The following is a 55,562-nucleotide window of genomic DNA, read 5'->3' on the forward strand; positions in this document are numbered from 1 at the left end:
GCCACGCATGGCGTGGATTCACCGTTTCATCGGGCCTGGATCATGTCCGGCAGAACTCTTCGCGGTAGGTAGTGCCGCGGGCACGTCCTCGACCGGCACAGTAGATCCACGCCATGCGTGGATGAATTTCTGTGCAGGCCGCAGGGAGCGTAGCCACGCATGCCGTGGATTCACCGTTTCATCGGGCCGCCGGGCACACGCCGTTTCGACCATGCCCGGCAGAAATCTTCCTTCCTCGCGGTATCGGCAATCTGTGCGGCACTCCAATGCCGGGTGATCCAGATCGCCAACGCGGTGCTGCTCAGATGCCAGCGCAGCATGTCGTGCTGCGGCTGCCGCCACAGGTGGCGGCGTGCAACCCAGAACGCTTCGCGCTCGATATCAGTCGCTTTCTTCAGCGCTCCAGGATCGAAGAACCGCGTCGTGAAGCTCCATGGATTCATCGGTTGGTGCCCCATGCGCGGCTCACCGCTGCATGCGGCCACACCACTGGGCGCGCGATCAGCCGGCTGCGGCCAGCCTTCTACCATCGCCAGCCCCAGCAGGTACAGTAGGCCGGGCAGCAGCGCGATACCGGCTGCCAGCAGGACGACCGAGAGCCACGCTTTACCGGCGGCGCGCATTGCTCATTTCGCCTTCGGCTTCGGGTACCACAGCGCGTTGACGATGACCCAGCGCTGCTCGAAGCGGCCCATGTGGAAGTAGTCGACGAACCACGGGGTTTCCAGCCGCACCGATGCGGCGTTGCCGGTCACGTCCAGCACCGTGCAGCGGCGATCCCATTGATCTTTCGGGGTCTTCAACGCGCCCAGCTTCGTCAACGCAACCAGCTCTTCCTTCGACATCCGGCGCAGGCCCAGGCGTTCGTCCGGTGTATCACCGAGCACCGCACGTTTGGCCAGGTCCGGATGCAGGGAACGGGCGACGCGCTGCGGGTCGGCCTCCAGCTGGCCATCCACGTAGTCATGGCAGGTGGCTTCGATGGCTGCGATCGTGGCGGCGTCGGCGGCGGGGCTTGCTGCTGCGGAAAGTGCGAACAACAGGGCAACGGTGGACATCCGGGTCTCCAGCGCTGAGGGCTGGGCGATCATGGCATGGCCGGATGCGCCCCATCCACGCATGGCGTGGATCTACTGCAACAGCCACGCCAGTTTGCGTTCGCGCGGCTGCCGCTTGAGCTCCCATTCGGCACGCGAGGCCGCTGCCCGGTCCGGGTACTCACGCACCGCCAGGACCCGCAGTGGCGGCCGCGACCGGGTGTAGCGGGCCCCCTTGCCGGCCTGGTGGGCAGCAAAACGGGCCTGCACGTCGGTGCTGATGCCGGCGTAATAGCTGCCGTCGCGGCATTCGAGCAGGTACAGGAACCACGGGCGGGAGGGCGAAACCATTGCCGGATTATGCCGTGCTGCACTGCAGCGGATATACTGGCGACCGAATGCAGGAGAGAGGCGCCGCGCTGGCGCCCGCCGAAGGCGCAGGCTCCCATGATCGCTCAGGCCGGTGGGCTGGAATCCCACCAACCATGCATTCGACTCGCCGAGCTGGAGAGAGGTCACCGGGCACGCCCGGGACGATCCGCCGAAGGGGCACGCGGCTCACGCCGCTGAACTCTCAGGCAAAAGGACAGCGGGAGCGGCACCGGTCATCGTCATCCCGTCATTGCGCAGGCAGTGGCGGTATGTGCGCATGGCCGGCCCCACCGCGCCCGGAGCCTGTCCCATGCTGCTGTCCATCATCTACCTGATCGCCATTTCCGCCGAAGCCATGACCGGTGCCCTGTCTGCCGGCCGCCGCCGCATGGACCTGTTCGGCGTGGTGATGATCGCCTGTGTCACCGCCCTCGGTGGCGGCTCGCTGCGCGACATCCTGCTTGGCCACTATCCGCTGGGCTGGGTGAAACACCCTGAGTACCTCGGCTTCACTGTGTGCGCCGCACTGATCGCCACCTGGGTGGCGCGCTGGATGCACCACTTCCGCCGCACCTTCCTGGTGCTGGACGGGCTGGGCCTGATCGCCTTCACGCTGATCGGCTGCTCGATCGCGCGCGAGGCCGGCCATGCACTGCCGATCGTGCTGATCGCCGGCATGCTCACCGGCGCCTTCGGCGGCGTGCTGCGCGACATCCTCTGCAACGAGGTGCCGTTGATCTTCCAGAAAGAGCTGTACGCCATCATCTCGCTGCTGACCGGTGCGGTGTATCTGCTGTTGCTGCACTGGGGCGTGGCCGATGCCACGGCGATCCTGTGCTGCCTGGGTGGTGGTTTCGCCGTGCGTCTGCTGGCGATCCATTACCGCTGGGAAATGCCCAAGTTCGTGTACCACGACGAAGTACATTGAGCGCTGGCCGGCACTACCGGCGGGGTGGCATGACCAAGGTCACGCGGCGACCGCCCGCGTAAACCGCTACCATTGGCGCCCCGTCGCACGCGCGACGGCATCCAGCCACGCCGCGCCTGCGGCCCCGCCAGACAATCCCCCTCCCCCGCTGCCCGTGGCCCTTCGTGGTGCCGACGGGCCCGCATGACCCTGCGTGCACGCAGGGCGCAGGATGCCCATGTCTGTCGCCGAAAACTCCCGCTCACGTCGTGCCCGCCTGCTGCTGGTCGTTGCCGGTCTTGCCCTTGTCGCTGGCCTGGCGTGGTGGCTGTGGCCCCGGGCCGAGGCGGGCAGTGGCGAAGCCGGCAGCGGCAAGACGGTGCCTGTACGCATCGCCCTTGCCAGCGCCGAGCCGCTGGTGCTGCGGATGAAGGCGGTCGGTACGGTCACTCCGCTGCACAGCGTGGTGGTGCGCAGCCGCGTGGACGGCGAACTGATGCGCCTGCATTTCCAGGAAGGTCAGCAGGTCAACGCCGGCGACCTGCTGGCACAGATCGATCCCCGCCCCTACCAAGTGAAGCTTGCGCACGCGCAGGGTACGCAGCAGCAGAACCTGGCCGAGCTGGAGAATGCCGAGCGCCAGCTGCAGCGCTACCGCGAACTGCAGCGACAGAACTACGTGTCGGCACAGGAACTGAGCGACCAGCAGAGCAAGGTGCGGCAGCTGCAGGGGCGCCGCCTCAGCGACCAGGCATCGGTGGACGAAGCACGCCTGCAGTTGCAGTACACGCGCATCATCGCCCCGGTCAGCGGCCGTGTCGGCCTGCGCCGGCTGGACGTAGGCAACCTGGTGCACGCCAGCGATACCGAAGGCCTGGTCACGCTGGCGCAGACGGCGCCGATCAGCGTGCTGTTCACCGTGCCCGAGCCGGAGCTTCCCGCCCTGCTCGATGCGGTGCAGGCGCAGCCGGCGCTGGCGGTGGAAAGCTGGGACCGCGAAGAACGACGGCAGCTCGCCAGCGGCACCCTGTCCAGCGTCGACAACCGCATCGATACCGCCACCGGCACGCTGAAGCTGCGCGCGCAGTTCGACAACGCCGACCAGGCGCTGTTCCCCAACCAGTTCGTCAATGTGCGCCTGCAGCTGGGTGAGCATCCCGCGCTGCTGATTCCCGATGCCGCCGTGCAGTTCGGCAGCCAGGGCAACTACGTGCACATCGTCGACAAGGACAACAAGGCACAACGTCGCTCGGTGGTGCTCGGTCCGGCCGACGCCGGACGCGTGGCGGTGCGTTCCGGCCTGGTGGCTGGTGACAAGGTGGTGATCGAAGGCATCGACGGGCTGGAAGACGGCACCGCGGTGGAGATCATCACCGAGGAGGCATCGACCAGGGCCGGCGCATGAACCTCTCGCGCGCCTTCATCCTGCGCCCGGTCGCCACGACCCTGCTGATGGTGGCGCTGCTGCTGTCCGGGGTACTGGCCTATCGCCTGCTGCCGGTGGCGGCGCTGCCGCAGGTCGACTATCCGATCATCCAGATCACCACGCTGTACCCCGGTGCCAGCCCCGAGCTGACCACGCGCACCATCACCGCGCCGCTGGAGCGCCAGCTCGGGCAGATCCCCGGCCTGAAGCAGCTGTCGTCCACCAGTTCCGGGGGAGCGTCGGTGATCACCCTGCAGTTCGGCCTGGAGGTGTCGCTGGGCGTGGCCGAACAGGACGTGCAGGCGGCGATCAACGCCGCCGGCAGCTTCCTGCCCGGCGACCTGCCGGTGCCGCCGGTGTATCGCAAGGTCAATCCGGCCGACACGCCGATCCTGACCCTGGCGGTGACCTCGCAGGGCCTGTCACTGCCGCAGGTGCATGACCTGGTCGACACCCGCATCGCGCAGCGGCTGGCGCAGTTGCCGGGCGTGGGCCTGGTCAGCCTGGCCGGTGGCCAGCGTCCCGCCGTGCGCATCCAGGTCAATCCGGCCGCGCTGGCCGCCAACAACCTGGGCATGGACCACATCCGCACAGCGATTGCCGCAGCCAACGTCAACCTGCCCAAGGGCAGCTTCGATGGCCCGATCCGTGCGGTGATGCTCGATGCCAACGACCAGATGCGCAGCGTTGCCGAGTACCGCGCACTGGTGCTGGCCTGGCGTGAGGGCGCACCGCTGCGGCTGGGCGATGTGGCCACCATCACCGACGGCGCCGAGAACCGCCAGCTGGCGGCATGGAGCGGCACCACCCCGGCGGTGCTGGTGAACATCCAGCGCCAACCCGGCGCGAACGTCATCGCCGTGGTCGGACAGGTGCGTGCGTTGCTGCCGCAGCTGCAGGCCACGCTGCCGGCCGGCGTGCAGATGACCGTGCTCAGCGACCGCACCGAATCGATCCGCGCGTCCGTGCGCGGCGTACAGAAGGAACTGGCGCTGGCCATCGCGCTGGTGGTGCTGGTCACCTGGGTATTCCTGCGCAACCTGCCGGCTACGCTGATTCCCAGCGTGGCGGTGCCGCTGTCGCTGATCGGCACATTTGCGGTGATGCTGCTGGCCGGCTATTCGCTCAACAACCTCACGCTGATGGCGTTGACCATTGCCACTGGCTTCGTGGTGGACGATGCGATCGTGATGCTGGAGAACATCGCCCGCCACTTGGAAGACGGTGAAAGCCCGCGCGAAGCGGCGCTGAAGGGCGCCAGCGAGATTGGTTTCACCCTGGTGTCGCTGACGGTCTCGTTGATCGCCGTGCTGATCCCGTTGCTGTTCATGGCCGACCTGGTGGGCGCGCTGTTCCATGAGTTCGCAGTGACGCTGGCGGTGGCCATCGGCATTTCGCTGCTGGTGTCGCTGACCTTGACGCCGATGCTGTGTGCGCGCTTCCTCAAACCACATGCCAAGGGGTCAGCGCCCCACGGGGATCTGACCCCGCCCGGGTCGGACCCGGTCAGGGCTCCGACCCCGAAGCGCGACGTGTTCGATCGCATCATCGCCCTCTACGACCGCCAGCTGCGCTGGGTACTGCAGCGCCAGCCACTGATGCTGTTGGCAACCGTGGCCACGCTTGCGCTGACGGTGGCGCTGTATTTCGCCGTGCCGAAGGGCTTCTTCCCGGTGCAGGATGCCGGCCTGATACAGGGCATCAGCGAAGCCCCGCAGGCGATCTCGTTCCAGGCCATGCGCGAGCGCCAGCTTGCCCTGGCCACGGCCATTGAACAGGACCCGGCCGTGGCCAGCCTGTCTTCCTACATCGGCGTGGACGGCAACAATGCCGCCCTCAACACCGGCCGCCTGCTGATCGAACTGAAGCCACACGGCGAGCGCGAGGGCGCCGACGTGGTGATGGCGCGGCTGCAGCAGCGCGTGGCGAGGATTCCCGGTATCACCCTGTACCTGCAACCGGTGCAGGAGCTGGGCATCGAAGACCGCATCAGCCGCAACCAGTACCAGTTCACCTTGACCACGCCGGACCTGCGGACGCTGGAAACCTGGACGCCGAAACTGTTGCAAGCGCTTCGCCAATCGCCGGCGCTGCGTGATGTGGCCAGTGACCTGCAGATGCAGGGCCGGCAGGCCAGGGTGAGCATCGACCGCGATGCCGCCGCACGCCTTGGCGTGAGTGTGGAAGCGGTGGCCGACGCACTGTACGACGCCTACGGGCAACGGCAGATCTCGACCATATTCACCCAGGCCAGCCAGTACCGGGTGGTGCTGGAGGCCGATCCGGCGCGGCAACCGGGGCCGGAGGCGATCAGCGGCCTGCGCGTGCGCAGCAGCAACGGCCAGACCGTGCCGCTGGGCGCGGTGGCGCGCGTCGAGCAGGGGCCAACGGCGCTGCTACGCAACCATGTCGGTCAGTTCCCGGCGGCCACGCTGTCGTTCAACCTTGCGCCCGGCGCATCGCTGGGCGAAGCGGTGGATGCCGTGCATGCCGCGCAGGCACAGGTGGCATTGCCGCAGAGCATCGAGCTGCGCCTGCAGGGCGCGGCGGCGGCCTTCAGCAGTTCGCTGTCGAGCACGCTGTGGCTGATCCTGGCGGCGGTGGTGGTGATGTACATCGTGCTGGGCGTGCTCTACGAGAGCTTCATCCACCCCATCACCATTCTTTCCACCCTGCCCTCGGCGACCGTGGGCGCCCTGGCCGCGTTGTGGGTGAGCGGACGCAGCCTGGACCTGATCGCAGTGATCGGCATCGTGCTGCTGATCGGCCTGGTGAAGAAGAACGCGATCATGATGATCGACTTCGCGCTGGAGGCACAGCGCACGCGCGGCATGAGCCCGCGTGAGGCGATCCACCAGGCAGCGCTGCTGCGCTTCCGGCCGATCCTGATGACCACTCTGGCCGCGCTGTTCGGCGCGGTACCGCTGATGCTGGCCAGCGGCTCGGGCGCCGAGCTGCGGCAGCCGCTGGGCTGGGTGATGGTGGGTGGCCTGATGGTCAGCCAGGTATTGACCCTGTTCACCACGCCGGTGATCTACCTGGCCTTCGACCGGCTGCAGCGTCGCCGCGCGACAGCACCGGCAACCGCTGGCGAGGCCGGCGCATGACCCCTGTGGCACGCCTGGCACAGGCCTGCGTGCAGCGTCCGGTGGCGACCATCCTCCTGGCGGTGGCGCTGGTACTGGCCGGCCTGCTGGCGCTGCGAATGCTGCCGGTGGCACCGCTGCCCCAGGTCGACTATCCCGCCATTGAAGTCAGTGCCAGCCTGCCCGGCGCCTCGCCCGAATCGATGGCGGCCACCGTCGCCACGCCGCTGGAGCGTGCGCTGGGCAGTCTGCCCGGCATCTCGCGCATCGACTCGGCCAGCACCCAGGGGCAGACCGAGATCGAGCTGAAGTTCGTGCTCGGCCGCGATATCGACGAGGCCGCGCGCGAAGTGCAGGCCGCGATCAACCTCGCCCGCGGCCAGCTGCCCAGCGGCATGCCGGGCATGCCGCAGTACCGCAAGGTCAACCCGTCGCAGGCGCCGATCCTGGCGCTGGCGTTGACCTCCGATACGCTCTCGCCGGGACAGCTGTACGACCTGGGTTCGACCGTGCTGGCACAGAAGCTGTCGCAGGTGCCGGGCGTGGGCGAAGTGCAGGTGGGCGGCAGCGCGCTGCCGGCGGTTCGCGTGTCGCTGGACCCCAATGCCCTCAATCACGCAGGCCTGGCACTGGAAGACGTGGCACAAGCGATCAGCCGCGCCAATGCAGTGCGCCCACTGGGTGCGGTCGCAGGCGCGCAGCAGCACTGGCAACTGGAAGCGCCGCTGCAGCTGCGCCAGGCCGCGCAGTATCGCCAGCTGGCGCTGAAGGCCAGCGATGACCGCCTGCTGCGACTGGGCGATGTCGCTGCCGTCGTCGATGGCGTGGAGGACCGCTATGCCAGTGGCTTCCACAACGAACGCCCCGCCGTGCTGCTGATCGTCAGCCGCCAGCCCGGCGCCAACATCATCGCCACCGTCGATGCCATCCAGGCGCAGTTGCCGCAGCTGCACGCCCTGCTGCCCAGCACGGTGGACATGCGCCTGGTGATGGACCGCTCGCCGGTGATCCGCGCCACCCTGCACGAAGCAGAAGTGACCCTGCTGCTGGCGATCGCGCTGGTGGTACTGGTGGTGCTCGGCTTCCTCGGCCACTGGCGCGCAGCACTGGTACCCAGCGTGGCGATTCCGGTGGTGCTGTTCGGCACGCTGGCGTTGATCGCGCTGATGGGCTTCTCGCTCAATACGCTCTCGCTGATGGCCCTGATCGTGGCGGCGGTACTGGTGGTGGACGACGCCATCGTGGTGCTGGAGAACATCGCGCGCCATCGCGAGCTGGGCGCCGACCGCTGGCAGGCGGCGGTGCGTGGTGCATCGGAAGTGGGCGCTACGTTGCTATCGATGAACCTGGCGCTGGCGGTGGTGTTCGTCTCGATCCTGTTCCTGGACGATTTCGTCGAGCGCCTGTTCCGCGAATTCTCGCTGACCCTGGTAGCAGCGATGACGGTGTCGGTACTGGTGGCGCTCAGCCTGGTGCCGATGCTGTGTGCGCGCCTGTTCGTCGATAACGCGCAACAACCCTCACGCTGGCAGCGCGGCAGCAATGCGCTGTTCGAGCACGTGCGCGGCACCTATCTGCGCACCCTGCAGGCCAGCCTGCGTCACCTGCGCTGGCCCTTGCTGGCCTTCGTGGCAGTGATCGCACTCAATGCCTGGCTGTTCCAGCAGGTACCCAAGGGCATCGTTCCGCAGCAGGACACCGCACAGCTGCGCGGCTTCGCGCGTGGCGATGACGGCCTGTCCTTCCAGGCGATGCAGCCGAAGATCGATGCCTACCGCAGACTGCTGCTGTCCGACCCGGCCATCGAGGACATCATCGGGTATATCGGTGGCAGCAACGGGGTCAACAACGCCTTCATCATGATCAAGATGAAGCCGCTGGCCGAGCGCGGTGTCTCCAGCCAGCAGGTGATCGATCGCCTGCGCGCGCGCCTGCCCAAGCTGCCCGGCGGTAATCTGTACCTGTGGGTGGACCAGGACATCCGCTTGGAAGGCGCCGGCAGCAGCGGCAAATACGAATTCCAGCTGCTGTCAGCGGACACCGCACCCTTGCGCCAATGGGCACCGAAGGTCGCTGCTACGCTGCGTGGCCTGCCGGAACTGGTGGACGTGGAAGCGCAGGGCGAGGCCGGCATGCGCCAGGTGATGCTGGACATCGACCGCGAGGCAGCGGCGCGCCACGGCGTGGACCTGCGCATTGTGGCCAACATGCTCAACAACGCCTTCAGCCAGCGCCAGGTCGCCACGTTGTACGACAGCCTCAACCAGTACCGGGTGGTGATGGAGCTGGACCCGAAGCACACCCAGGACCCGGGCACACTGGCACGGCTGCAGGTGATCGATGGCAGCGGCCAGCGCATTCCCCTGTCGAGCATCGCCAGCTGGCGCTATGGCATGGCGCCGGACCGCGTGTACCACAGCGAGCAGTTCGCCTCGATCTGGATCGAGTTCGCGCTGGCACCCGGCGTGGGCCTGGAACAGGCCACCCGGGCCATTGATGCGGCGATGGCCAAACTGATGCTGCCGCGCTCGGTGCAGGCCAAGCTTTCCGGCGAGGCCGGTGGCCTGGAGCAGCTGCGTTCGCGCCAGTTGTGGCTGGTACTGGGTGCGACGCTGGCGGTGTACCTGGTGCTGGGCATCCTCTACGAGAGTTTCCTGCAGCCCTTGGTGATCCTGTCCACGCTGCCGTCGGCCGGCATCGGGGCGTTGCTGGCGCTGTGGCTGTTCGGCAACGAACTGAACCTGATCGCCCTGCTCGGCCTGTTCCTGCTGGTGGGCGTGGTGATGAAGAACACGATCCTGCTGGTCGACTTCGCCCTGGCCGGCGAACGCCGCGGGCTGAGCGCGCAGGATGCGGTGATGGAAGCGGCACGACTGCGCCTGCGGCCGATCCTGATGACCTCGCTGGCGGCACTGCTGGGCACATTGCCGCTGATGCTGGCCAACGGTGAAGGCTGGGAACTGCGGCAGCCGCTGGGTATCGCGATCGTGGGCGGGTTGCTGGTCAGCCAGTGGTTGACGCTGTACACCACGCCGGCGATGTATCTGGCGTTGGCGCGAGTACGGGCGGGGCGGTGAGCGAGGTGGCTTCATCCACGCATGGCGTGGGTCTACTGCGGCCATCGCCGGAGCGGGTTTCACACCACCCCGGCGATGTACCTGGCGCTGTCGCACATACGCAGCGCCAGGCGCATCGCCGGTGCAGACGGGCCGGTCTCCAACTCCGACCGGCCCTGATCGCGGCCGCACCCCCGCAGGCGCTGGCCGCCATCCACACACGTGCCGCACTCAAGCGGCTTCGGACACCTTTACCTCACGGCGGGCGCGCACGGCAGCGGCAAGCCGCTCCAGCACCTGCACGGTGGTGTCCCAATCAATGCAGCCATCGGTGATGCTCTGGCCGTAGACCAGCGGCTGGCCTTCCACCAGTTCCTGGCGACCGCCGATCAGATGGCTTTCGACCATCACACCGACGATGCGCTGCTCGCCATCTCCCAGCTGGATGGCGATGTCTTCGATCACCTTCGGCTGGTTTTCGTGGTTCTTCAGGCTGTTGGCGTGGCTGGCATCGATCATCAGGCGCGTCGGCAGCTTGGCCTTGGCCAGCGCCTGGCAGGCATCGGCCACGCTGGCCGCGTCGTAGTTCGGCTGCTTGCCACCACGCAGGATCACGTGGCAATCCGGGTTGCCGGTGGTGGAGACGATGGCGGTGCCGCCCTGCTTGGTGACCGACAGGAAGTGATGCGGATTCGAGGCTGCGCCCACGGCATCGGCGGCGATCTTGACGTTGCCGTCGGTGCCGTTCTTGAAGCCGACCGGGCACGACAGCCCCGACGCAAGTTCACGATGCACCTGGCTTTCGGTGGTGCGTGCGCCGATCGCGCCCCATGCCACCAGGTCGGCGATGTACTGCGGCGAGATCACGTCGAGGAACTCGACGCCAGCCGGCAGGCCCAGCTTGTTGATGTCGCGCAGCAGGCCACGGGCAATGCGCAGGCCCTTGTCGATCTTGAAGCTGCCGTCCAGGTCCGGATCGTTGATCAGGCCCTTCCAGCCCACCGTGGTGCGCGGCTTCTCGAAGTACACGCGCATGACGATTTCCAGCTCGCCGGCCAGCGTATCGCGCAGCGGCTTCAGGCGCTGTGCGTACTCGATGGCGGCTTTCGGATCGTGGATCGAGCACGGCCCGACCACCACCGCCAGGCGGTCGTCGCGGCCATGCAGGATTTGGTGCAGGGCGGCGCGCGAGGCGCTGACGGTGTCGGAGGCTTCGTCATCGCAGGGCAGCATCGCCAGCAGCTGGGCAGGCGGTGTCAGCGGTTCGATGGTGCGGATACGCAGGTCGTCGGTGTGCGGGGGCATGGTAAGGGGTCTCTACGGAACGTTGGGGGTCCGCAGCGTGGCGACATGAAAAAAGCCGCCAGGTTCGCTGGCGGCTTTCGGGAATGCGTCTGAAGCTTTCTTCAGGGTGAGCGCAATCCTTCCTCCGCCGGGGGCTTCGGAAAGTAATACCAATAAAAGCTGGCGTGGGCTGCGTTCATGGGATCTATTGATAACACAGGGTTTTGGCGGGTGCCAACTGTTTCATCCGCAACTGCGGGCGCGGTTCAGCGGACTATCGGCCGCCATGCACTTCCACATCCAGCAGCAGCGTCTCGTGGATGTCGACCCAACGCTCCACCACGCGGTCCAGTTCCTGCCTGGCCTCATCAAGCTGTTCGGGGTTGAGCATGGACCTGGCCGTATACAGATCGGACACCAGCTGCCGCAGGGTGGCTTCCTGGATGGCCACCACCGGCCCTTCCAGGCCGGGCACCTGCAGCGCTGGACTGCTGCCCAGCGCTCCGTACAACGTCACCTGGATCTTGCTCTGCATGCTCGACTTCCCTGCGGGTGGACACGGCCGAACGCCATCTTTACCCGGAATGGATGACACGCGCATGTGCCACGAGGGTGCCGGAATGCAGTCCGATGAGGCGATGGCGCATGGGGTCTCCCTTGAAGGTCATGGGGTTGCCGGCCAGCGGCCGGCACTACCGGGAAACGCGGGTGAACGGTACGGCGCTACAGCGAGCGCAGCGCGCGCTTGCGGATGTATGTATTGGCTGCGCTGTCGTGCGTTGACTGCCACCGTGCGCATACATCGCGCACCCATCCGGGCTGGCTCTTGCCTGCGTCGTTCAGCCAGTTGCCGACCGAGTCCTGCACATAGCGCTCGGGATCGTCAGCGAGGGCTTCCAGCAGGGGCAACGCGTGCTCGGGTTGCTGCTTGAACAGCGCAATGTGCGTGGCCCATACACCGCGCGGGCGAAGCGCCTCACAGGCGAAGCGGCGCTGATTCGGCGAGCGCTGCAGCGTCCAGGGTTGCAGCAGGGCAAGCGCTTCCAGCGGCTCGGCGACGATATCGCTGCGCAAGGCCAACCATGCCCATTCGCGCACACCGAAGTGCGCATCATCTGCCAGAGGACGCATGGCCTGCAGCTTGTCGGCCAATGCCGCCTGCGGGTCACTGCCAATCAGATAGCACGCCCATCCGCGCACGGTATCGGATGGATGCGCCTGCCTGCGCTGCACGTCGCCCTGCCCTGCCTCGCGCAGTAGCGCTGCGGCCAATGCCATGCGCTGGGTGATTCCCTTGCCTGCAGCGGCGCGCATGCGCTGCATGGATGCCTGGGGCAAGGTTGGTGCCACCGCCTGCAGCAGTGTGGCGAAATCCACTGCGAGGCACTCGGCCAGGTGCGTGCTGGATACGCTGCCCGCATTGAGTGCCTGCAGGCGTGCCGTACCGATGGTGCCGATCATGTGCCTGTTTCCTGGCCTGCGTCGGTGTGTCGCCAGACTTTTTCCAGCAGCAGCGACAACTGCACCTGTTGGCGGGAATCAAGACCGTTGAACAGTCCACCGATCCATTGTGTGTGCTGGTCGAACAGATCGGCAGCCAGGCGCTTGCCGCGGGCAGTCAGCACGACCTGCAGACGGCGGCCATCCTCGGCATCGTTGCGTCGCTGCAGCAGGCCGTCACGCTGCAGGCCATCGAGCAACCCGCTGATGGTGGCGCGGGTGACGCCAGCGCGCTCGGCCAACGCGTGCGGAGGCAACGTGCCGCCAGCGCCGTGCAGCAGGAACAGCACCACGAAGCGGCCTTCGCTGAGGCCGTGCGGCGCCAGGCGTGAAGCGCAGTCACGGTCGATCGCGCTGGACAAGGCCAGCAGCTGGAAGCACAGGCGCAGCTGGGCCAGGTGGGGATCGCCGCGACGGCCAGCCTCCTGGAGGAGAGCCGTGTGTTTTGCTTCAAGCATCCATCAAATCCATGATGATTAGGCGCCTTATTATATTTTCTAACCCGCAGGGCGCAAGTCCGGACCGGGCTGCCGCAGGGCATGACGCGGCGCCGCCCCGGGGCCCGGATGGGGTCGACAGGCGCCGGCAGCCAAAGCTGCGGTAGCATCGCGCCACGTCCCGCCAGGAGTTCCACGCATGTGCCGTGTCGTCCTGTTGTTGCTGACGCTGTTGCCGATGGCCGTAGTCGCTGCGCCACCACCGCTGCCATCGCCAGCCCGCATTGATGCCCAGGCGCAACGGCTGATGCAGGCCGCACACGCACGTGGCATGGCGCTGGCGGTGATCGACGCTGGCAAGGTGGTGCACGTGGCCGCCTATGGCGAGCGCAACGCCGCCGGCGAACCGCTGCGTACCGACACCGTGATGTACGCCGCTTCGCTGACCAAGATGGCCTTTGGCCACCTGGTCGCGCAGCTGGCACAGGACCAGGTGATCGCGCTGGACGCCGGCATTGCCACGTATCTGGACAAGCCATTGCCGGACTACCCCGTCGATACGAAGCACTACGCCGATTACAGCGTATTGGCCGGCGACGAACGCTGGCGCCGGCTCACCCCGCGCCTGCTGCTCAATCATGGCAGCGGCTTTGCCAACTTCGCGTTTCTGGAACCGGATGGCAGGCTGCAATTCCATTTCGATCCGGGCAGCCGCTACGGCTATTCCGGCGAAGGCTTGATCCTGCTGCAGTTCGTGCTCGAACGGGGGCGCCTTGGCCAGGACATCGGCGCGCTGATGCAGCGGCGCGTGTTCGACCGCTTCGGCATGCCCCGCACCAGCATGATGTGGCGCGAGGATTTCGCCACCAACCTGGCCGACGGCTGGACCACCGATGGCACGCCCGAGCCGCATGACGAGCGCAGCCGGGTGCGGGCCGCCGGCTCGATGGATACCACCATCGCCGACATGGCCAACTTCGCAGCGGGCTATGTACGCGGCGAAGGCCTTTCAGCGGCGATGCGGCAGGAGCTGGTACGTCCGCAGCTGCCGATCACCACGGCCAGCCAGTTTCCAACCCTGCAGGCGGAACTGCCGGTAGCGGAGCGGCGCAGGGACCTGGCAGCCGGCCTGGGCGCGGTCACCTTCCGCGGACCGCAGGGGCCCGGCTTCTACAAGGGCGGCCACGATGACGCGGTGGGCAACACCCTGGTGTGCATCGAGCAGGGCCAGCGCTGCGTGGTGATGCTGGGCAACGATGTCCGCGCCGAGGCGGCGTTTCCGGCGCTGGTGGCGTTCGTGCTTGGCGATACCGGAGTGCCGTGGGACTGGGAGTACGGCGCGGAGAAGGTGTTCGTGCGCTGACGCCATCCACGCATGGCGTGGATCTACTGGCGTGGACCCATGGGCATGGATTCATTGGCATGGACACATGGGTATGGAGCCATTGGCGTGTGCCCATTGGCGGCAACACGCCACCCACAAAAAAACCCCGCCTTGCGGCGGGGTTTTTTCATTGCAGCAGTGCAGCGGACCTTAGAAGTCCATGCCGCCCATGCCACCCATGCCGCCCATGCCACCAGCGCCACCCATGGCCGGCTCGTCCTTCTTCGGAGCGTCGGCAACCATGGCTTCGGTGGTGATCATCAGGCCAGCGATCGAGGCTGCGTTCTGCAGCGCCGAACGGGTCACCTTGGTCGGGTCCAGGATGCCGAACTGCAGCATGTCGCCGAACTCGCCGGTGGCGGCGTTGTAGCCGAAGCTGCCGGTGCCTTCCTTGACCTTGTTGACGATGACCGACGGCTCTTCACCGGCGTTGGCAACGATTTCGCGCAGCGGGGCTTCCATCGCGCGCAGGGCGATCTGGATGCCGTGGTTCTGGTCTTCGTTGGCACCCTTCAGGCCAGCCAGTGCGGAGACCGCACGGACCAGGGCAACGCCGCCGCCCGGAACCACGCCTTCTTCAACGGCCGCACGGGTCGCGTGCAGGGCGTCGTCGACGCGATCCTTCTTTTCCTTCATTTCGATTTCGGTCGAAGCGCCGACCTTGATCACTGCAACGCCACCGGCCAGCTTGGCCACGCGCTCCTGCAGCTTCTCGCGGTCGTAGTCCGAGGAGGTGTCTTCGATCTGGGTCTTGATCTGCGCAACGCGCGAATCGACCGCAGCCTTGTCACCCACGCCATCGATGATGGTGGTGTTTTCCTTGGAGACCTGCACCTTCTTGGCGCGGCCCAGGTCCTTGATGGTGGCCTTTTCCAGCGACAGGCCGACTTCCTCGGAGATCACGGTGCCGCCGGTCAGCACGGCCATGTCTTCCAGCATCGCCTTGCGACGGTCGCCGAAGCCCGGAGCCTTGACGGCCACGACCTTGACGATGCCGCGGATGGTGTTGACCACCAGGGTCGCCAGCGCTTCGCCTTCGACTTCCTCGGCAACGATCAGCAGCGGCTTGCCAGCCTTGGCGACGCCTTCCAGCACCGGCAGCAGGTCACGGACGTTGGAGATCTTCTTGTCGTGCAGCAGGATGTACGGGTCATCCAGGTCAGCGGTCTGCGACTGCTGGTTGTTGATGAAGTACGGGGACAGGTAGCCGCGGTCGAACTGCATGCCCTTGACCACGTCCAGCTCGTTGTCCAGGCCCGAGCCTTCTTCAACGGTGATCACGCCTTCCTTGCCGACTTCCTTCATCGCGTTGGCGATGATCTGGCCGATCGACTCGTCCGAGTTGGCCGAGATCGTGCCGACCTGGGCAATGGCCTTGTCGTCAGCGGTCGGCTTGGAGATGTTCTTCAGCTCGGCGACGGCAGCCACGACGGCCTTGTCGATACCGCGCTTGAGGTCCATCGGGTTCATGCCGGCAGCAACGGCCTTGGCGCCTTCGCGGATCAGGGCCTGGGCCAGCACGGTGGCGGTGGTGGTGCCGTCGCCGGCGTCGTCGTTGGTACGCGAGGCGACTTCCTTCACCATCTGCGCGCCCATGTTCTCGAACTTGTCAGCCAGTTCGATTTCCTTGGCGACGGACACGCCGTCCTTGGTGATGGTCGGGGCGCCGAAGCTCTTCTCGAGCACGACGTTGCGGCCCTTCGGGCCCAGGGTGGCCTTGACGGCATTGGCGAGAACGTTGACGCCGCGCACCATGCGCGAACGGGCGTCTTCACCGAAACGAATATCCTTGGCAGCCATTGCGTTTACCTCATTGGTAGCGCCGGGCCATGCCCGGCGGCTGGGTGTTGGAATCAGGGGATGAAGCAGGTCGCGCCGACGCTCAGCCGATGACGGCGAGCACGTCGTCTTCGCGCAGGACCTTGTACTCGACGCCTTCGCTCTTGTACGAGCTGCCGGCGTACTGGCCGTAGATGACCTTGTCACCGACCTTCAGCGACGGAGCGCGCACGTTGCCGTTGTCCAGCGGCTTGCCCGGGCCCACGGCCACGACTTCACCCTTGGTGGACTTTTCCTTGGCGGAGTCCGGGATCAGGATGCCACCGGCGGAAACTTCGTCGGCTTCGATCGGCTTGACCACAACGCGGTCGTGCAGCGGCTTGATGCTCATGTGGGACCTCTTAAGTTATTGATTGGTCTGAAAAAGTCCGGCGATGTTAGCACTCGCACCAGGCGACTGCCAGCAACGCGCGTGAAAAAGCCCGACAGGTCGGGAGCACGACAGAGATGGAGACCTCCGGAGGCCTTTCAAGGCCCGCCCCCGAAATTTTTCCCGGCGGCCCGGCGGCACTCCATCCCCGCGCGGACGCCTTTATAGGGATGCGTCGCGGCAAGCCAAGGGGGAATTGGCCACCATTTGGTGACCGCCGTCGCACTGTCAGATATCTGGCGTTCATTTACGACAAAGTGTCACCGGATCGGCTTTAGGGTGGCCCGGCATTCCCAATCACAAGGAGTAGTCGATGCGATTGCTGTCCCCGCTCGCCGCCGCCTGCCTGCTGGCCCTGGCTGCCGCGCCGGCCCAGGCCGAGGTCTTCATCAACGAACTGCACTACGACGACAGCACCGCTGCCGGTGACGTCGGCGAAGCCATCGAAGTGGTCGCCACCGCCGGCGAAGACCTGTCCGGCTACCGCCTGTACCTCTACAACGGCAGCAACCCGTCTGCCGCCACGGTCTACGCCAACAACGCGGTGCCGGCCGGAACCGCGGCCAGCTGCGGCAGCGCCACCCTGGCGGTGGTCACCTACCCCAGCAACGGCCTGCAGAACGGTGCCAACGACGGCATCGCCCTGGTCGACGCCAGCGGCAAGGTGGTCCAGTTCCTCAGCTACGAGGGCGCGATCACCGCTTCCGGTGGCCCCGCCGCCGGCATGACCAGCCAGAACATTCCGGTTGCCGAAACCAACAGCACCGCGGCGGGCACCTCGCTGCAGCTGACCGGCAGCGGCAGCCAGTACGCGCACTTCACCTGGGCCGAATCGGCCAGGCAGACCTTCGGCAGCTGCAACAACAACCAGACCTTCAGCGGCGGTGGCACCCCGGGCCCGAACACGCCGCCGTCGGTGTCCACCACCACGCCGGCACAGGGCAGCAGCACCTTCCCTGCCGCCGCCGACCTGGAAGTGGTGTTCAGCGAGACGGTCAACCTCGCCAGCGGCGCCTTCGCACTGACCTGCGGCACTTCGGGCAGCGTGCCGCTGACCTGGCCGGCCAGCGGCAAGAGCGTGAAGCTGTCGACCAACACCGCACTGGTCGCCGGTGAAGCCTGCCGCTTCGACATCCGTGCCGCACGCATCACCGATGCGCAGGGTGCCCGCCCGGCGACCGACAGCCGCATCGCCTTCACCGTGGCCACCACCACCGGCAATCCGGACCCGGGCAATCCCGGCGGACCGGCCGGTTACTACTCGAAGGTCAACACCAGCAGCCCCAGCCAGCTGCGCTGCTCGCTGCACGCCACCATCAAGGGCCACACCGCGTATCCGTACAGTGGCTCGGGCACCAGCACCTGGACCATCCTGGAGATCGCCGACGAAGATCCGAACAACAGCGGCCGGATCCTCGATGCCTACCGCAACCACAGCTTCGCCAAGGTGACCGACCGTGCAGGCAGTGGCAGCGGCCTGAAGTACAACCGCGAGCACACCTGGCCGAACTCGCTGGGCTTTGCCAGCACCACCGGCGACAAGGGCCTGCCGTACGCGCCCTACACCGACACCCACATGCTGTACCTGACCGACGCACAGTGGAATGCCGACCGCGGCAACAAGCCGTTCGGCAAGTGCGATGCCAACTGCGGCGAGCGTGCCACCGAAGCCAACAACGGCCACGGCGGTGGCAGCGGTGGTTACCCGGGCAATTCGAACTGGGTACGTACACCGGATGGCAATGCCGGTACCTTCGAGGTGTGGGGCCATCGCAAGGGCGACATGGCACGCGCGGTGATGTACATGGCCATCCGCTATGAAGGTGGCAAGGATGCGGCCACCGGCCAGTCCGAACCGGACCTAGAACTGACCGACGACCGCAGCAAGATCGTCAAGACCAGCAGCTCGCCGGCCTACATGGGCCTGCTGTCGACCCTGATCGACTGGCACCTGTCCGATCCGCCGGATGCCGCCGAGCAGGCGCGTAATGACGTGATCTACTCGTTCCAGGGCAACCGCAACCCCTTCATCGACCACCCCGAGTGGGCCACCCCGGGCCTGTTCACCTCGGCCAAGCCGGCCACCTGCCAGCTGGCCAACTGACCGCGCAACGCTGCGGTCCACTGCCGTCGCCGGGCCCTGCCCCGGCGACGGCCCTATACTCGACGGTCATGTCGACCGTCGATCCCGTCCTGCTGCTGTTGACCACCTGCCCGGACCGGGCCAGTGCCGAGCGCATCGCGCATGCGCTGGTCGCCGAGCATCTGGCTGCCTGCGTGACCCGCCTGGACGGCGCTCAGTCGACCTACCGCTGGCAGGGTGAGGTCACCACCGACACCGAGCTGCAGCTGCTGGTGAAGACCACCGCAAGCCGTGTCGATGACGCCATCGCCCGGATCGTCGAACTGCATCCGTATGAACTCCCGGAGTGCATCGCGGTCGAAACCCGGGCCGGCCTGCCGGCGTATCTGGACTGGATCCGGGCACAGACCCGGGAGGACACTGATTGAAGACTCTGTTTGCGCGTGGCGCCGCCTTGTGCGCTCTGTTGTGGCTTTCATTGCCGGCCTTCGCGCTGGATGAGAAGGATCTGCTGCCGGTGGACCAGGCGTTCGCGCTGACCGCCAGCGCGCCCGAGCGTGGCCAGATCCAACTGCAGTTCAAGATCGCCCCGGGCTACTACCTGTATCGCCACCGCACCACGGTGAAGGCCGATCCGGCGTTCAACGCCGCTGCGCTGCAGATGCCCGCAGGCAAGAAGCACCACGACGATTTCTTCGGTGAGGTGGAGACCTACCGCGAGCGCCTGCAGGCCACCCTGCCCGGCGCGCCCACCGATGCCGCCGGCACCATCAGCCTGGAAGTGCGTTACCAGGGCTGCGCCGATGCCGGTGTGTGCTACCCGCCGCAGAAGCGCGTGGTGCAGGTGACCCTGCCCGGTGCAGGCGGTGCGGCGGCCACGCTGCCGACCGCACGCGCCACCGGCGCCAGTGCATTCAACAACCCGCTGGCCGGGGCCGGCAGTGGCGGTGGCCTGCGACTGCCGGGCACCAGCAACAGCCAGGCACTGCCGCTGCCGTCGGATCAGGCATTCGGCTTCGATGCCATCGCCAGCGATGGCAACACCCTGCTGCTGCGCTTCAGCCCGGCACCGGGCTATTACCTGTATCGCGACCGCACCTCGCTGAAGCTGGAAGGCAGCGCCGGGGTACTGGCCGACAAGCCGCGCTGGCCGGCGGCGCAGTCGCACCGCGACGAGCACTTCGGTGATGTGGCGGTCTATTTCAACCAGGTGGAAGTGCCGGTGCCGCTGCGCCGCAGCCGCGCCGAGGCGGTCGACAGCACGCTGGTGGTGACCTTCCAGGGTTGCCAGACCGATGGCATCTGCTACCCGCCGATGACCCGCCGGGTGAAGTTGTCGATCCCCGCCGGCAAGGCCAACGCCACCAGTGATGCACCTGCCGCACGCGACGAAGTGATTCGTTCGCTGCCGGCTTCGGCCACTGCCGGCACCCGCGAGGGCGCCAACGGCACACCGCTGCGCCTGCTTCCGACCGTGCCCAACGACGCGCCGGCCGCCACGGGTGGTGCCGACGCCAGCAGCGGCTCGCGCGATGCCTTCGCCGCCGACGCGCAGCAGGACAATGCGCTGCGTACCAAGGCTCCGAGCCGCGTACCGAAAACCGACAGCTCGCTGCTGTGGGTACTGCTGCTGGCACTGGGCGGTGGCCTGGTGCTGAACCTGATGCCCTGCGTGCTGCCGATCCTGTCGCTGAAAGTGCTGAGCCTGGCGCAGAGCGGTGAAAGTCCCGAGCGCGCCCGCAGCCATGCCATGTGGTACACGCTGGGCGTGCTGGTCGCCTTCGCGGTGATCGGCGCGCTGATGGTCGGCCTGCGCATGCTCGGCAATGCGGTCGGCATCGGTTTCCAGCTGCAGCATCCCGGCGTGGTCGCGGCGTTGGCCTACATCATGTTCGCGGTGGGCCTGAGCCTGTCCGGCGTGTTCACCATGGGCGGCGGCATCGGCAACTTCGGCCAGTCGCTGGCGCGACGCAGTGGCCCGGCCGGCGATTTCTTCACCGGCGTGCTGGCCTGCGTGGTCGGCAGTGCCTGCGTGGGACCGTTCTTCGGCCCGGCGGTGGCCTATGCCTTCGTTGCACCGCCGGTAGCGGCGATGCTGGTGTTCCTGTTCCTCGGCCTGGGCCTGGCCCTGCCGTTCCTGCTGATCGGCTTCGTGCCGGCGCTGGCCCGTCGCCTGCCCAAGCCGGGCCAGTGGATGGAAACCCTCAAGCACGTGCTGGCCTTCCCGATGTACGCCGCCGCGTTGTGGCTGCTGTGGGTGCTGGGCAAGCAGCGCGGCGTGGATGGCATGGCGCTGGCGCTGGGTGGCCTGCTGCTGCTCACCGGCGGCCTGTGGTTGTTCGAGCGCAGCCGCTGGCGCAGCCAGCGCGCGGCCGGGCTGCTGGGCGTGCTGCTGGTGATCGCCGCGCTGGTGCCGGTGTGGGGTGTGACCCAGCTGGCACCGCCGTCACGTGCCGCGCAGGCGAGCAGCGAGAACGTGGTGGATTACTCGCCGCAGATGCTGGACCGCCTGCGCGCCGACAACCGCGTCGTGTTCGTCAACATGACCGCCGACTGGTGCGTGAGCTGCAAGGCCAACGAGCGCGCGGTGCTGTCGCGCCCGGAGTTCAAGGAACTGCTCAAGCGCACCAACGCGGTGTACATGCGTGGCGACTACACCAATGTCGACCCGCAGATCACCGCGTTCCTGGATGAGCACAAGGCCGTGGGCGTGCCGCTGTACGTGGTGTACGGCCCCGGCGCCCCGCCGACGGTGCTGCCGACCCTGCTGACGCAGGCGCTGGTGGAAGAAGCACTGCTGCGCACCGCGCGATGAAGTGGCAACGGCCAGCGCTGCTGTGGACAGCAGTGCTGGCTGCCGGTCTTGGCCTGTGGGCCGGCAACCGGCTGGCGCCGGAGCCGGCGACGGAAGCTGCAGCGCCTGTGGCAGTATCGCCGCCGGCGCTGCCGATGCTGCGGCCCGGTGATCCGCTGCCGGCGCTGGTGCTTGCCGATGCTGAAGGTCACGCGCTGGATATCCGCGAACGCTTCAAGGGCCACCCATTGCTGGTCAATGTGTGGGCCAGCTGGTGCGGCCCCTGCGTGGAAGAGATGCCCGAACTGGCCCGCTTTGCCGAGGGCCAGGGCGCGCACGGCGTGCAGGTGTTGGGCCTGGCACTGGATACGCCGGACGGCGTGCGTGATTTCCTGCAGCGAGTGCCGGTGGACTATCCCATCGTGCTCGATACCCCCGGCCCACGCGATGCCAGCGTGCAGTTGGGCAACGCGCAGGGTCTGCTGCCCTACAGCGTGTTGTTCGACGCACAGGGACGGATGATGAAGGCCAAGCTCGGACCGTTCGCGCACGGCGAAATCGAAGGCTGGGCGAAGTAGGTCGGCAGGGCTGCGCCCTGCACCTGCAGATGCTTTCAAGCAACAGCTACAGCAACAGCGACAGCGGGCTTCCGTGGGATGGCGGGGCGGTGTCGGACTGCGGGGACGCCGCAAGTACGTCCCTGTAGGCTCAGCCGCGCCATCCATGGCGCGGATGCCCCGCAATCCGACACCGCCCCGCCTTCGACAGGTTCCCGGTATGTGGTAGATCCACGCCATGCGTGGATGACTCCATCGAATCGAATATTTCGACAATTGAACGAAGAACATCCACGCACGGCGTGGATCTACCTGTCGACCAAGGTCGACACCCACTAAGAGCAGGCCATGCCTTCCCGACAGATCGCGGAAATCTGTCGAAGGCGGGGTGGGTCCGGTTGCGGGGGCGTGAGCCGCATGGATGCGGCGACCGAGCTTACATGGACGTACTTGCAGCGGCCCCCGCAACCGGACCCACCCCGCCCACCCTCAGGAAACCAGCTTCGGCTGTTGCTGTTGATGTTGATGTTGCTATTGAGGTTGCCGGCCAGCGGCCGGCACTACCGCTTCGGCGGGTGCAGGGCGCAGCCCTGCCGGCAAACCCTCCTTGACCGCAGCGGCCCGCGACCCGGAGAATTACGAGATTAATTCTCATTTGCTGTTACGCAGGATGCGGGCGGCAGCCTCGACGGCCCTCGATCCCGATGTTCAAGAACGTCCTCTTCCAACTGCACTGGCTGCTGGGCATCAGCGCGGGTGCCATCCTGGCCGTGATGGGCCTGAGCGGCGCAGTCCTGTCGTTCGAGGATGAACTGCTGCGCGCGGCCAATCCCGGCTTCGCCGAGATCGCCGAGCACCATGCCGACAACCAGCAGCCGCTCGCCCTGAGCGAGCTGGTGCCGTTGCTGCAGGCAGGCAGCGAGCGGCCGCTGCAGCGCCTGCGGGTGGATGCCAGCGGCCAGCGGCCGTCGGTGGCACGCTTTGCCGGAGGCAAGGATCACTGGGTCTATTTCGACCCCTACAGCGGCGAACGCTTCAGCGCACTGCGTGGACAGGCCTTCTTCGATTTCGTCGAAGACCTGCACCGCCACATGGTCGCCGGTGAACGCGGCTCGTGGATCACCGGCAGCTGTGCGATCGCGCTGTTGTTCTTCACCCTGTCCGGGCTGTACCTGCGCTGGCCACGCCGCTGGTGGCACTGGCGCAGCTGGCTGGCGGTGGAATGGGCGCGCAAGGGCCGGGGCTTCCTGTGGAGCCTGCATTCGGTGATCGGCACCTGGGTGCTGCTGATCTACCTGATGAGCGCACTGACCGGGTTGTGGTGGTCGTTCGACTGGTATCGCAACGGGCTGACCCAGCTGCTGGGTGTCGCGCCCCCCGCCAAGCACAAGGTCGCCACGGATCTGCCCCTGGATCTGCACAAGGTCGAGGCCACGCTGTATGCACTGCCCGGCGTGCGCCAGGGCTTCATCGACCTGCGCCTGCCGGAGAAGCCCGGTCAAGCGCTCAACGTACGGGTGATGTCGGCGGATCCCGCACAACGGGGCGGCCATCACGACCGCGCGCATGACCTGCTGCAGCTCGACCCGGCCACCGGCGTGGTCCTCGACGCGCGCCCCTACGCGCGCCAGGGTGCCGGCGGCCAGCTCACCACCAGCATGTTCGCCCTGCACTCGGGCAGCTTCTTCGGCATGCCCGGGCGCATCGTGGTGATGCTCAGCAGCCTGGGCATGTGCCTGTTCTTCGTTACCGGCTGGCTGTTGTACCTGGACCGCCGCCGCGGCCAGCGTGCCGCCCGCGCGCTGCGGCAGACCGTGCCGGCAGCAACACCCCATGCCGCGGGCACGCCGTGGCTGGTGGTCCATGCCAGCCAGAGCGGCCTGGCCGAACAGTTGGCCTGGCGTGCGGCGGCGCAGCTGCAGGCGGCCGGCCACGCGGTGCAGGTACTGCCGCTTGCGCGCGTAGCTGCCACGCAGCTGCAGGTCTCCACGCAAGCGCTGTTCGTGCTCAGCACCTTCGGTGATGGCGAACCACCGGACAACGCACGGCGCAGCGCGCGCCAGTTGCTGGCACAGCGTCCGGACCTTTCCGGGCTGCGTTACGGCATGCTCGCGCTGGGTGATCACCAGTACGCGCAGTTCTGCGGGTTCGGCGTGCAGATCGACGACTGGTTGACGCGCTCGGGCGCGCAACCCTTGTTCGCCCGCATCGACGTCGATGCTGCTTCGGTGGGGGCGCTGCGCCAGTGGCAGCTGCAGCTGACCGGACTCACTGGCATCGACACCGACGACAGCGTGTTGCCGGCCGCCACAGTGATGCACGGCTGGCGCCTGCTCGGCCGCACCCTGCTCAACGCTGGCAGCGTCGGCGGCCAGATCTGGAAGATCCGCCTGGCACCGCCGGCCGATGTCGATTGGCAGGCCGGCGACATCCTGCACATCGCGCCCCGCCACGACGCGATGCATGCCAGCGCGGTACTGCGCGCGCATGGCCTGGATCCCCAGCAGCCACAGCTGATCGATGGCGTTGCGAAGACCCTGCTGGAACTGGCCAGCGAACGCGTGCTGCCCGAACCCGGCCGTGCGTTGCAGGTGCAGGATGCAGGCCTGTGGTTGTCGGGCCTGCCGTCACTGCCTGGGCGTGAGTACTCGATCGCCTCATGCGCCGCCGATGGCGAAGTGGAGCTGGTGGTGCGGTTGGTCCACGACGCAGCAGGCCGCGCAGGACTGGGCTCGGGCTGGCTGGCCCTGCATGCGCCGCTGGACGGTGCGATAACCGCCCGCGTGCATCGCAACCCGGGCTTCCATCGGCAGCCGGGTGCGCCGATGCTACTGATCGGCAACGGCACGGGCATCGCCGGCCTGCGCAGCCTGCTGCGCGAAGCCGCGCATCACGGGGAGCACGGCCACTGGCTGCTGTTCGGCGAGCGTCAGCGCGCGCACGATTTCCTGTTCGCCGACGAGATCGTCCAGTGGCAGGCTGACGGGCATCTGCTGCGCTTGGATCAGGCCTATTCGCGTGATGTGGACGATGGCAGCTACGTACAGCATCGATTGCGCGCTGCGACAGATGAACTGCAGGCGTGGTTGGCACGGGGTGCAGTGATCCATGTGTGTGGATCGCTGCACGGCATGGCCGAAGGCGTGGACCAGGTGCTGCGCGAGGCACTGGGCGATGAAAGGGTGGAACTGCTGCTGGAGAACGGGCGCTACCGGCGCGACGTGTATTGAATCCGTTCGCCGGGCATGGCCCGGCGCTACCCGTCATGGGTTTCAACGGTAGCGCCGGGCCATGCCCGGCGAAGGCGATCAGGCCATCACGCCGCCGCCCGTGACCGGCGCTCTGGCTGCAGCCGGAACGCGGCCACCGCTTCGGCCAGCGCCCGCACCTGGGTCTGCATCTGCGCAGTCGACGCGCCGGCTTCTTCCACCAGGCTCGCATTGCGCTGCGTGCTGGCCTCCATCTGTACGACGGTCTGGTTTACCTGGGCAATGCCCGCATGCTGTTCGTGCGAGGCACTGCGGATACCGGCCAGCAGGCCGGCCAACTGCTGCACGCTGCTGACGATCTCGTCCATCGTCGTACCCGCCTGCTCGGCCTGCGTACTGCCCTGGTCGACCCGCGTCACCGAATCCTCGATCAACCCCTTGATCTGCTTGGCCGCATCGGCACTGCGCTGGGCCAGCAAGCGCACTTCGGCCGCCACCACCGCGAAGCTTCGGCCCTGCTCGCCTGCACGCGCGGCCTCCACTGCCGCGTTGAGGGCCAGGATATTGGTCTGGAAAGCGATGCCATCGATCAGCTGGATGATGTCACCGATGCGCCGCGACGCCGCACTGATGCCCTGCATGGTGGCCACCACCTGGCCGACCGCGGCGCCGCCGCGCTCGGCAACCCGGGCGGCCTCACGTACCAGTCCATCGGCGCGCTCCGTCGCATCGGCGTTGCGGCCGACGGTATCGGTCAGTTCATGCATCGATGCAGCGGTTTCTTCCAGGTTGGCGGCCTGCTGTTCCGTGCGCTGGGAAAGATCGTGATGGCCGGCGACGATTTCGCCCACCCCCACATCCAGGCGGACGGTGGCCTGCTGGATGCGGGTGACGATGTGGCCCAGCTGCGCGACGGTGGCGTTGGCATCGTCACGCATGCGGGCGAACACGCCCTGCAGGTCGCCCTCCAGGCGCACGCTCAGGTCGCCGCGTGCCAGTGCGGCCAGCAGCGCCTGCAGATCGCCGAGGTTGGCCTCGAAGGTGGACAGCAGGCGATTGATGCTGGTCGACAGCGTGCGCACGAAGCCCTGCTTGCCCTCCAGTACGATGCGCCCCTGCAGCTCGCCATGGGCCGCCGCGTCGACCAGCGCCGCCACTTCGGTTTCCAGCAGTGTCTCCAGCGCGCGGCTGCGCCATTCCACTGCCACGCCGAGGAAGTGGTCGTCCTCGACGATGGCGTTGGCGATCAGCTGGTAGCGGGTGCCGGCGTGGCCGATCTCGCGCTCTTCGCGCTGACGGACACCAATCAGCCCCGCCAGTACCGGGTGCAGGCGGACCGCGTCACTGCCAAGCAACGTCTCTGCAGGAAGATCCAGCAACTGCAGCAGCGCTGGATTGGCATAGGCCACCTGCCCTTCCGCGTCGACCACCATCAAGCCGGTCTGCGCGCTGTCCAGCGCCTGCCGCACGCGCGTGTTGCCGCGCGCAACCGCGCGCTCGGTTTCGATCCGCGCACGCAGGCGTTGCTGCATGTCGACCAGGCACTGCGCAAGCTGGCCGATCTCATCGTTGGCGTTGTGCACGCGCAGCGTGGTGTCGAGCCGATCATCGGCGATATCGCCAGCGAAACGCAGGGTGTCCTGGATCGGTCGACGCACCGCGCGGACGACCAGCACCAGGCTGGTGATCAGCACACCGGCCACCAGCAGCAGGGTGGCCACGAACAGCACGCTGGCCATCCGTGCACCCGACTGCTGACGAAGCTGCGCCTGGGCCAGTCCCGCAGTCTGTGCCTGCTGGAATGCGGCCAGTGCCGGGCCCACGGCTGCCGCCGTCTCGAGCAGCGACTGTGCTTCCACGTCCAGGCCGACACGCGCGGCGGTATAGCCCAGCAGCGCGGCCTGGTAGGCCTCCATGCCCGTGCGCACGTGCTCCTGCACCTCGGCTGGCAGGCCCGCCAATGCCAGATCGAAGGGCAGCTTTTCTTCGCTGGCACGATCGGCGTGGGTGGAATCGCCATCGAGCAGCAGCAGCGCTTCCTGGCGCCGCATCCGCTGCACATGCAGGGAAAGCGCAGGGCGCTCCAGCGCGTCCACCTGTGCCTGCAGTGCGTCGGCGGACTGCTGCAGCTGCGCGGCCAGGCCTGCGTCGCCGCGCCCCATCTCATCCACCCGCTCGAACAACGCGGCGATGCCCTGTGAGAATGCGTCGACGGCTTCAGTCATCGCCTGCAGCACCTTGCGCCGACCCGCATCCATCGGCATTGCACGCAACGCCTGCAGATCCTGCTTCAACATCCGTTGCGTGGCCAGCAACTGGCTGCGGTCGGCATCGTCGAAACTTCGCGCATACTGGGTCTGCAGGCGCCGGGCCTCGGCCACCCGCGCTGCCAGCGAAGCGACGCGGTCACTGCCGTGCTGGTAGCTGGCCTGATCGCGCGCCGCCTGATTGCTCGCATGGCTGGTCCAGGCATGGACGGCGGCAATGGCCACCAGGCCCAGGCTGCAGACCAGCAGGGTCGCCTTGAGCTTGTCGGCGACGCTCAGCCGATGGGGCTGCAACCAGCGCAGCAGGCCAGGGAAACGCGAACGCAACCCGGCAACGCGGCTACGCAGGGACCGAAGGTGGGGAACGACGGCCGACATGACAGACTCCAGGCGGAAGGACGCACCTGTATCGACCGGTTGCAGCAGAACTTTAGCCCCGGATTGATTCCTGCCACGAGCGGCGGGCAGTTGTCGCTGTTGTACCGGCCGCAGACGACCGGGGGATGACACCGGCGGGATGCGCTTGACCTCAACCCCGGTTGCGGTATCACAGTGGAGCCCCCCGCCCGTGATGCCTGCCATGCCCATCGACGTCCCCCGCTACCTGCGGCGCCTGCAGCTGGATGCCCCGCCCCCGCTCACCCTGGCCGGGCTGACCCTGCTGCAGCAGCGCCACAACGCCCTGCTGCCGTTCGAGACCTTGACCAGCCTGCTGCGCGACGCGGTGGCAATCGACCTGGACAGCGTCCAGCACAAGCTGCTGCACGCGCAGCGCGGCGGTTACTGCTTCGAACTCAATGGCGCGTTCCTGGCGCTGCTGCAGGCCTTGGGCTTCGATGCGCAGCCACTGAGTGCACGGGTGCTGCTGTCGGCCACCGAGGGCGAGCTGACTGCGCGTACGCATCTGCTCCTGCGGGTGCGTCTGCAGGAAGAGGATTGGCTGGTCGATACCGGCTTCGGCAGCCTGACCCCGACCGTACCGCTGCGCCTGCACGAGACCGCAGTGCAGGACACACCGCACGAGCGTTACCGCGTGCGGACGCTGGATGATGGCGACTTCATGCTCGCCGCCGAGGCGGGGGATGACTGGCGGGCGCTGTACCGCTTCGACCTGCAGCCACCGGCGCCGATCGACAACGAGGTAGGCAACTGGTACGTGTGCACGCATCCGCAGTCGAGCTTTCCCGGCCAGCTGCGTGCATCACTGACCGGGCCGGATTGGCGACGCACCATCGGCAGCGGCAACTACACCGAATACCGCCCGGGCCAGGCGCCGGCCAAGCGCCCGCTGCGTGATGTGCAGGACGTGCGCGAGGTGCTGCAGCAGGGCTTCGGCATGCGCCTCCCCGACGATCCGCGGTTGGATCCGGCCATCGCCGACTGGCTGCAGCGATCACGGGGCACCTCCGTGTAGCGCCGCGCCATGTTCGGCTGCCGTCCTTGCCGCTATGGGTTGACGGGTGCCTGCAAGGCAATCCGGTTGCCCTCGCTGTCGCGGATCTCGGCCACCCGCCAGCCACCGGCCTCGGCCGGGCCAAAGCACAGCACCGCGCCGGCCTGCAGGGCACGCTGCAGGCTCCGGTCCACATCGTCCACGCCCAGGTAGATGCGCGGGCCGTGCTCCGACGGCACGTAGTCGGTGCCGTGCACCAGCGCCATGCTGGCACCTGCGGCGGCGTCGTTGAACGACAGGTAGGCCATCCGGCAGTCATGCAGGTCGATCGGCGCTTCGATGCGTACCTGCAGCCAGTGCTCGTAGAACATCACGGCGCGTTCGAGATCGGCGACCGGAACTTCAACATGCAGGATGGGATTCATGGTGATCGTGCTCGGCGTGCAGGTTGATGAAAGGCAGCATCGCAGCCCTGTGCACTGCACGATACGGGCCCGACTGGCATGCTGGACAGCCTGCCACCGTACCGGAAACGCCCATGTCCCTGGCCGATCACCGTCATGCCCTGGCCCCGTTGGGCCACCTGCGCGTTGCCATCAACCTGGGCAACCCGGTGCTCGCCCAGGGCGACGCCAAATCACCACATGGGCCGTCGGTGGAACTGGCCACCGCGCTGGCACAGCGGCTGGGTGTGCAGGCACGCTTCAGTTGCCACGACGCGGCCGCGTCGGTGGTTGCAGCGGCGAGCGACGATGCATGGGATCTGGCCTTCCTGGCGGTGGACCCGGCACGTGCCGACCGCATTGCCTTCAGCGCGCCGTATGTGGAGATCGAAGGCACCTATCTGGTGCGCGATGACAGTCCAGCGCAACGGGTTGCAGACCTTGATCGCAACGGGCTGCGCATCGCGGTGGGACGCGGCGCCGCCTACGATCTGTTCCTCAGCCGTGAGCTGCGGCACGCGACGATTGAACGTGCCGACACCTCGGCCGCGGCCATCACCCTGTTCGACCAGCAGCGGCTGGATGCAGCGGCCGGCGTACGCCAGCCCCTGCTGGCCTGGGCGCAGGCACATCCCGGCCATCGCGTGCTGGCCGATCGCTTCACCGTCATCCAGCAGGCGGTCGCCGCGCCCATCTCTCGACCCGTAGCGGCGTTGCAGGCACTGTTCGCGGAAGTGCAGGCGATCAAGGCCGGGCCGCTGCTGGGCGAGGCCTTCGCGCGTGCCGGGCAGGCAGTCACGCTGTTGCGGTGACGCACACTCCATGGCGTCGCGCCTGCCCGCGTGGCGCTACCCCGCGTCTGCGGCCTGCATGTGCCGCACATGCTCGGCCGCCTGGGCGTGCAACCATTCGCGGAAGGCCAGGAAACCACGGTGCCGCACCGAGCGCTGCGGATACACCAGCCAATGCGGCCATGCGGTTTTCAGGCGCCGGTCCGACAACGCAACCAACTGGCCGGAATCCAGCAGCAGCCGCGCCCGCGTCACCCGTCCCAGGGCAACACCGACGCCGTCCAGTGCGGCGCGATGGTGGGCTTCGGAATCATCCAGCACCGCCACGTACCGCGCCGGCGGGCGCTGCCCGGTCAGCGCGAACCATGCACCCCACGCGCCGTCGGGGTCTCCCAGCAGCGGCCACTGTGCCAACGGCAGGTGGCCGATGCCGCCCATGCGCTCGATCAGTGCCGGGCTGGCCATGGGCAGCAGCCATTCGTCGAACAACGGTTCCACCACCAGCCCCGGCCATTGTCCGCTGCCCAGCCGCAGCGCTGCATCGAACTGCAGCTGCCGGTCGAAGTCGATCAGTCGCTCGCTCGACTGCAGATTGATTTCGATCTGCGGATGCGCCGCCACGAAGTTGCCCAGGCGTGGCACCAGCCAGGCGCTGGCCATCGACGGCACGGCGCTGAGGGTGAGCACATGCTCCGGTCGGGCGGCGTAGGGCTGGAAGGCTTCGTTGATCGCATCCAGGTGGGGGCCGATCTGATCCAGCAGGCGCTGCCCTTCCAGGGTCAAGGCCACACCGCGTGCCTGCCGTATCAACAGCGGCTGGCCCAGGCGTTCCTCGAGCTGGCGCATCTGATGGCTGAGCGCACTGACCGTCAGGTTCATCGACGCGGCGGCGCGGGACAGGTTGCCCAGGCGTGCGGCAGCGACGAAGCCCTGCAGGGCATGCAGCGGTGGGCGGGACATAAGGCTTGAATTCCTCTCAAGTCGGCCTTGCGGAAATGTCGCTTTTTGCACCGCCATGCTGCCCGTATCGTGCATTCCACTCAAGTGGAGGCACGATCATGAACATCTTCAGCGGTCTGTTGTTCCTGCAGGGTCATGTGACCAACGTTGCCCTGGCCCAGCGCTTGGCCAGCCCCGTTCCCGCAGCGCCCGATGCACGCCGGGCACCCCGTCCGGGCAACACCCCGGCCGCCCCGGGCAGTGTCACCACCCGCGCTGCAGGTGCTCGGGCAACCACGGCTGCGGATCGATAGCGAGCGCGCGATACGCATCGATGGCGTCGCGCAGTGCGGCCACGCCGACGGGCGAACGCAGGCTTTCCTCTTCCGGCACCTGCACTGCGGCCCAGTCATGCAGCCGGTCCAGGCGCTGGACCATCGCAGCCCGCAGCCACAGCCGCAGCGGATAGGTGTGATAGCCCTGCTGCGCCAGCGCTTGCACAGCCTCGGCCAATGCAGCGTTGGCCCCGCGCACCCATTCGGTGTGCCCACCGGCCTTGTCCTGCACCGTCATCGGTGCCGGCGCACGATGCAGCTTGAAGGGCCGGCGCAACTGCAGTTCCAGGTCACGTGCATCCCGCTCTGATTCCGCCTCGACCAGCGCGCCTGCTTCCAGATCGAAGAACTCGAACCAGCGCCGATGCAGCGCACTGATCCGGCCCAGCGGATCGCGCGAGAAGCCGATCTTCGCGTAGTCCTCCCAGGCACAGGGAAAGACGTAGGCGAACACGCGGCCATCGATGCGGATGTCGGAATCCATTTCCACAGGATCGCGTGGCGGGTATTCGCAGGATGTGCAGGCAATGCCCACGGCATGCGTACTTCCGGCTACGCTTGCGCAACCATGCCTTCATCGCACGCCCCTCGCCCGCCCGTGTCATCGATCACGATCGATGCCGTCTCGCTCGACATCCTGCAGCAGCAGCACGCGGATCTGCGACGACCACCGGCCTCGCTGACCAAGCTGATGACCGCCTACACCGCCTACGACCTGCTCGCGCAGTCGGGAGGTTCGTGGTCGGACACGATCACCATCGACCCGCGCGACGTGCACGAGGTGGCCGACGATGAAACACGGATGGGCCTGGTGCCCGGCGAAAGCATCGTCCTCGGCAGACTGCTGGAGGGCCTGATGGTAGTCTCCGGCAACGATGCCGCGCTCGCCCTGGCCCGTCACCTGGCCGGATCACAGGCGGCGTTCGCGCAGCACATGAACGACCACGCGCGAGCGCTGGGCCTGCACGATACGCACTTCATTTCCGTGTCCGGCATCACTACCCCGGGGCATCTGTCGACCGCACGCGACATGGCGATATTGGCCGCGCAGGTGCTTGGCCGCTACCCCGATCTGCTGGCGATCACCGCACAGCGCCGCTTCGTGCACCACACCCTGCACAAGGCCAACCAGAACGCGCTGCTGGGGGAAGACGGCGTGGATGGTTTGAAGACCGGTTACACCCAGGCGGCCGGCTTCTGCCTGGCGGCCACCGCCCGTCGCAGGTGCGCTGGGTACGCGCTGCCACTGCGGCTGATCAACGTGGTGCTGGGTGCTGATTCCCGTGCGTCGCGCGATGAGCAGGTACGTGCGCAGCTTGATGCAGGCTTCGCCAGCGCCGGAAGCGCCGGAATGGCCGACGCCCAACGCGCGTGACCGGCAGGCTGGGCAGACACCACGGGCAATGCGCTCTATAGTCCAGCGCCCGAAGGAGTACCCCCACCGATGAATCGACGACTGCTGTGCTGGATGCTTGCGCTGTCCTGCATGTTCGCCGCTGCAATCACCCATGCCGGCGAACTCAGCCCTGCCGAGACCGACGCGCTGCAGCAGGATGTGCGTTCTCTGCTCTCCACCTTCGCGCGTGGCGATACCGATGCCATGATCGAGCGAACGCATCCGAGCGTGAAGCGTTTTGCCGGCGGCGACGCGGCGTATGCGAAAGCCGCGCGCGATGCGATGAAGGCACTCGGCGACATGGGCCTGAAGGTCATCAGCGATGATGTCGGCGAACCGACCCGCACCTACGCTGCCGGCGACGAAGAAGTCTGCTTCGTGCCGCGGACCACGGTATTCACCACCGACGCACAGACTGTGAAAAGCCTCACCTTCATGGTCGCCATCCGGCAGGTCGGTGGTAAGCAGTGGCGCTACATCGATGGTGCCGCCATGCAGGCAATGCCGGAGCTGCTGCGACAGCTGTTGCCGGACCTGCCGCGTGACGTGCCACTGCCATCAGTCAGCGTCGAGCAACGCTAGGCCGCTTCGCCCACACGATTCAGCTGCCACGCTTGACGATGGCGACGATCACGCGCTCCAGCTCGGCCTCGGCAGCCGTGTGTTCCACCGCACCGGCCGCAACCGCTTCAGACAGGGTTTCGGCGGCACCGAGAATGGCCCACAGCCCGGTAGCCGGCACGGCCTCTTCTACTGCGAACGGGCCCAGCCACTGCGCGCACTTGTCGATGAAATCCTGCTGATAGCAACGGCGTACCGCACGCAGTTCCGGTGATCCGGCCAGCGCGGCGAGAATGTCCTGGATCTCGTTGCCCTGCGACAGCACACAATCGATGTAGCCCGAGGCGATGGCATGCGCGCGATCCTTCAACCGGGCCTTCGCACTGCCGATGCGCTCATCGAAGACCACGGTCTGCTTGTGGTCATAATCGGCATACAGCGCGGCCAGCAGACCGTTGCGTGTTTCGAAGTGGTCGTAGGCCAGCGGCTTGGTGACACCGGCCGCCTCGGCCAGGCGGGCCAGGGTCAGCGCATCGGTGCCCTCTTCGCCAACCAGCGCCCACGCCACGTCCAGCAGCTGCCGGGCGCGCTGTTCACGGGTCAGGCGGCGACGGGGCTCGGGCGCGGCAGGTCTGGAAGGCAAGGGAGATCGTCAGGGCGCGGGGGTTCCGATCTTACGTCCGATGTCCACTGCCGTCTGCAGATGCGCTTCGGCCATGCCGCTGTCGGCGTCCAGCAGCAGCGTGGAGGACAGCACCGGCGCCCCGCAGTAGTCGAAGATGCCCTGGTCGATCTGGGTCTTCATCGCCGCGCCATAGCCACGCCGGTCGATCATCTGCTGGCCCGCGCCGCCCAGCCCGACCAGATGCACCTGCAGCCGCTGCAGCTTTTTTTCCACCTTGCCGTCGGCACCTTCGTCATAGGCCCAGCCCTGGGTGAAGACGCGGTCGATCCATCCCTTCAGCAGCGCCGGGAACGACCACCAGTAGAGCGGGTAGACCAGCACCAGCGCATCGGCCGCATCCAGCCGGGCGTGCTCGGCGGCGACATCGGCCGGCAGCGTCGTGGTCCTGCGGAAGAACGCGTGGTCCTGGGCGTTGAAACGTGGATCGAAGCCTTCGGCCATCAGATCCACCGAGGTGACCGTATTGCCGGCATCGGCGTTGGCGATGGCCTCACCGATCCGCGCGGCGACCGCGTGGGTGAGCGAGGCCGGGTCAGGATGTGCCACGACAATATGGGTATGCATGATGGGGCTCTGCTGTTCATTAGTTACCAATGGTAACTACGATTGCAGCCAGCACCAGCACCATCGGTGGAATGCTGTTGCGCGCTGCTGTCGCTGTTGTGCACATCACAGCCACACCGGGCTGCCACGGCCTTGATGCCGGTAAGCGGATGCTTGCCGGACCAACGCAGCATTCGCACGACAACACACCATGCAGAGCAACAACGAACGACCCGCACCGCTACCCCGCCTGCTCCTTGTGGAAGACCAGCTCGATCTGGCTGATCTGATGGAACAGGCCCTGACCGACGAAGGCAACGAAATCGCCCACGCCAACAGCGTCTTCGAGGCATTGGGCATGCTCGACAGTGGCCACTTCGATGGCGCCGTGCTGGACGTGGAACTTCGTGATGGCGTGGTATTCCCTGTAGCCGATCGGCTGCTCGAACTGGGCATCCCCTACCTTTTCGCATCAGCGGTATACGACCAGCTGGTGCCGGTCAGGCATCGGCGAGCGCCCTTCCTGGCCAAACCGTTCCATGTGCAGGGCCTGCAGCGCGCGGTGCGCGAAGCGCTCGGCAGGACGGCCCCCCCGCCGACGCCGCCGCACTAGCCTGCACGCACCTACGGCTTGAACAACCCGTTGAGCTCGGCACCGGACGGGGTGGCCGGCAGCGCATCGAATGATCCACTGGCAAGCATCTGCCGGGAGGCGTCGAGAAAGCCGGACCACGCGCTGCGGGCCAGCGCACCGCCGACACTGACCCGGCGCACGCCCAGACTGGCGGCCTGCTGCAGCGTCATCACGCCGGGCGCACCGATCAGCAGGTTGACCGGCTTGCCACCGGCGGCCTCCACTACGGCGCGGATCTGCTCTGCGGTCCGGATGCCGGGCGCATACAGACAGTCGGCACCCGCCTGCGCGTAGGCGCGGATGCGAGCCAATGTATCGTCCAGATCGGGTCGCCCGACGAAGAAGTTTTCCGCGCGCCCCACCAGCATCACGTCGTGCCCGCTTTCATCGATGGCACGGCGCGCGGCCTGCAGCCGGGCCACGCTGTCCTCGATGCTGCGCAGCGGATGGTCCGCATCGCCGGTGGAATCCTCGATCGACAGGCCGGCCACACCGGTAGCGATCGCCATCGACACGCTCTCGTGCACCGCCTCCGGGCTGGGGCCAAAACCATCTTCGAAGTCGGCGTTCACCGGTAGATCGGTCGCCGCCACCATCGCCTGCAGATGAGCGAGGATCTCGCTGCGACCCATCGCCCCGTCAGGCTGCCCGTGGGCCCAGGCATGGCCGGAACTGGTGGTAGCCAGTGCCTGGGCACCCAGCCGCGCCAGCGCCACCGCACTGCCCACGTCCCATGGATTGGGCAGCAGGAAGCAACCGGATGCATGAAGCGCCCTGAAGGCAGCGCGGCGGTTTCGGATGGCGTCGGCACTCATCACAGACTCCTGGTGGATACGTCTTCCCCGGCTGCTGCCCGCGCAGTGGTCACCTGGCAGCGGGCTTCACGGCGGCGCGGCCCGGCTGCGTTGTCGTCTGCAACTGCAGTCCCTGCAACAGTGCCTTGTCCAGCTTCGCCGCCACGCCCACACTGCGCCCGGCCAGGTTGGCCACCTGGTACTGCACCGCCACGCCCAGCACCTGGGTCGCCTCGGACAGCGTCAACCCATAGGCCTGGCGCAGCCACTGCAGCATGCCCGAGGTGGCGATGCGCAGCGCATCATCGCTGGAGCCACCCTGGCCCAGGGTCATGATCTGCGTTGCCGATTCCACCCGCGGCGTTGCGATCGCATGCTGCTTCAGCAGCTCGACCTTCACCACCACATCCAGCGATGTCTCCAGCGCCCACTGCGTGGTTTCGCCATCGCCCTGGAGCGCATGGCCATCCCCCAGGTACATCAGGGCACCAGGCTGCTGCACGGGAAGGTAGACCGTATTGCCTTCGACCACGGCGTTGAAGTCCATGTTGCCGCCGAAGTCACCGGTATCGCCGGTGGAGAACGGCGGGTAGCCGAAGCCGGGGGCCAGCGCCAGGCCGCCGAGCATCGGCTTCACCGGCACTTCGAAATGCCGCAGGCCACCACCTGCGCCCTGCGGACGGGCGACGCCCCTCCTGCGGTCCAGCTGCCAGCGCACCGGCTTGCCCAGCCCGGTGGCTTCGGCCGCCACCCGCGGCGTCTTCAAGCGTCCCACCAGGCCATCCAGGCTGTCGGCATAGTCACGGTTGAGCTTCAACGAGGTAAGCGTGATCGCCAGCGTGTCGCCGGGTTCGGCACCGACCACGAAAAACGGCCCGACCTGTGGATTGCCGAACAGCGCGCGGGTGACGCCCTTCTCGTCCACGCCGCCGGAGTCCAGCGTACGGGTCTGCACCGAGTCCCCCGGCCAGATCACCAGCACCGGCGCACGGTCGGCGCTGAACGTATTGGAGTAGTCCGTCGGCGTGAACACATGGTGCTGAGGTGCGGTCGAAACCCGCGCCGGTACTTTCCAGGCGCTGAAGGCGTGGACGGCACGCGCCTCGCGGTTGTTGGTGTCCGGCTGATCGCTCTGTCCCTGCATCCGCGCCCCGTCAATGCGCCCGTCGAACTGGTAGCGCTGGCCCTGGCTGTCGGTTGCGGTGAATACCATCTGCCCGGCACCCAGGGTGCCGGTGACCGGGTCGGCGTCCAGACGGCCGGCGATACGCCCGTCCTGCACGTCCACCTGCAGGGTCTGGTAGTTCCTGCTGCCCCACAGGTCGGTGGCAACGATCCATTGTTCGGCAGCCAGCGCATTCAAGGGCAGCAGCGCCAGCAGCACTGCAGGCAATCGCATGGGGGTGGGCACGGCGCGAGCATCCAGGAGCGCCGACATGGCGGGTTGACCCAGTGTAGGAACACCCTGGCAACCTCCGCAGTGTCGAACGTAATGCGGCCCGGCCGCAGTCTTCCGGCAGGGGGGATGGCCGGCACGCGCAATTTCCACTGTCTATAGTGAGCAGACATGCGGCGCACGGCCTTTTCAAACGATCGCTTTAAACACCACTAATTTCGCCGAACTGGACAGCATCCTCAGCTTCCGCCAGACTGCCGCCCTTTCCCGTCAATCGGATCCCATGGCGAAGCTGCTGGTCCTGCATGGCCCCAACCTCAACCTGCTCGGCAGCCGCGAGCCGGAGGTCTACGGCCACACCACGCTGGCCGACATCGACCAGGCGCTGGCCGCCCAGGCCGCTGCCGCAGGTCATGCGCTGGAGAGCCTGCAGTCCAACGCCGAGCACGTCCTGGTGGATCGTGTACAGGCCGCACGCACCGACGGAACGGCCTTCATCCTGATCAACCCGGCCGCCTTCACCCATACCTCGGTTGCCCTGCGCGATGCGCTGGCGGCGGTGGCGGTGCCGTTCATCGAGATCCACCTGTCCAACCCGCATACCCGCGAGCCCTTCCGCCAGCACAGCTATTTCAGCGACAAGGCGGTGGGCGTGGTGTGTGGCTTCGGTGCCGACAGCTACCGCTATGCGATGGACGCGGCATTGGCGCGCGTGCAGGCCGCCGCCGCATCATGAACCTGTCGCGCGTCCTCGCCAGCGTTGTGCTGTGGGCCGGCCTGTGCGGCGCTGCCAGCGCGTTCGACCGCAAGGACGAGGGCATCGACTGCGCGCATCCGACCACCACGATGGAGAGCGACCTGTGCGCCTCGGACGTGGCAGCGGCCGCCGACGTTGAACTCAACACCGTCTACGCCCAGGCACGCAGGCAGCTGCGCACGCCGGCCAGCGGCGGCACCTGCAGCTACTGCGGCAACGCCGAACAGGAACTGGTGCTGGCCCAGCGCGCATGGATGCAGCTGCGCGACCACGACTGCCAAGCGGTGTACGCCCTCAATTCCGACGGCACCGCGCGCAATGGCGCACAGATGCGCTGCCTGATCACCCTCGCGCGCGACCGTACCCGGCAGCTGCGCGACTTCTACGAACTGCTTTGACCCGAGCGCAACGCGCTTCCCACCACACTGACATCAAAGAGCAAAGAGGCCACCATGGATCTCCGCAAAATCAAGAAGCTGATCGACCTGCTGGAAGAGTCGAACCTGGCTGAAATCGAAATCAAGGAAGGCGAAGAGTCGGTGCGCCTGTCGCGCGCTCCGGTGTCCGGCTACGGCATGATGCAGGCCCCGCCGCAGATGATGATGGCCGCTCCGGCCGCCGCCCAGCCGGCCACCCCGGCGATGCCGATGCAATCGCCGACCGAAGCCTCCACCGGCGGCACCGCCAAGCCGGGCAACGCGCTGCCGGAAGGCCACGTGCTGCGCTCGCCGATGGTCGGCACCTTCTACGCCTCGTCCGCACCGGACAAGCCGGCGTTCGTCAGCATCGGCCAGCAGGTCAAGGCCGGCGAGACCCTGGCCATCATCGAAGCGATGAAGATGTTCAACCCGATCGAAGCCGATGCGTCGGGCACCATCGTCGCCATCCTCGGCGAGAACGGCCAGCCGGTGGAATTCGACCAGCCGCTGTTCGTGATCGGCTAAGGGGCGGCTGCCATGCTCGACAAAGTCGTCATCGCCAACCGAGGGGAAATCGCGCTGCGCATCCTGCGCGCGTGCAACACCCTGGGCATCCGCACGGTGGCCGTGCACTCCACGGTCGACCGCAATCTCAAGCACGTGGCCATGGCCGATGAATCGGTCTGCATCGGCCCGGCGGCGTCGGCGGAAAGCTACCTCAACATCCCGGCGTTGATCGCCGCGGCCGAGGTCACCGACGCCCAGGCCATCCACCCCGGTTATGGCTTCCTGTCCGAGAACGCCAACTTCGCCGAGCGCGTGGAAGAGTCCGGCTTCATCTTCATCGGCCCGAAGGCAGACACCATCCGCCTGATGGGCGACAAGGTCGAAGCGATCCGTGCCATGAAGTCGGCCGGTGTGCCGTGCGTGCCCGGTTCGGGCGGCCCGCTGGGCGACGACATCGTCGCCAACACCAAGATCGCCCGTGAGATCGGCTACCCGGTCATCATCAAGGCGGCCGGCGGCGGCGGTGGCCGCGGCATGCGCGTGGTGCACGCCGAAGCTTCCCTGAAGACCTCCATTGAAACCACCAAGAGCGAGGCCAAGGCCGCGTTCGGCAATGGCGAGGTCTACATGGAGAAGTTCCTGGAGAACCCGCGCCACGTGGAGATCCAGGTGCTGGCCGACGGCCAGGGCAACGCCATCCACCTCGGCGAGCGCGACTGCTCGATGCAGCGTCGTCACCAGAAGGTGGTCGAGGAAGCACCGGCACCTGGCATCACCGCCGAGCAGCGCGAGCAGATCGGCAAGGTGTGCGTGGAAGCCTGCATCCGCATCGGCTACCGCGGCGCCGGTACCTTCGAGTTCCTGTATGAAGACGGCCGTTTCTACTTCATCGAAATGAACACCCGCATCCAGGTGGAGCATCCGGTCACCGAGATGGTCACCGGTATCGACCTGGTCGCCGAACAGCTGAAGATCGCTGCCGGCCAGAAGCTGTCGATCAAGCAGAGCGATGTGGTGCTGACCGGTCACGCGATCGAGTGCCGCATCAATGCCGAAGACGCAGAAACCTTCGTACCGAGCCCGGGCACCATCACCGGCTTCCACGCACCGGGTGGTCCCGGCGTGCGCGTCGATACCCACATCTACAGTGGCTACCGCGTGCCGTCGAACTACGACTCGATGATCGGCAAGCTGATCGTGCACGGTCCGGACCGCGAGACCGCCATTGCCCGCATGCGGGTGGCGCTGAGCGAGATGGTGGTCGATGGCATCAAGACCAACATCGCCCTGCAGCAGCGGATCATGCGTGACAAGGGCTTCCAGGCCGGTGGCCAGAACATCCATTACCTGGAAAAGCGCCTTGCCGAGCGCAAGAGCAAGCCGATCGCGTTGACCTGATCGGCAACTGCAGTCGCTGCACATGAAAAGGGCGGGGATTTCCCCGCCCTTTTTGCGTTTTTACGGTAGCGTCGGGCCATGCCCGGCGGCCTTCCATCGCCACCGCCCACCCGCCGGGCATGGCCCGGCGCTACCGGCGTGGCGTCAGCGCGCGTCGGCCGCGGTCGCGGGAATCTGCGAGTTCGCCAGTGGACGCACGCCGTTCGGCGAGGTCGGATCGACGATCACCATGGTCTCGCTGGACCCATCGGGCCACACCACCTGGAAGGTGCTGCCGGCCGGCAACGACGAGAACGGCACGCCGCTCTGCGCACGGTAAACGGCGGCAACCTGGCTGGCACCGGCACGACGCACGTCTTCCTGTGTCTTCACCGAGGTCAGCTCCACCTTCGATAGACGCCGGTAGCGGTCCTCGTAGGTGTCGATCATCAGCAGGCCTACCGCACCGGCCGAATAGGCCACGAACAACACCACCCAGAACCAGAACTTGGCCCCATGCAGGAATCGACGGTAGTTCATCGCCCGTCCCTCGTGCCAATCAATCGCTTGATCCATTCCTTCATTTTCCCCGCACCTTGCCGCGAAACCGCGGCGTCATACACAAATTCACGGAAGTCCTGCGTCCCATCCGGCGAACAGATCCCTCCATTCGCGCAAAAACTGTTGACCAGCACGCTGTCGGCTCCACAGGGAAGACCGAGTTCGCAGGCCGCAACCCGCCATGCCAGTTCACTCAGCTGTTCACCGGCCACCATGCCGGTCAATGCCTTGTCGCCCGCCGCACGCAATCCCATGCCCGGCGCGATCGCCATGTACGCCTCCGGATCGCGCGAGGTACGTACGCGTTCAACCAGGTCGCGGCGGTACTGCTCGCTGTCCTGCAGTGGCTCACCTTCGGCAAACAGCGCCGCTTCGGCAGCGAGGTTGCCCTGCTGGGCCGCACGACGACGCTCACCGAGCACCAGTGCCGGCCCCAGCTTGTCGCCGGGCACGAAGCCACCGCAGCGCTGCGCCACCCGTTCGCGCGCCTCCACCATCTCCGGTGCAGCACTCAGGCCAAGGCCGGACAGCACGTTGTTGTCCAGCCGGTAGCCACCCGGGTCAACGGCGTACTGCGCGCAGTAGTCGTAGACCCGGCTGAGCATCCAGCGCGCCTCGTGGTTGCCCTGGTCGGCCTGCACGCGCAGGCGCTGCGCGTAGGCGTACAGATCGGTGGCACTTTCGATGTCGGCGCGGATATCCAGCGGCAGGCCCGAAGGCAGCGCGGTGCCGGGTTCGAACGCAGCGAGGCGGCGTGCCAGCGCTTCGGGCATCACCGGTGCCAACGCCCCCTGCACATCGCCGGCCGGGGCAGCCAGCGGCGCATCGACGCGCGCGTCCATGTCCCGGCTGTGCCCATTGGCCCGATAGCCGGCCACGCCCAGCACGGCCACGGCCGGCAGGACGAGCAACCAGGTTTTCAGGGTCGGGGCGAAAGCCATCGGCAACGTTCGCTGGTACGGCGCACAGGAAAGCGCCGAGTTTAGCAAGGCCCGTGAGGCCTGTCTGAACCGGCTTCGTTCATCTCAAGGCATACGGAGACGCCCTGATGGTCTAGCATGGCCCCCTTTCCCGCGATTGCCCTCACCGCCATGCCGTTCCTGGAACTGACCCTGCGTTGTACCGAAGCCACCCAGCCCCGATATGAGAATGCGCTGGAGGATGTGGGCGCGCTGGCGGTGACCCTGCTTGATGCCGAAGCCGACACCAGCAACGAACAGGCCATCCTCGAACCCGGCGTGGGTGAGACCCCGCTGTGGGACACCTTGGTGCTCAGCGCGCTGTTCCCGGCCGACAGCAATGCCTTGCTGCTGCTGGCCGCGCTGGAAGCCTTCGATCCGGAGCTGGACTGGAGCAACGGCAGCTTCCGCGCCGTGGAAGACGAAGACTGGGAGCGCGCGTGGCTGGACCAGTTCCAGCCGATGGACTTCGGCAGCCGTACCTGGATCGTGCCGTGGAACCACGAGCTGCCGGAAGCCGCGCAGGCCACCAACGCCGCCATCGTGCGCCTCGACCCGGGCCTGGCCTTCGGCTCGGGCACCCACCCGACCACCGCGCTGTGCCTGCGCTGGCTGGACCAGTTGGCCGTTGATGGCCAGCTGCAGGGCCAGCGCGTGCTCGACTTCGGCTGTGGTTCGGGCATTCTCGCCCTGGCCGCACTGAAGCTCGGTGCCGCCCAGGCCATTGGCGTGGACAACGACCCGCAGGCGTTGATCGCCACCGCCGACAATGCCGAACGCAACGGCGAACAGGCACGCATGCAGGTGTACCTGCCGCAGGACGAACCGGTCGCCACCTACCCGATCGTGGTCGCCAACATCCTGGCCTCCGCGCTGGATGCACTGGCCGAACTGCTGGCCGCCCGTGTCGCCAGCGGTGGTCGCATCGCCCTGTCGGGCATCCTGCATGGCCAGGAAGACGAACTGCTGCAGCGCTATGCGGCCTGGTTCGACGACCTGCAGGCCACCCAGGATGGCGACTGGATGCGCATCACCGGCGTACGCCGCGCCTGATCGTGGTTGAATGACCGCTGGATCCGAGCCCGCGCCCTGAGCATGTCCGAGCCGAACCCACCGCGCCGCCCCCTGGCCACGTTCCTGCGCACCGCGCCGGGACGCGATGCCACGCCTGAAGCCACCGAACCGCGCGAACCGGCGCCGACCGATGCAGCGCCGGTGATCGAGGACATCGACCCGGCAACGGACATCGTGGCGGCAACCGAAACAGAACCGCTGGCCGCCGCTGATCCAATCATCGAGCCGGACTTCACCGCCAAACCCGGCATCGTTGCCACCGCCGCCGATGCGCCCAGCTTCCTTGGCGTGCGCCCGCGGGCGCTGCCCACCCCTCGCTGGCATTGGCTGCTGGTGGCCGCGCTGGCGCTGCTGCTGTTGCTGCAGAGCGTGCTTGCCGACCGTGCACGGCTGGCCGCCGATGCCGGTACCCGGCCGTGGATCGGTGCGCTGTGCAGCGTGCTGCGCTGCGAGCTGCCCGCCTGGCGCGAGCCCACTGCATTGACCATGACCAGCCGTGAAATCCGCCCGTTGCCGGCCCAGCCCGGCGTGCTGCAGATCCAGGCCAGCATCCGCAACGACGCGCGCTGGCCGCAGGCCTGGCCGGACCTGCGCCTGTCGCTGTCCGATGCCGATGGTCGTGTGATCGGCACCGGCGTGTTCGCACCAGCGCAGTACCTCGGCGAAAACCCGGGTGCGGCCCCTCTGGAACCGGGTCAAAGCGCACGCATCGCCTTCCGCGTGCAGGAGCCTGCCGCATCCACGGTCGCATTCACCTTCGAGTTCCTTTGACCTGGGCCTGACCGTCCGGCCGTGGCAGGTCGGGCACGCTCGCGCTAGACTGACCGCCATCACCTCATCCGGTCCGGCGCCCCGCGTGCATGGACCAACCAGATCGGGAACCCCCTTGAACGCTGTCCTTTCTCGTCCTGACAACAGTCGTGGCGCTGCCCGGCCACCGCTGCGCGAACATGTGGCCCAGTCCGTGCGCCGTTACCTGCGCGACCTCGATGGCTGCGATGCGGACGATGTCTACGAGATCGTACTGCGCGAGATGGAGATTCCGCTGTTCGTGGAAGTGCTCAACCACTGCGAAGGCAACCAGAGCCGCGCAGCGGCGATGCTGGGCATCCACCGCGCCACCCTGCGCAAGAAGCTGAAGGAATACGGCATCAGCGCGTAAGCGCAGCATGGGTAGTGCCGGCCGCTGGCCGGCAACCGCAACACACTGTCATCATTCATGGGATTGCCGGCCAGCGGCCGGCACTACCGGCTCCGGTAGATCCACGCCATGCGTGGATGAATCTCCCCCGCAGCTCAACCGCCACCACCCGCCTTCCAGTAGTAACGCACCACGTGGAAGAACACCGGGGCGGCGAAGCACACTGAATCCAGACGATCGAGCATGCCGCCATGGCCCTCGATCATGTTGCCCCAGTCCTTGATGCCGCGGTCGCGCTTGATCGCCGACATCACCAGGCCGCCCCAGAACCCCATCAGGTTGATCAGCAGCGACAGGCCGAACGCCTGCAGCGGCGTGAACGGGGTGATCCACCAGAGCGCGGCGCCCAACGCGCTGGCACAGAGCACGCCGCCGACGAAGCCTTCCACCGTCTTCGACGGCGACAGCTTCGGTGCGATCAGGTGCTTGCCCAGCAGCTTGCCCCAGATGTACTGCAGCACGTCCGACGACTGCACCACGATCACCAGGAAGGCGAACAGCAGCACGTTGCGCGCCGGATCGTAGCCCGGCACGCGCAGGTTCAGCAGCAGCGGCACGTGCGAGATGCAGAACACGCAGATCATCAGGCCCCACTGCACCTTCGACGTGCGCTCCAGGTAGTGGGTGGTGTCACCACCGATGGTGGCCAGGATCGGCAGGAACAGGAACGCGTACACCGGGATCAACAGCGTGTACATGCCATACCAGTCGATCCACACCAGGTAGTACTGCCACGGCAGCACGATGTAGAACGCGGCCAGCAACGCGTAGTAGTCACCTGATCGTGTTGGCGCCAGGGTGATGAATTCGCGCAGTGCGAACAGCGAGATGATGGCGAACAGCACGATCACTCCGGCGCGCCCGAAGAACAGCGCCAGCCCGACCACGATGGCCATCACCCACCACGCGCGGATGCGCGAGACCAGGTTGGCGATCACCGCGTTGGGCTGTCCACGCTGGCGCCAGCGCAGGGTTTCGGACACCAGCGTGGCCAGCACCAGCACGGCACCTACGCCCGCGAACAGCAGCCCTGTCTGCTGGCCCACGCTGCGTGCGGCAAGATCACCGGACACATCGATCATGAAGCTCATGCACGGCCTCCGTTCGGGGCCAGGGCCAGCAGCGCCTGCCGGCTGCGTGCCAGGAACGCCGCCTTGTCCTCATCGGCCTGCAGCCGCAGCGGCGTACCGAAGGTTGCCGTGCACAGCAACGGCAGCGGCAGGAAACGCCCTTTCGGCATCACACGCTTGAGGTTGTCGATCCACACCGGCACGAACTCCAGCTCCGGGCGTTGCCGGGCCAGGTGGTAGATGCCGCTCTTGAACGGCAGCAGCGGCTCATCACCGATGTTGCGCGTGCCTTCCGGAAACAGGATCAACGAACAGCCCTCGTCCACCGCGTCACGCAGCACCTGCAGCGGATCCTGATGGCGGTTGCCGGCCTCGCGCTCCACCAGCACGCCATTGAATACCGCGTCGATCAGGTAACGACGCAGACCGTCGCGCTGCCAGTACTCGGCGGCGGCGACCGGCCGCACCTGGCGCCGCAGCGCCGGCGGCATCGACGACCAGATCAGCACGAAATCACCATGACTGGCATGGTTGCCGTAGTACACGCGGTGCTCGCTGGACGGCGCGCAGCCAACCCACAGCGCGCGTGCGCCGGTCACTACATGGATGGCCGCGCTGCAGGCGCGGGCGATCAGTTCAGCGAACATCGGCACCTCCGGTCAGGTCTGCGGCCACAGCACGGCCAGCAGCAGGGCAGCGAACTGCAGCAGCGTGGCGGCATACTGGCGCATCAGCAGCCGCCGCATGCCGGTCCAGCGCGCATCCCAGCCACGCGTCGGCGCCGCTGCGTCCAGCCTGCGCAGGCCAGCGTTGTGCAGCGCCTGGTCCACGCGTTGTGCCGCGACTTCATCCTGCAGGCCCTCCTGCTGCAGCAGGCGCAGCAGGCTGGCGTCCAACTGCACCCGCACCGCGTAGCACGCCTGCGCAACACCTGCAACCAGGCTCAGCAGCAGCAGGCCAGCGGCGAACATCGCCAGCCCAGGCTCGATGCCCAGCAACAACAGGGCCACCAGCAGCAGGCCCAGCGACAACGCGGCAGGCACTCGCCCCTGCCGCAGCAGCAGATGCATCATCGGCAGATCGGGCACGGCGCTCATGCAATGGTCTCCTGCGCGGCAGCGGCCGCGATCACCTGTAGATGAACGTCATGCAGCACGATCGACGGCCGCGCGCCACGCACGATCGACACCGCGTCGGCCACATCGCGCGCACGGCCGGTGCGCAGCAACCAGGTCGCCACGCTGGCCGCGCTACGTGAGTACCCCAGCACACAGCAGACCAGGACGGGGCCATGGCCGCGCAGGCGTTCAATGGCATCTGCCGCGGCGCGCAGCTGCGCCGCTGAAGGCACCACCAGGTCCAGCATCGGCACGCTGGCGTACGCTGCTCCCGGCGCGCGGCAGGACAGCTCCGCACAGGTGTCGACCACGCCCACCAGCGGTGCCGGCAGTGCGGTACCTGGCAGGCGACCCAGCCAGACAGCGTCGACGACCGGCACCGGCTGCGGCGCGCGGCGCGTCCACAACCGCGAGTTGATCCACGCCGCCCCCAGGTACGGTGCCAGCAGCCAGCGCGCGGCCATCGTCAACCGGCCATCGGCGCGCTTCTGGAACACCGCTGTGCCCAGCCCGGCATAGGCCAGCGACACCAGCAGCAACGACACCACGGGCCACAGCAGCCACAATGCGGTGCCGCGCAGCATCACCACCGGCACCAGCAGCAGGCCGGCACCCAACACATACAACGCGGCCAGCCGCCAACGCTTCGGGTCACCGGCAGCCTGCCAGGCGCGCAACGGCGGCGTGCCCTGCTCTGGCCACAGCCACACGCACAACCAGCCGGCCAGCAGCCCGGTGGGAATGTCGATGAAGTGATGCTGGAACGTGGTCAGCACCGAAATGCCGATCAGCAGCGCCCACACATGCAGCACCAGCCGCCAGACCCCGTGCAGGTACTGCGCGAACTTCACCCACAGCACGATCAGCAGCACGATATGCAGCGACGGCGCCTGGTTGAATGGCTTGTCGAAGCCCAGCAGCACGTCGAACAACCAGCCGAACACACCGCCGATTTCCGGCCGTTCGAAGCTGAAGCGCAACGGCCACAACAGGAAGCACGCCACCGCGATCACCTGCGCGCTGAGCAGGCGCAGCGCGTGCCGGTCCAACTCCAGCCGGCGCCGGCACAGGAAGAACGAGATCGCATAGAACAGGTCGATCGACCAGTACGGCACGATCGTCCACGGCACGAACGGAATCCGCGCCTCCCAGGCAAATGCCATCACCGGCAGCTGGGCATGGCGGCCGGCCATCCAGTTGGCGAAGCCATAGCTGGCGAAGAAGAACGGACCGAGCAGGGCCAGCCACAGCAGGGCGCGCCGCCAGGGGCGCGCCTCGCTGGATGATGCGGTTGCCGCCAGCGTCGCCATCACGCGATCCGTCGTGCCAGCGATACGGTGAAGATGCCGAAGTCATCGATGCGCTGGGCCACCTTCTGGAAGCCGGCCAGGCGCACCAGTTCGTCCATCTCGTGCTGGGTACGGCGGCGCATCACCCACGCCGCGCCACCACGATGGCTGGTCAACGCACGCGCGATGAACTCCAGCTGCGGATGCCACGGCTGCCCGGTATAGGCCAGGTAACCGCCCACCGGCACCGTCGCAGCGATGCCCTGCAGTGAACGCAGCACCGCATCGTTGTCGGGGAACAGTTCGTAGAGGCCGGACACCACCGCCAGCGTCGGCGCCGGTTCCACTGCTGCCAGCTGCGCCGGATCGAACGCATCGCCCTGTTCGAAGCGGGCGATGTCGGCCGCGCCGAGGCGCTCGATCAAGGCCTTGCCCTGCGTTACGTTCAGCTCGCTGAAATCGCGCAGCACGATGCGGTCGGCACGCTGTTCGCCCTGGCCGAGTGCTTCCAGCACGTAACGGCCATGGCCGGCCGCCACGTCCAGCACGCGCACCGGAGCGCCCTGCCCGCGCAGTCGCTGGGCGGCATCGCGCAGCAGTTCCTGCAGGTGCTTGCCGCGCACGCGGATGCCGCGCCAACCGATCGCATCCAGATAGTTGCGGTCGACCATCCGGCCCAGCGGGCCCTTGCCCCGCGCCTCATCACGGTAGATGTAGTCCAGCGTGCTGCCCGAGTCGAAACCGGTCTGCAGGCCCAGCGCGATGCCCTCCGACAGCGTGCCGCCGAAACGCAGGCCACCGCGCACCACGCGCCAACGCAGGTCGGCCAGGCTGTTGCGCTCCGGTGGCCACGACAGGATCTCCGATTCCTCGAAGGTCGGGCCATGCCGATGCGCATCGCGCCGCGACAGCTCCTGCAGCGGTTCGGCAAAGCGTGCCTGGATGAAGCTGCGGATACGCGCCAGCGCCGGTGCACGGTCACGCTCGCCGAGGGTGTCGTGGAAGAAGCCCGGCAGGTGCACGCGCTCCTTGATCGGGCTGGACAGGCGTTCGTAGAAGCGGTCCTGCGGGCCGCGATGCACCACGAAGTCCGAGCCCGATACCAGCAACTGCACCGGCACGCTGATCGCCTGCGCGTCGGCCACGATGCGGTCGGCCGCTTCGTACAGGCCCAGCAGCACGCGCACCGAGATCGGCCGGGTGATCAGCGGATCGGTGCGGTAGCTTTCCACCCGTGCCGGGTCGTGGGTCAGCCACTGCGGCTTGACGTAGCTGTTGACGAAGAAGTTGCCGCGCAGTTTCTGCATCAGCGCCAGTCCAGCGCGTGCGAACGGCACGTACAGCTTCACCTTGAATGCCGGCGAAGCCATCACCAGCGCGCGCAGCCGCGGCGCATAGTCATGCACCCAGGTGGCGGCAACCACCGCGCCCACGCTCTGCGCGATCACCACGATGTCCTCCACCGCGATGCCATGCTCGGCACTGATGTGGGCGATGAAGCTGTCCAGGTCGCGCACCAGCGCCGGGAAGCCCGGTGCGTCGCCGCGCGTGCCGGGCGAGCGACCATTGCCGCGCGCATCCCACGCGAAGAACGCGGTGTCGGGCAGGTCCAGCTCGTCGACCAGATGGGTGACCCGGCCGGAGTGTTCATGGCCGCGATGCAGCAGCACGATGGCCTTGGCCGGCGTGGTTGCCGTGGTGCTCGGCCAGTACCGGTAGAACAGCGGTACCTGGTCGAAGCTGTGGAATTCCCGTTCCTGCGCCTGACGCATGCAATCTCCGTATGGATAGGGCGTGTAATCGTGTTGTGCTTACCGCTGCGATATCGCCGCGGCTTCCTTCAATCCCTGGCGTACGCGACGGACCACCGTCACCCCACACAGCAGTGCGGCCAGTGCGGCGACCGCGCTGACCACGGTCGCGCCTGCCCAGCCAAACGCCAGCAGCAGGCCCAGCACGCCGATCACGAACGCACGGTCGCTCTTGCCCATCGGGCCGTCATAGCGGCGGCTGGCGCCGACCATCAGGCCCAGCACGCCGGCGTACTCGCTCAGCGCGGCGGCCCAGGCCAGCAGCCACAGTGCCTCGGGGCGCACGCCCGGTACGCTGAGCAGGCTCAGGTACAGCGCCGCGTCGGCGATCACATCGCACAACTCGTTCAGATAGGCGCCCAGCCGCGATTGCTGGCCGAATTCGCGGGCCAGCATGCCGTCGACGGCGTTGAGGGCCATGCGCAGCAGCATCCACAGCGGCAGGGCCAGATACAGCAGCGGCTGGGTGGGAGCGCAGCACCACACCGCAGCGGCCACCAGCAGCGAGACCACGGCCGCAGCCACGGTCACCGTGTTGGCGGTGATCCCCACGCGGTACAGGCCGTGTACGGCCGGACGCAGCAGGTCTTGGAAACGTCCTTTCAATGCATAGATCGACACGATCTGAACCCGCTAATCCTTGGCAGTGCGGGCACAGCCTACCTGATTGCGACAGCGCCACGTATCGAATTGCGCCCAATGCCGGCCCATGCAGGTGCTGTCGAGCGGACCAGGACGGGAGTCTGCACCGGCCAATTTCCCCCACCAGCGCCCGCCACCGGCCCCCACCGCCTACAATATCGGCCCCGCTCCGCTGCCGATTGCCCTGTCCCCATGACTGCTGATCTGTTGCCCGTCCGCCGGGCCCTCCTCTCCGTTTCCGACAAGACCGGCCTGGTCGAGCTGGCCACCGCGCTGGCTGCACGCGGCGTGGAGCTGCTGTCCACCGGCGGTACCGCCAAGGCGATCCGCGATGCGGGCCTGGCCGTGAAGGATGTCGCCGAGGTCACCGGCTTCCCGGAAATGATGGATGGCCGGGTCAAGACCCTGCATCCCATGGTGCATGGCGGCCTGCTGGGCCGCTCCGGCCTGGACGACGCGGTGATGGCCGAACACGGCATCGGTGCCATCGACCTGCTGGTGCTGAACCTGTACCCGTTCGAATCGGTCACTGCCAAGGCCGACTGCACCCTGGCCGACGCGGTGGAGAACATCGACATCGGCGGCCCGGCGATGCTGCGCTCGGCGGCCAAGAACTTCGCCCGCGTGGCGGTGGCCACCGACCCGTCGCAGTACGCCGAACTGCTGGCCTCGCTGGATGCCAACGACGGCCAGCTGTCGGCCGGCACCCGTTTCGCCTTCTCGGTGGCCGCATTCAACCGCGTTGCCCAGTACGACGCGGCGATCAGCAACTACCTGTCGGCCGTCACCGCCACCGACGCCGCCGTGCCGGTGCGCGCCGAATACCCGGCGCAGATGAATTCCACCTTCGTGAAGGTGATGGACCTGCGCTACGGCGAAAACCCGCACCAGAGCGGCGCGTTCTATCGCGACCTGCATCCGGTGCCGGGCACGCTGGCCACCTTCCAGCAGCTGCAGGGCAAGGAACTGAGCTACAACAACCTGGCCGATGCCGATGCAGCCTGGGAATGCGTGCGTCAGTTCGACGCGCCGGCCTGTGTCATCGTCAAGCATGCCAACCCGTGCGGCGTGGCCGTTGGCGCCGGCAACGGCGATGCCTACGAGCTGGCCTACGCCACCGACCCGACCAGCGCCTTCGGCGGCATCATCGCCTTCAACAAGCCGCTCGATGCAGCCACCGCGCAGGTCATCCTGGACCGCCAGTTCGTTGAAGTCCTGATTGCGCCGGACTACGAACCGGCCGCGCTGGAATACGCGCAGAAGAAGGCCAACGTGCGCGTGCTGCGCATCCCGCACGGCGACGGCCTGAACAACTTCGACAACAAGCGCGTGGGCTCCGGCCTGCTGCTGCAGTCGTCGGACAACCGCGGCATGACCCGCGACGAACTGAAGGTGGTCAGCAAGCTGGCACCGACCGACAAGCAGTTCACCGACCTGCTGTTCGCCTGGAAGGTCGCCAAGTTCGTGAAGTCCAATGCGATCGTCTACGCCAAGGACAACCGCACCATCGGCGTGGGTGCCGGCCAGATGAGCCGCGTCTACTCGGCACGCATCGCCGGCATCAAGGCGGCCGATGCGAACCTGGTGGTCGAAGGGTCGGTGATGGCCTCCGATGCGTTCTTCCCGTTCCGCGATGGCATCGATGCCGCTGCCGCCGCCGGCATCAAGGCAGTGATCCAGCCGGGCGGTTCGATGCGCGATGCTGAAGTCATCGCCGCCGCCGACGAACATGGCCTGGCCATGGTGTTCACCGGCGTTCGCCACTTCCGCCACTGATTACTGGAGCGACACGGATGTCTGCAGTCTCTTTGAAACCGCTTGCCGTGCTCGCCTTCGCCGGCACGACCCTGCTGGCCGGCTGCAAGCCGGCCGCCGAGCCCGCATCTGCCCCGCAGGCAGATGCGGCAAAGCCCACCGCCAGCGAACCGGCAGCGCATGTCAGCCGCACCGCGCGGCTGCAGGCGTTCCTGACCGGGCGTTACGGCAAGGACGCCAAGCTTTCCGGCCAATGGCGCGGCAGCTGGACCCAGGACGATGAAACGCGCGCGATCGACTGGCAGGTCTGCGCCGAGCAGCCGGTGGTGACCGGCGACAGCTGGCAGCAGCTGCTGGCGGTGTGTGGTGCGCTGGTCGATGGCGCGCATATCGACCCGGGAACGATCGAGTTCTTCGTGCTGCAGCCCAAGGGCGATGGCTTCGGGGTGACCAGCGAGCTGACCGGCGAGCGCTTCGGCAGTGGTGGCCAGCCCGGCACCGCCAGCATCATCCGCGCCGGCAGCGATTTCTATGGCTTCCGCGTCGAGGATGGCTGGTTCGGCCAGGGCTTCTCGCTGCTCTCGCAGACCCTGGTGCTGCCGGGCCCGAAAGGCCTGACCAGCACCGGCAACGTGCGCAGCCACATCGACAACGACGCCCAGTACGAATGCGAGAACGTCGATGCGGCCGCCGATCCCGATGCCGCCGAAGACTGCCGCACCCGCCGCTTCAGCATCGATTTCGCACTGCGTTTCGACGACAGCGACCGCAGTGCGCGCATCTGGCCACTGCTGATCGAGGAATCCGGCAACACCTGCGGCGGCAAGCGGGTGCGTCAGGAGCACCGCTTCACCCTGGACCCGAAGTCCTGGACCTACTCCTTCCCCGAATCGCTGCGACGCGAAGGCTGCGAATGACGCACACGCGCCGCCGGGGACCTGGAACTTCCCTTCCCACGCAATCTGGAATCTCGTGATGAACGTACTTGTCATCGGCTCTGGCGGCCGCGAACACGCCCTGGCATGGAAGCTGGCCCAGTCCTCCCGTGTCACTGAAGTGCTCGTGGCGCCCGGCAATGCCGGCACCGCCAACGAAGACAAGTGCCGCAACGTCGCGGTGAAGGTCACCGACATCGATGGCCTGCTCGCCCTGGCCCAGGCCGAAGGCGTTGCGCTGACCGTGGTCGGCCCGGAAGTGCCGCTGGTGGCCGGCGTGGTCGACCGCTTCCGCGCCGCCGGCCTGCGCATCTTCGGGCCGACGGCGGCGGCCGCACAGCTGGAAGGCAGCAAGGCCTACGCCAAGGATTTCCTGGCACGCCACAACATCCCCACCGCGTTCTATTCGGTGCACACCGAGGTGGACGCGGCACTGGCCTACCTGCGCGAGAAGGGCGCGCCGATCGTGGTCAAGGCCGATGGCCTGGCCGCCGGCAAGGGCGTGATCGTGGCCATGACCCTGGCCGAGGCTGAAGACGCAGTGCGCGACATGCTCTCGGGCAACGCCTTCGGCGATGCCGGCGCACGCGTGGTGATCGAGGAATTCCTCGACGGCGAGGAAGCCAGCTTCATTTCAATGGTCGATGGCGTGCATGCACTGCCGATGGCCACCTCGCAGGATCACAAGCGCGTCGGCGACGGCGACACCGGCCCGAACACCGGCGGCATGGGTGCGTACTCGCCGGCCCCAGTGGTCACCCCGGACGTGCACGCCCGCGTGATGCGCGAGGTGGTGAACCCGACCGTGCAGGGCATGATCGCCGACGGCATCCCGTTCACTGGTTTCCTCTACGCCGGCCTGATGATCGATGCCAGCGGCGCGCCGAAGGTGATCGAGTTCAACGTGCGTTTCGGCGACCCGGAAACCCAGCCGGTGATGCTGCGCCTGCAGTCGGACCTGGTCGACCTGGTGGACGCGGCGATCGATGGCCGCCTGGACCAGGTGGATGCGCAGTGGGATCCGCGCCCGTCGCTCGGCGTGGTGCTGGCCGCCAGGCCGTACCCGGAAATGCCGATCACCGGCGAGGTGATCTCCGGCCTGGATGATGTGCCGGCAACGGCCAAGGTGTTCCATGCAGGAACGACGCTGGATGCGCAGGGCCAGGTGCTCAGCGCCGGTGGCCGCGTGCTGTGCGTGGCAGCACTGGGTGACAGCGTGCGCGAGGCGCAGGCGAACGCGTACGCGGGCGTGGCGAAGGTGACCTGGGACAACGAGTTCCACCGCACCGACATCGGCTGGCGCGCGATCGCGCGGGAAATCTGAGACCGCGCTGATCCACGCGTGGCGTGGATCTACTGGATCGCGACGTAGATCCACGCCATGCGTGGATCCAGCAGGAAAAAAAAGGCCCGGCAATGCCGGGCCTTTCCATTACTCAAACGCTTCGCCACCTTATGCGGTGAACAGCGCCTTCATCTTCTTCAGCGCGTTCGCTTCAACCTGGCGGATACGCTCGGCCGATACGCCGTACTCGTCCGCCAGCTCCTGCAGCGTCACCTTGCTGTCCGCATCCAGCCAACGGCGGCGGATGATGTCGCGCGAACGCGCATCCAGTTCCGCCAGGCCTTCGCGCAGCAGCTGCATCTGGTTGTCTTCGCTGTCCTCGCGCTCGTAGGCCATCGACGGATCTTCGTCATTGGCCACCAGATACGCAGCTGGCGACGGCGGCGCGTGGTCGTTGTCTTCATCGGTGGGGGCATCGAAACCGATATCGCGGCCGGACAGGCGCGATTCCATTTCCAGCACCTCGCGCTCGGACACGTTCAGGTCCTTGGCCACCGCACTGACTTCGGCCGCGTTCATCCAGCCCAGGCGCTTCTTCGACTTGCGCAGGTTGAAGAACAGCTTGCGCTGCGCCTTGGTCGTGGCGACCTTCACGATGCGCCAGTTCTTCAGGATGAACTCGTGCATCTCGGCACGGATCCAATGCACGGCGAAGGACACCAGGCGCACGCCCATGTCGGGGTCGAAGCGCTTGACCGCCTTCATCAGGCCGATGTTGCCTTCCTGGATCAGGTCGCCCAGCGCAAGGCCGTAGCCGTTGTAACCGCGGGCCACGTGCACCACGAAGCGCAGGTGCGAGTGCACCAGCTCACGGGCAGCGTCCAGATCGTTGCCGTCGCGGAAGCGACGGGCCAGGTCCTGTTCGTTATCGACCGACAGCACCGGAATCTGGTGCACGGCACCGATATAGGCGTCCAGCGAACCGAGCGCACTGGGAATCGGCAGATTGTTTGCCACAAGGGCAGTAGAGGTGTTCTGGCTCATAGGCACCCATCTTAGCAGTCTGGGATTTGGACTGCTAAAGGAGGAAAAAGTTCCAGCATTCCACTGATGAAACACTGGTCCCAAACAGAACCCTACCGTAACGCGATTTGATGACAGTGGCGAGCGCGCTTTTCGGGATACACAATCCCTTGGAATTCAACCCACTAGCCCGGAAAGCCCGGCTATTCCGGGTCAAAGGCAGCTGAACAGGTGGCGGTTTCGCCCATTCACCATGGGGCA

The 55,562-nt window shown here is 67.0% G+C and carries 51 protein-coding genes and 2 riboswitches; of the genes, 25 read left to right on the forward strand and 26 right to left on the reverse strand.

Annotated elements, in window-relative coordinates:
• Window positions 1–170: 170 nt before the first annotated feature.
• The 3 genes from J2X70_RS15135 to J2X70_RS15145 form a co-directional block, all read right to left on the reverse strand.
• Complete coding sequence (locus J2X70_RS15135) at window positions 171–623, reverse strand: hypothetical protein (protein WP_309911060.1); 453 nt, start codon at window positions 621–623, stop codon at window positions 171–173.
• Between the two features lie 3 nt (window positions 624–626).
• Complete coding sequence (locus J2X70_RS15140; protein ID WP_309911061.1) at window positions 627–1,058, reverse strand: nuclear transport factor 2 family protein; 432 nt, start codon at window positions 1,056–1,058, stop codon at window positions 627–629.
• Between the two features lie 72 nt (window positions 1,059–1,130).
• Complete coding sequence (locus J2X70_RS15145) at window positions 1,131–1,388, reverse strand: GIY-YIG nuclease family protein (RefSeq protein ID WP_032952084.1); 258 nt, start codon at window positions 1,386–1,388, stop codon at window positions 1,131–1,133.
• A 40-nt stretch (window positions 1,389–1,428) separates the two neighbouring features.
• A riboswitch (glycine riboswitch) is annotated at window positions 1,429–1,518 on the forward strand.
• Between the two features lie 13 nt (window positions 1,519–1,531).
• Window positions 1,532–1,635: riboswitch (glycine riboswitch) on the forward strand.
• 84 nt (window positions 1,636–1,719) lie between these two features.
• Here J2X70_RS15145 and J2X70_RS15150 point away from each other — a divergent pair.
• The 4 genes from J2X70_RS15150 (at window position 1,720) to J2X70_RS15165 (ending at window position 9,905) form a co-directional block, all read left to right on the forward strand.
• Complete coding sequence (locus J2X70_RS15150) at window positions 1,720–2,337, forward strand: trimeric intracellular cation channel family protein (RefSeq protein ID WP_032952083.1); 618 nt, start codon at window positions 1,720–1,722, stop codon at window positions 2,335–2,337.
• Window positions 2,338–2,554: 217 nt separating this feature from the next.
• The gene (locus tag J2X70_RS15155; protein ID WP_309911062.1) at window positions 2,555–3,721 is read left to right on the forward strand and encodes an MdtA/MuxA family multidrug efflux RND transporter periplasmic adaptor subunit; all 1,167 of its coding nucleotides are present in this window, start codon (window positions 2,555–2,557) and stop codon (window positions 3,719–3,721) included.
• The gene (locus J2X70_RS15160; RefSeq protein WP_309911063.1) at window positions 3,718–6,849 is read left to right on the forward strand and encodes a multidrug efflux RND transporter permease subunit; all 3,132 of its coding nucleotides are present in this window, start codon (window positions 3,718–3,720) and stop codon (window positions 6,847–6,849) included. The genes J2X70_RS15155 and J2X70_RS15160 overlap by 4 nt, the downstream gene beginning before the upstream one ends.
• Window positions 6,846–9,905, forward strand: a complete 3,060-nt coding sequence (locus J2X70_RS15165) for an efflux RND transporter permease subunit (RefSeq protein ID WP_309911064.1) — start codon at window positions 6,846–6,848, stop codon at window positions 9,903–9,905. Before J2X70_RS15160 ends, J2X70_RS15165 begins: the two co-directional genes overlap by 4 nt.
• Before the next feature lie 210 nt (window positions 9,906–10,115).
• Here J2X70_RS15165 and J2X70_RS15170 read toward each other — a convergent pair whose 3' ends face one another.
• The 4 genes from J2X70_RS15170 to J2X70_RS15185 form a co-directional block, all read right to left on the reverse strand.
• Entirely contained in the window at window positions 10,116–11,189 is a 1,074-nt protein-coding gene (locus J2X70_RS15170; protein ID WP_309911065.1) for a 3-deoxy-7-phosphoheptulonate synthase, read from the reverse strand.
• 253 nt (window positions 11,190–11,442) lie between these two features.
• Entirely contained in the window at window positions 11,443–11,703 is a 261-nt protein-coding gene (locus J2X70_RS15175; RefSeq protein ID WP_025878654.1) for a hypothetical protein, read from the reverse strand.
• Window positions 11,704–11,891: 188 nt separating this feature from the next.
• On the reverse strand, window positions 11,892–12,629 hold the full coding sequence (locus J2X70_RS15180) for a DNA alkylation repair protein (RefSeq protein WP_223483499.1): 738 nt from the start codon (window positions 12,627–12,629) through the stop codon (window positions 11,892–11,894).
• Window positions 12,626–13,126, reverse strand: a complete 501-nt coding sequence (locus J2X70_RS15185) for a MarR family transcriptional regulator (RefSeq protein WP_309911066.1) — start codon at window positions 13,124–13,126, stop codon at window positions 12,626–12,628. Before J2X70_RS15185 ends, J2X70_RS15180 begins: the two co-directional genes overlap by 4 nt.
• Window positions 13,127–13,304: 178 nt before the next feature.
• Between J2X70_RS15185 and J2X70_RS15190 the strand changes: the two genes are divergently transcribed.
• Window positions 13,305–14,468, forward strand: a complete 1,164-nt coding sequence (locus tag J2X70_RS15190; RefSeq protein ID WP_309911067.1) for a serine hydrolase domain-containing protein — start codon at window positions 13,305–13,307, stop codon at window positions 14,466–14,468.
• A 171-nt stretch (window positions 14,469–14,639) separates the two neighbouring features.
• On the opposite strand, the gene groL is transcribed toward J2X70_RS15190, so the two are convergent.
• Together groL and J2X70_RS15200 are read right to left on the reverse strand one after the other, a co-directional pair.
• Window positions 14,640–16,289, reverse strand: coding sequence for a chaperonin GroEL (groL, locus tag J2X70_RS15195; RefSeq protein WP_025878650.1), 1,650 nt, complete (start codon window positions 16,287–16,289; stop codon window positions 14,640–14,642).
• Window positions 16,290–16,371: 82 nt separating this feature from the next.
• The gene (locus J2X70_RS15200; RefSeq protein WP_025878649.1) at window positions 16,372–16,659 is read right to left on the reverse strand and encodes a co-chaperone GroES; all 288 of its coding nucleotides are present in this window, start codon (window positions 16,657–16,659) and stop codon (window positions 16,372–16,374) included.
• A gap of 352 nt (window positions 16,660–17,011) precedes the next feature.
• Between J2X70_RS15200 and J2X70_RS15205 the strand changes: the two genes are divergently transcribed.
• The 5 genes from J2X70_RS15205 to J2X70_RS15225 all read left to right on the forward strand — a co-directional run bounded on the left by J2X70_RS15205 (window position 17,012) and on the right by J2X70_RS15225 (window position 25,362).
• Window positions 17,012–18,802, forward strand: a complete 1,791-nt coding sequence (locus J2X70_RS15205) for an endonuclease (protein ID WP_059065293.1) — start codon at window positions 17,012–17,014, stop codon at window positions 18,800–18,802.
• Window positions 18,803–18,870: 68 nt separating this feature from the next.
• The gene (gene cutA / locus J2X70_RS15210; RefSeq protein WP_134833160.1) at window positions 18,871–19,209 is read left to right on the forward strand and encodes a divalent-cation tolerance protein CutA; all 339 of its coding nucleotides are present in this window, start codon (window positions 18,871–18,873) and stop codon (window positions 19,207–19,209) included.
• Window positions 19,206–21,596 (forward strand): protein-disulfide reductase DsbD domain-containing protein, encoded by a 2,391-nt coding sequence (locus tag J2X70_RS15215; RefSeq protein ID WP_263929855.1) that lies wholly within the window; start codon window positions 19,206–19,208, stop codon window positions 21,594–21,596. The genes cutA and J2X70_RS15215 overlap by 4 nt, the downstream gene beginning before the upstream one ends.
• Window positions 21,593–22,153 (forward strand): TlpA disulfide reductase family protein, encoded by a 561-nt coding sequence (locus tag J2X70_RS15220; RefSeq protein WP_223483502.1) that lies wholly within the window; start codon window positions 21,593–21,595, stop codon window positions 22,151–22,153. The genes J2X70_RS15215 and J2X70_RS15220 overlap by 4 nt, the downstream gene beginning before the upstream one ends.
• A 683-nt stretch (window positions 22,154–22,836) precedes the next feature.
• Entirely contained in the window at window positions 22,837–25,362 is a 2,526-nt protein-coding gene (locus tag J2X70_RS15225; protein WP_309911068.1) for a sulfite reductase flavoprotein subunit alpha, read from the forward strand.
• An 86-nt stretch (window positions 25,363–25,448) separates the two neighbouring features.
• Here the strand turns inward: J2X70_RS15225 and J2X70_RS15230 are convergent, their stop codons facing one another.
• Window positions 25,449–27,986, reverse strand: a complete 2,538-nt coding sequence (locus tag J2X70_RS15230; protein WP_309911069.1) for a methyl-accepting chemotaxis protein — start codon at window positions 27,984–27,986, stop codon at window positions 25,449–25,451.
• A gap of 202 nt (window positions 27,987–28,188) precedes the next feature.
• Here J2X70_RS15230 and J2X70_RS15235 point away from each other — a divergent pair, with 202 nt between their 5' ends.
• The gene (locus tag J2X70_RS15235; protein ID WP_309911070.1) at window positions 28,189–29,022 is read left to right on the forward strand and encodes an arylamine N-acetyltransferase; all 834 of its coding nucleotides are present in this window, start codon (window positions 28,189–28,191) and stop codon (window positions 29,020–29,022) included.
• Window positions 29,023–29,054: 32 nt separating this feature from the next.
• Here the strand turns inward: J2X70_RS15235 and J2X70_RS15240 are convergent, their stop codons facing one another.
• Window positions 29,055–29,426 (reverse strand): VOC family protein, encoded by a 372-nt coding sequence (locus J2X70_RS15240; protein ID WP_309911071.1) that lies wholly within the window; start codon window positions 29,424–29,426, stop codon window positions 29,055–29,057.
• Between the two features lie 113 nt (window positions 29,427–29,539).
• Here J2X70_RS15240 and J2X70_RS15245 point away from each other — a divergent pair, with 113 nt between their 5' ends.
• Window positions 29,540–30,256 carry a transporter substrate-binding domain-containing protein gene (locus J2X70_RS15245; protein WP_309911072.1) on the forward strand — a complete coding sequence of 239 codons (717 nt, stop codon included), beginning with the start codon at window positions 29,540–29,542 and terminating at the stop codon, window positions 30,254–30,256.
• 36 nt (window positions 30,257–30,292) lie between these two features.
• Here J2X70_RS15245 and J2X70_RS15250 read toward each other — a convergent pair whose 3' ends face one another.
• Together J2X70_RS15250 and J2X70_RS15255 are read right to left on the reverse strand one after the other, a co-directional pair.
• Window positions 30,293–31,195: a LysR substrate-binding domain-containing protein gene (locus tag J2X70_RS15250; protein ID WP_032976453.1), complete on the reverse strand. Its 903-nt coding sequence runs from the start codon at window positions 31,193–31,195 to the stop codon at window positions 30,293–30,295.
• Between the two features lie 243 nt (window positions 31,196–31,438).
• On the reverse strand, window positions 31,439–31,993 hold the full coding sequence (locus tag J2X70_RS15255) for a GIY-YIG nuclease family protein (protein ID WP_025878638.1): 555 nt from the start codon (window positions 31,991–31,993) through the stop codon (window positions 31,439–31,441).
• 84 nt (window positions 31,994–32,077) lie between these two features.
• On the opposite strand from J2X70_RS15255, the gene J2X70_RS15260 reads away from it, so the two are divergent.
• Together J2X70_RS15260 and J2X70_RS15265 are read left to right on the forward strand one after the other, a co-directional pair.
• Window positions 32,078–32,884, forward strand: a complete 807-nt coding sequence (locus tag J2X70_RS15260; protein WP_309911073.1) for a serine hydrolase — start codon at window positions 32,078–32,080, stop codon at window positions 32,882–32,884.
• A gap of 69 nt (window positions 32,885–32,953) precedes the next feature.
• Window positions 32,954–33,487 (forward strand): hypothetical protein, encoded by a 534-nt coding sequence (locus J2X70_RS15265; protein ID WP_309911074.1) that lies wholly within the window; start codon window positions 32,954–32,956, stop codon window positions 33,485–33,487.
• Between the two features lie 19 nt (window positions 33,488–33,506).
• Here the strand turns inward: J2X70_RS15265 and J2X70_RS15270 are convergent, their stop codons facing one another.
• Together J2X70_RS15270 and J2X70_RS15275 are read right to left on the reverse strand one after the other, a co-directional pair.
• Entirely contained in the window at window positions 33,507–34,109 is a 603-nt protein-coding gene (locus J2X70_RS15270; protein WP_309911075.1) for a TetR/AcrR family transcriptional regulator, read from the reverse strand.
• Between the two features lie 9 nt (window positions 34,110–34,118).
• Entirely contained in the window at window positions 34,119–34,715 is a 597-nt protein-coding gene (locus tag J2X70_RS15275; RefSeq protein WP_025878634.1) for an NAD(P)H-dependent oxidoreductase, read from the reverse strand.
• 190 nt (window positions 34,716–34,905) lie between these two features.
• Here J2X70_RS15275 and J2X70_RS15280 point away from each other — a divergent pair, with 190 nt between their 5' ends.
• On the forward strand, window positions 34,906–35,307 hold the full coding sequence (locus J2X70_RS15280) for a response regulator (protein ID WP_309911077.1): 402 nt from the start codon (window positions 34,906–34,908) through the stop codon (window positions 35,305–35,307).
• An 11-nt stretch (window positions 35,308–35,318) separates the two neighbouring features.
• Here J2X70_RS15280 and J2X70_RS15285 read toward each other — a convergent pair whose 3' ends face one another.
• Together J2X70_RS15285 and J2X70_RS15290 are read right to left on the reverse strand one after the other, a co-directional pair.
• On the reverse strand, window positions 35,319–36,146 hold the full coding sequence (locus J2X70_RS15285) for an isocitrate lyase/phosphoenolpyruvate mutase family protein (RefSeq protein WP_301866957.1): 828 nt from the start codon (window positions 36,144–36,146) through the stop codon (window positions 35,319–35,321).
• 46 nt (window positions 36,147–36,192) lie between these two features.
• Window positions 36,193–37,533 (reverse strand): acetamidase/formamidase family protein, encoded by a 1,341-nt coding sequence (locus tag J2X70_RS15290; RefSeq protein ID WP_309911080.1) that lies wholly within the window; start codon window positions 37,531–37,533, stop codon window positions 36,193–36,195.
• A gap of 268 nt (window positions 37,534–37,801) precedes the next feature.
• Here J2X70_RS15290 and aroQ point away from each other — a divergent pair, with 268 nt between their 5' ends.
• The 4 genes from aroQ to accC are packed head-to-tail and all read left to right on the forward strand — an operon-like array spanning window position 37,802 to window position 40,599.
• Complete coding sequence (gene aroQ, locus J2X70_RS15295; RefSeq protein ID WP_025878630.1) at window positions 37,802–38,254, forward strand: type II 3-dehydroquinate dehydratase; 453 nt, start codon at window positions 37,802–37,804, stop codon at window positions 38,252–38,254.
• On the forward strand, window positions 38,251–38,673 hold the full coding sequence (locus tag J2X70_RS15300; RefSeq protein WP_025878629.1) for a lysozyme inhibitor LprI family protein: 423 nt from the start codon (window positions 38,251–38,253) through the stop codon (window positions 38,671–38,673). The genes aroQ and J2X70_RS15300 overlap by 4 nt, the downstream gene beginning before the upstream one ends.
• A gap of 54 nt (window positions 38,674–38,727) precedes the next feature.
• Window positions 38,728–39,219, forward strand: a complete 492-nt coding sequence (gene accB / locus J2X70_RS15305; RefSeq protein WP_025878628.1) for an acetyl-CoA carboxylase biotin carboxyl carrier protein — start codon at window positions 38,728–38,730, stop codon at window positions 39,217–39,219.
• A 12-nt stretch (window positions 39,220–39,231) separates the two neighbouring features.
• Window positions 39,232–40,599 carry an acetyl-CoA carboxylase biotin carboxylase subunit gene (gene accC, locus J2X70_RS15310; RefSeq protein ID WP_025878627.1) on the forward strand — a complete coding sequence of 456 codons (1,368 nt, stop codon included), beginning with the start codon at window positions 39,232–39,234 and terminating at the stop codon, window positions 40,597–40,599.
• Window positions 40,600–40,743: 144 nt separating this feature from the next.
• Here the strand turns inward: accC and J2X70_RS15315 are convergent, their stop codons facing one another.
• Window positions 40,744–41,118: a hypothetical protein gene (locus tag J2X70_RS15315; protein WP_025878626.1), complete on the reverse strand. Its 375-nt coding sequence runs from the start codon at window positions 41,116–41,118 to the stop codon at window positions 40,744–40,746.
• The gene (locus J2X70_RS15320) at window positions 41,115–42,080 is read right to left on the reverse strand and encodes a hypothetical protein (protein WP_301866952.1); all 966 of its coding nucleotides are present in this window, start codon (window positions 42,078–42,080) and stop codon (window positions 41,115–41,117) included. The genes J2X70_RS15315 and J2X70_RS15320 overlap by 4 nt, the downstream gene beginning before the upstream one ends.
• 150 nt (window positions 42,081–42,230) lie before the next feature.
• On the opposite strand from J2X70_RS15320, the gene prmA reads away from it, so the two are divergent.
• The 3 genes from prmA (at window position 42,231) to fis (ending at window position 44,334) form a co-directional block, all read left to right on the forward strand.
• Entirely contained in the window at window positions 42,231–43,151 is a 921-nt protein-coding gene (gene prmA / locus J2X70_RS15325; protein WP_309911164.1) for a 50S ribosomal protein L11 methyltransferase, read from the forward strand.
• A 42-nt stretch (window positions 43,152–43,193) separates the two neighbouring features.
• The gene (locus J2X70_RS15330; RefSeq protein WP_033832371.1) at window positions 43,194–43,943 is read left to right on the forward strand and encodes a DUF3426 domain-containing protein; all 750 of its coding nucleotides are present in this window, start codon (window positions 43,194–43,196) and stop codon (window positions 43,941–43,943) included.
• 115 nt (window positions 43,944–44,058) lie between these two features.
• Entirely contained in the window at window positions 44,059–44,334 is a 276-nt protein-coding gene (fis, locus tag J2X70_RS15335) for a DNA-binding transcriptional regulator Fis (protein WP_006397198.1), read from the forward strand.
• Window positions 44,335–44,468: 134 nt separating this feature from the next.
• On the opposite strand, the gene J2X70_RS15340 is transcribed toward fis, so the two are convergent.
• Genes J2X70_RS15340 through J2X70_RS15365 form a run of 6 tightly spaced genes read right to left on the reverse strand, consistent with a single transcriptional unit; the run spans window position 44,469 to window position 50,282 of the window.
• Window positions 44,469–45,464: a phosphatidate cytidylyltransferase gene (locus J2X70_RS15340; protein ID WP_309911086.1), complete on the reverse strand. Its 996-nt coding sequence runs from the start codon at window positions 45,462–45,464 to the stop codon at window positions 44,469–44,471.
• On the reverse strand, window positions 45,461–46,090 hold the full coding sequence (locus J2X70_RS15345) for a lysophospholipid acyltransferase family protein (RefSeq protein ID WP_025878621.1): 630 nt from the start codon (window positions 46,088–46,090) through the stop codon (window positions 45,461–45,463). Before J2X70_RS15345 ends, J2X70_RS15340 begins: the two co-directional genes overlap by 4 nt.
• A gap of 12 nt (window positions 46,091–46,102) precedes the next feature.
• On the reverse strand, window positions 46,103–46,540 hold the full coding sequence (locus tag J2X70_RS15350) for a hypothetical protein (protein WP_309911088.1): 438 nt from the start codon (window positions 46,538–46,540) through the stop codon (window positions 46,103–46,105).
• On the reverse strand, window positions 46,537–47,871 hold the full coding sequence (locus tag J2X70_RS15355) for a phosphatase PAP2/dual specificity phosphatase family protein (RefSeq protein ID WP_309911090.1): 1,335 nt from the start codon (window positions 47,869–47,871) through the stop codon (window positions 46,537–46,539). The genes J2X70_RS15350 and J2X70_RS15355 overlap by 4 nt, the downstream gene beginning before the upstream one ends.
• Window positions 47,871–49,622 (reverse strand): bifunctional alpha/beta hydrolase/class I SAM-dependent methyltransferase, encoded by a 1,752-nt coding sequence (locus J2X70_RS15360; protein WP_099785600.1) that lies wholly within the window; start codon window positions 49,620–49,622, stop codon window positions 47,871–47,873. The genes J2X70_RS15355 and J2X70_RS15360 overlap by 1 nt, the downstream gene beginning before the upstream one ends.
• Before the next feature lie 39 nt (window positions 49,623–49,661).
• Window positions 49,662–50,282 carry a CDP-alcohol phosphatidyltransferase family protein gene (locus J2X70_RS15365; RefSeq protein ID WP_033832378.1) on the reverse strand — a complete coding sequence of 207 codons (621 nt, stop codon included), beginning with the start codon at window positions 50,280–50,282 and terminating at the stop codon, window positions 49,662–49,664.
• A 213-nt stretch (window positions 50,283–50,495) separates the two neighbouring features.
• On the opposite strand from J2X70_RS15365, the gene purH reads away from it, so the two are divergent.
• From purH to purD, 3 genes are read left to right on the forward strand one after another with little or no spacing between them, the layout of a single operon-like run.
• Window positions 50,496–52,079: a bifunctional phosphoribosylaminoimidazolecarboxamide formyltransferase/IMP cyclohydrolase gene (gene purH / locus J2X70_RS15370; RefSeq protein ID WP_025878616.1), complete on the forward strand. Its 1,584-nt coding sequence runs from the start codon at window positions 50,496–50,498 to the stop codon at window positions 52,077–52,079.
• A gap of 17 nt (window positions 52,080–52,096) precedes the next feature.
• Complete coding sequence (locus J2X70_RS15375; protein WP_309911094.1) at window positions 52,097–52,975, forward strand: hypothetical protein; 879 nt, start codon at window positions 52,097–52,099, stop codon at window positions 52,973–52,975.
• A gap of 58 nt (window positions 52,976–53,033) precedes the next feature.
• Window positions 53,034–54,317 (forward strand): phosphoribosylamine--glycine ligase, encoded by a 1,284-nt coding sequence (gene purD, locus J2X70_RS15380; RefSeq protein WP_309911096.1) that lies wholly within the window; start codon window positions 53,034–53,036, stop codon window positions 54,315–54,317.
• Window positions 54,318–54,446: 129 nt separating this feature from the next.
• On the opposite strand, the gene rpoH is transcribed toward purD, so the two are convergent.
• Entirely contained in the window at window positions 54,447–55,322 is an 876-nt protein-coding gene (gene rpoH, locus J2X70_RS15385) for an RNA polymerase sigma factor RpoH (protein WP_025878613.1), read from the reverse strand.
• Window positions 55,323–55,562 lie beyond the last annotated feature (240 nt).

Origin of the sequence: Stenotrophomonas sp. 1337 (genome assembly GCF_031455455.1) — a bacterium.
GTDB lineage: Bacteria > Pseudomonadota > Gammaproteobacteria > Xanthomonadales > Xanthomonadaceae > Stenotrophomonas > Stenotrophomonas indicatrix.

What these genes read in the sequence shown, in the direction of transcription:
- J2X70_RS15135 (WP_309911060.1), bottom strand. Translation starts at nt 623, where the DNA reads ATGCGCGCCGCCGGTAAAGCGTGGCTCTCGGTCGTCCTGCTGGCAGCC.
- J2X70_RS15140 (WP_309911061.1), bottom strand. Translation starts at nt 1,058, where the DNA reads ATGTCCACCGTTGCCCTGTTGTTCGCACTTTCCGCAGCAGCAAGCCCC.
- J2X70_RS15145 (WP_032952084.1), bottom strand. Translation starts at nt 1,388, where the DNA reads ATGGTTTCGCCCTCCCGCCCGTGGTTCCTGTACCTGCTCGAATGCCGC.
- J2X70_RS15150 (WP_032952083.1), top strand. Translation starts at nt 1,720, where the DNA reads ATGCTGCTGTCCATCATCTACCTGATCGCCATTTCCGCCGAAGCCATG.
- J2X70_RS15155 (WP_309911062.1), top strand. Translation starts at nt 2,555, where the DNA reads ATGTCTGTCGCCGAAAACTCCCGCTCACGTCGTGCCCGCCTGCTGCTG.
- J2X70_RS15160 (WP_309911063.1), top strand. Translation starts at nt 3,718, where the DNA reads ATGAACCTCTCGCGCGCCTTCATCCTGCGCCCGGTCGCCACGACCCTG.
- J2X70_RS15165 (WP_309911064.1), top strand. Translation starts at nt 6,846, where the DNA reads ATGACCCCTGTGGCACGCCTGGCACAGGCCTGCGTGCAGCGTCCGGTG.
- J2X70_RS15170 (WP_309911065.1), bottom strand. Translation starts at nt 11,189, where the DNA reads ATGCCCCCGCACACCGACGACCTGCGTATCCGCACCATCGAACCGCTG.
- J2X70_RS15175 (WP_025878654.1), bottom strand. Translation starts at nt 11,703, where the DNA reads ATGCAGAGCAAGATCCAGGTGACGTTGTACGGAGCGCTGGGCAGCAGT.
- J2X70_RS15180 (WP_223483499.1), bottom strand. Translation starts at nt 12,629, where the DNA reads ATGATCGGCACCATCGGTACGGCACGCCTGCAGGCACTCAATGCGGGC.
- J2X70_RS15185 (WP_309911066.1), bottom strand. Translation starts at nt 13,126, where the DNA reads ATGCTTGAAGCAAAACACACGGCTCTCCTCCAGGAGGCTGGCCGTCGC.
- J2X70_RS15190 (WP_309911067.1), top strand. Translation starts at nt 13,305, where the DNA reads ATGTGCCGTGTCGTCCTGTTGTTGCTGACGCTGTTGCCGATGGCCGTA.
- groL (WP_025878650.1), bottom strand. Translation starts at nt 16,289, where the DNA reads ATGGCTGCCAAGGATATTCGTTTCGGTGAAGACGCCCGTTCGCGCATG.
- J2X70_RS15200 (WP_025878649.1), bottom strand. Translation starts at nt 16,659, where the DNA reads ATGAGCATCAAGCCGCTGCACGACCGCGTTGTGGTCAAGCCGATCGAA.
- J2X70_RS15205 (WP_059065293.1), top strand. Translation starts at nt 17,012, where the DNA reads ATGCGATTGCTGTCCCCGCTCGCCGCCGCCTGCCTGCTGGCCCTGGCT.
- cutA (WP_134833160.1), top strand. Translation starts at nt 18,871, where the DNA reads ATGTCGACCGTCGATCCCGTCCTGCTGCTGTTGACCACCTGCCCGGAC.
- J2X70_RS15220 (WP_223483502.1), top strand. Translation starts at nt 21,593, where the DNA reads ATGAAGTGGCAACGGCCAGCGCTGCTGTGGACAGCAGTGCTGGCTGCC.
- J2X70_RS15225 (WP_309911068.1), top strand. Translation starts at nt 22,837, where the DNA reads ATGTTCAAGAACGTCCTCTTCCAACTGCACTGGCTGCTGGGCATCAGC.
- J2X70_RS15230 (WP_309911069.1), bottom strand. Translation starts at nt 27,986, where the DNA reads ATGTCGGCCGTCGTTCCCCACCTTCGGTCCCTGCGTAGCCGCGTTGCC.
- J2X70_RS15235 (WP_309911070.1), top strand. Translation starts at nt 28,189, where the DNA reads ATGCCCATCGACGTCCCCCGCTACCTGCGGCGCCTGCAGCTGGATGCC.
- J2X70_RS15240 (WP_309911071.1), bottom strand. Translation starts at nt 29,426, where the DNA reads ATGAATCCCATCCTGCATGTTGAAGTTCCGGTCGCCGATCTCGAACGC.
- J2X70_RS15245 (WP_309911072.1), top strand. Translation starts at nt 29,540, where the DNA reads ATGTCCCTGGCCGATCACCGTCATGCCCTGGCCCCGTTGGGCCACCTG.
- J2X70_RS15250 (WP_032976453.1), bottom strand. Translation starts at nt 31,195, where the DNA reads ATGTCCCGCCCACCGCTGCATGCCCTGCAGGGCTTCGTCGCTGCCGCA.
- J2X70_RS15255 (WP_025878638.1), bottom strand. Translation starts at nt 31,993, where the DNA reads ATGGATTCCGACATCCGCATCGATGGCCGCGTGTTCGCCTACGTCTTT.
- J2X70_RS15260 (WP_309911073.1), top strand. Translation starts at nt 32,078, where the DNA reads ATGCCTTCATCGCACGCCCCTCGCCCGCCCGTGTCATCGATCACGATC.
- J2X70_RS15265 (WP_309911074.1), top strand. Translation starts at nt 32,954, where the DNA reads ATGAATCGACGACTGCTGTGCTGGATGCTTGCGCTGTCCTGCATGTTC.
- J2X70_RS15275 (WP_025878634.1), bottom strand. Translation starts at nt 34,715, where the DNA reads ATGCATACCCATATTGTCGTGGCACATCCTGACCCGGCCTCGCTCACC.
- J2X70_RS15280 (WP_309911077.1), top strand. Translation starts at nt 34,906, where the DNA reads ATGCAGAGCAACAACGAACGACCCGCACCGCTACCCCGCCTGCTCCTT.
- aroQ (WP_025878630.1), top strand. Translation starts at nt 37,802, where the DNA reads ATGGCGAAGCTGCTGGTCCTGCATGGCCCCAACCTCAACCTGCTCGGC.
- J2X70_RS15300 (WP_025878629.1), top strand. Translation starts at nt 38,251, where the DNA reads ATGAACCTGTCGCGCGTCCTCGCCAGCGTTGTGCTGTGGGCCGGCCTG.
- accB (WP_025878628.1), top strand. Translation starts at nt 38,728, where the DNA reads ATGGATCTCCGCAAAATCAAGAAGCTGATCGACCTGCTGGAAGAGTCG.
- accC (WP_025878627.1), top strand. Translation starts at nt 39,232, where the DNA reads ATGCTCGACAAAGTCGTCATCGCCAACCGAGGGGAAATCGCGCTGCGC.
- J2X70_RS15315 (WP_025878626.1), bottom strand. Translation starts at nt 41,118, where the DNA reads ATGAACTACCGTCGATTCCTGCATGGGGCCAAGTTCTGGTTCTGGGTG.
- J2X70_RS15320 (WP_301866952.1), bottom strand. Translation starts at nt 42,080, where the DNA reads ATGGCTTTCGCCCCGACCCTGAAAACCTGGTTGCTCGTCCTGCCGGCC.
- prmA (WP_309911164.1), top strand. Translation starts at nt 42,231, where the DNA reads ATGCCGTTCCTGGAACTGACCCTGCGTTGTACCGAAGCCACCCAGCCC.
- J2X70_RS15330 (WP_033832371.1), top strand. Translation starts at nt 43,194, where the DNA reads ATGTCCGAGCCGAACCCACCGCGCCGCCCCCTGGCCACGTTCCTGCGC.
- J2X70_RS15340 (WP_309911086.1), bottom strand. Translation starts at nt 45,464, where the DNA reads ATGAGCTTCATGATCGATGTGTCCGGTGATCTTGCCGCACGCAGCGTG.
- J2X70_RS15345 (WP_025878621.1), bottom strand. Translation starts at nt 46,090, where the DNA reads ATGTTCGCTGAACTGATCGCCCGCGCCTGCAGCGCGGCCATCCATGTA.
- J2X70_RS15350 (WP_309911088.1), bottom strand. Translation starts at nt 46,540, where the DNA reads ATGAGCGCCGTGCCCGATCTGCCGATGATGCATCTGCTGCTGCGGCAG.
- J2X70_RS15355 (WP_309911090.1), bottom strand. Translation starts at nt 47,871, where the DNA reads ATGGCGACGCTGGCGGCAACCGCATCATCCAGCGAGGCGCGCCCCTGG.
- J2X70_RS15360 (WP_099785600.1), bottom strand. Translation starts at nt 49,622, where the DNA reads ATGCGTCAGGCGCAGGAACGGGAATTCCACAGCTTCGACCAGGTACCG.
- purH (WP_025878616.1), top strand. Translation starts at nt 50,496, where the DNA reads ATGACTGCTGATCTGTTGCCCGTCCGCCGGGCCCTCCTCTCCGTTTCC.
- J2X70_RS15375 (WP_309911094.1), top strand. Translation starts at nt 52,097, where the DNA reads ATGTCTGCAGTCTCTTTGAAACCGCTTGCCGTGCTCGCCTTCGCCGGC.
- purD (WP_309911096.1), top strand. Translation starts at nt 53,034, where the DNA reads ATGAACGTACTTGTCATCGGCTCTGGCGGCCGCGAACACGCCCTGGCA.
- rpoH (WP_025878613.1), bottom strand. Translation starts at nt 55,322, where the DNA reads ATGAGCCAGAACACCTCTACTGCCCTTGTGGCAAACAATCTGCCGATT.